Here is a 57,671-nt window from a genome sequence, read left to right on the forward strand (position 1 = left end):
ACCCCGATAGTGACGGTGGCGGTGTTGGAGGAGGCACTGCCGTCGGTGATGGTGTACGTGAAGCTATCGCCCGCGGTGCTGTTCGCATTTGGCAGATAGTCCGTGGTGCCATCAGCCTTAATGAATAAGGTGCCGTTGGTCAGAGTGATCTGCATCCAGCCATCGCTACCCAAGTGGTCAGGGTCAGTACCGTTGGCACTGAAAGCGGCGCCATTGATGGTGGCGATGGTCAGCGTTGGGCTGTCGACATCACTGTCGACACCGTGGGTGGCGTCATTGTCAGTGATGATGTTCCCTGTCAGCAGAGTGTCTTCGGTGGCGGTGTAATTGTTGTCTTGCGCTACAGGCGCATCGTTAACCGCGTTCACCCCGATAGTGACGGTGGCGGTGTTGGAGGAGGCACTGCCGTCGGTGATGGTGTACGTGAAGCTATCGCCCGCGGTGCTGTTCGCATTTGGCAGATAGTCCGTGGTGCCATCAGCCTTAATGAATAAGGTGCCGTTGGTCAGAGTGATCTGCATCCAGCCATCGCTACCCAAGTGGTCAGGGTCAGTACCGTTGGCACTGAAAGCGGCGCCATTGATGGTGGCGATGGTCAGCGTTGGGCTGTCGACATCACTGTCGACACCGTGGGTGGCGTCATTGTCAGTGATGATGTTCCCTGTCAGCAGAGTGTCTTCGGTGGCGGTGTAATTGTTGTCTTGCGCTACAGGCGCATCGTTAACTGGCGTGACTTCAATCGTTAAAGTTGCGGTTGAGCCAGTGTTGGTGGTGTAGGTAATAACAGGAACTTGGCCGTTCCAGTTTGCATTGGGCGTGAAGGTGTAAGAACCATCGGCATTAATCAGTAATGAACCGCCTTCGAGCGTCACGGCGGTGCCTGCTGCAATGGTTTGTCCGTTAACCGAGTAGCTTACAACCGACAGTGTGTTGTCAATATCGCTATCGTTATCAAGCACATTGCCAGCAGCCACGGTATCTTCTGGCACGGTATTGCTATCGTTAGCTAATACAGAAGGGTCATCAACAGGGGTGACTTCAATCGTTAAAGTTGCGGTTGAGCCAGTGTTGGTGGTGTAGGTAATAACAGGAACTTGACCGTTCCAGTTTGCATTGGGCGTGAAGGTGTAAGAACCATCGGCATTAATCAGTAATGAACCGCCTTCGAGCGTCACGGCGGTGCCTGCTGCAATGGTTTGTCCGTTAACCGAGTAGCTTACAACCGACAGTGTGTTGTCAATATCGCTATCGTTATCAAGCACATTGCCAGCAGCCACGGTATCTTCTGGCACGGTATTGCTATCGTTAGCTAATACAGAAGGGTCATCAACAGGGGTGACTTCAATCGTTAAAGTTGCGGTTGAGCCAGTGTTGGTGGTGTAGGTAATAACAGGAACTTGACCGTTCCAGTTTGCATTGGGCGTGAAGGTGTAAGAACCATCGGCATTAATCAGTAATGAACCGCCTTCGAGCGTCACGGCGGTGCCTGCTGCAATGGTTTGTCCGTTAACCGAGTAGCTTACAACCGACAGTGTGTTGTCAATATCGCTGTCGTTATCGAGCACATTGCCAGCAGCCACGGTATCTTCTGGCACGGTATTGCTATCGTTAGCTAATGCAGAAGGGTCATCAACTGGGGTGACATTAATGGTTAAGGTTGCAGTTGAACCGGTATTGGTGGTGTAGGTAATAACAGGAACTTGGCCGTTCCAGTTTGCATTGGGCGTGAAGGAGTAAGAACCATCGGCATTAATCAGTAATGAACCGCCTTCGAGCGTCACGGCGGTGCCTGCTGCAATGGTTTGTCCGTTAACCGAGTAGCTTACAACCGACAGTGTGTTGTCAATATCGCTGTCGTTATCGAGCACATTGCCAGCAGCCACGGTATCTTCTGGCACGGTATTGCTATCGTTAGCTAATGCAGAAGGGTCATCAACTGGGGTGACATTAATGGTTAAGGTTGCAGTTGAACCGGTATTGGTGGTGTAGGTAATAACAGGAACTTGGCCGTTCCAATCTGCATTAGGGGTAAAGCTGTATGAGCCATCGGCATTGAGTACTAAGCTGCCACCTTCGAGAGCGACAGTTGTGCCTGCAGCAAAGGTGCTGCCCGATACTGTAAAGCTCACCACACTTAAGCTGGAATCGACATCGGTGTCGTTGTCGAGCACATTGCCTGTGGCGACGGTATCTTCAGCAACGGTATTAGTGTCGTTGGCTAATACCGATGGGTCATCAACTGGGGTGACATTAATGGTTAAGGTTGCAGTTGAACCGGTATTGGTGGTGTAGGTAATTACTGGAACTTGGCCGTTCCAGTTTTCATTCGGGGTAAAGGTGTAAGAGCCATCGGCATTGAGTATAAAGCTGCCACCTTCGAGCGCAACAACTGTGCCCGCCGCAAAGTCGGTTCCGTTGATATTAAATCCAACCACACTTAACACATTGTCGGCATCGCTGTCGTTATCGAGCACATTGCCAGAAGCAACAGTATCCTCATCGACCGTAATACTGTCGTTAACTAATACCGAAGGGGAGTCGGTTGCTACGGTTTGCTCTGGTGCGGCAGTTGTGGCTGCGGTGAACGTTTGTCCTGAGGTTGAATAACCAGATGTCGCTAAGGCTTCTGTGCCATCACGGGCTAAGGTGACATAGCCTGAGTTACCGTCACGGCCAGCTGGCGCATTACCAGCGGCGGTTTCTGGTAAGTTTTGGGTTGGATCCTCACCCGATGCAATGAGATCTTGTAATGCTTGGATTTCGTCTTGGGTTGCTTGGCCGCCGGCGTTGGGGGTGGCAGCAATGCTAGGCTCAACCTCATTGGATAACTTAGTACCATCATCAAAGGTGATTTCGTAGGTCGCATTTTCACCGATATGAAGCACAGCACCTTTGGGGAGTTGCTCGCCATCCTTAGCGGGTTGATTTGAACCATTAACCTCGACTTCGATCTGCCCTTTGACCAGTTTGAGCAAACCTTTCTTTGTTGTAATGATCGATCCCATAATAAGCTCCCAACACCTGATTGTGTTAATCCAAAGATGCACAAATCCAACAAATGTGTTGGATAGTGATACAAGTGATGAAATTTTAGCTTGGTACTAATAAGAAGTCAATTTTTTGACGCGACGCGATAACTTGCTATGACTGGGTTTTACGGAGAGTGGTGCGAAAAATTGGCGTTTAAATCTGCCTTAACTAGATGTGGTATCTTAAAGCAGAATAGACGCTGCATCTAGTACCTTTGTTTTATATATAGAAACATATTTATAACAAATTGATCTGTGTATAGAGATTAAAATTTTATGAATTCTGCTAAAACGGCGTGCAGGCAAGCTAAAACGGAAGTGATTGGTTAGATTTGAGGGGCCGCAACTCCGATAGGGGAGCTGCGGCTATAGCAAATTACAGGTTAACCGCCTGGCGATAACTTTGATTTGCGTTACCTTGTTCGCCGAGTTGTTCTTGAATACGGGCAAGCGATAACCAAGACGCTTGGCTTGGGGCGAGACGACACACATTCTGCCAGCAGGTTTTAGCTTCTTTCATATCGCGGGTTTGTTGATATAACAGCGCTAAGCACTTTTGGTAATCAGCATTATTCTCATGGGTGATTTCATGCTTGAGTAATTGCTTGCGGATCTCTTCGTCATGGGCGGTGACTATTTGTGGTATCACTTCTAACAGTGCCGACTCAGGCGAGCTACGTAGTTTTTTCGAGAGTAATTTAAGCGCTTGGTCTTTACGATTGAAGCGGCATAAGCCCATGGCGTAAATCGCTAAAAACTCAGACTGGTTACGTTCATCACGTGAAAGCCATTGCCAGCATTGCTCTAGGGCATTTTCCCCTTTAAGACTCGCTGCTTTTAACAGGGCGCAATGGGTTTCAACGCTGAGTGCATTTAGCTTGGCATCCTCTAAGATCTGCCGTTTCTTCAGTATTGGGAGCAACAGCTTAAGCGCCTCCCAATCTTCCTGCGCCCGGTACAACTCTAGGGCGAGTTTCAGCACAGGGGTTTTACTCTTGCTGGTTGGGGCTAACTTATCGAGTTCCGCTCTGGCTAAGGCGAGTTCCCCTTGCTTGAGCAAGTAACGTGTACGAGTAGTCGCTACCGCATTGGCCGTCATAGGCTGTGCTTCAGCGCGGGCAAGATATTGATCTCGCTCGGTGATTTTATTTTGATGTTGCGCAGCACGTGCTGCGGCAAACAAATTTAATGCTGGCAGTTCACCGTTGTCAGCCCCTTTAATCATGGCGCGTTCTGCCGCAGGCCAATCCTCTTCGGCAATGGCGAGTGCGCCGATTAGGGTGTGTTTCTTGGCGGAGCGGCGACGCCAATGCTGCGGGATAAAACGGCTGCGAAGCAGCAAATTAATCAGAGTGATCACTAGCCATTCCAACACTTGGAACAGGGCATAGAACACGATTAACATGATGATCCCAAAGACTAAACTGGTTTCAAGCTGGTAATCACCCGCGGCAATATACACATAGCCAGTATTGCCGACAATCCAAGGGCTGATACACAGGCCTATTAATATGATCCCAAGAAATATCAATGCCTTAATCATAGCTGTGGTTCCTCTGAAGAGGTGAGTTCACCATAGCTGGTTAACTGTAATAACAGCGGTTTAGCGGCAAAGGATTTCAGCGTAATAGGGTCAAGCTCCAATGTCGCCAGTTTGTCTATCTCGGCAATGGCTTCGCTGGTTGGGTGGGCTTGAACATCAAAATAGGTTTGGATCCACTGGCGCGCCATCATCAGTGATTGATGATAAGCCGCTCTATCATAGCGATAGAGTGCTAGTTGCGATTGCAGCAGCTTATGGCGAATATTCTCGACCAAATACCATTGTTGCTCCGGTGCGAGCAGGGCAGGCGCATCGGCGGTTCTGTGGCGAATGGTAACAAAATCTTGGGTTAACGCTTTCCAAGTTTTACTTAGGTTACTTTGCCAATCATTCAGATCGCCAGAAATGGTAGTATCTTCAGGGGCGCTTGCGTCAGCATCCGCGCGGCTGAGGGGCAACTTGTCGAGTTGGTCGATTAAGGCATCGAGAGCTAATACGCTGCCTTCAATATCCGCACTCTTAATGTTGGTGGTCGCGGCAATATCCTTGGCCAGCGCCTTACGGATTGGCAGTAAAGCAGGGTTATTCATTGCGGCAATGGTTTCGTCGGCTGACTTTAGTAAGTCGGTTGCCGTGCGTGGATCTTTTTCGAGCCAAAGCTTACGCCCCGCCATATTCACTAAGTATTCGGCTTCCGAGGCCATCCAGTGGGTTGGGCTACGTTGGGCCAGCTTATTTAACCTGTCTTGCAACTGATTTTGGTCCGAGGCGAGTTTGGCGAGCTCTTGGAAGGTTTTGGTATTTGACAGTTGTTGTTGCTCAAGCTGCGCAATGCGCTGATTCGGGGCGAGTAAGGCTTGTTGTAATTGATCCTGCAAGGCCTGATTTTTGTTGGTTTGCACTTGGATTTGCGTTTGAAGCTGTTGCTGCATTTGTTGATACAGCAAGTAGCCACCACCGAGGGTGCATGCAGTTAAACCTAATGCTAATAGTACACCGAAACGAATGGCCCAGGAGCTGCGATTCACTTGCACCACTTGGCGAGTCGCTTGGGTCGATTCGGGTTTGCTGGCTTGCGGCTTAGTGTCGGCAGGTTTGACGGCTTTATCTTCGAGCTGATTGACCTGCGGTTCAGACGCTTCGGTTTTTGCAGCAGCGTCATCGGTCTTGACCGATGGAGCGAGAACTGGGGTAGCCTGTGACTCTGGGCTTTGGGCGTCGTGCTTGTTGTTATCCATTTAACAGTCCTTAAAATCATGCTACTGCCGAAATTCGAGTAAAATCGGGCTAAATAGCGCTTAGAGTTTAAGGGCGTTTAGCACGGCTTTGCTGTTGGCGGCATTGGCATTGGTGACTTGGGTTATACCAAAGGCATGAGCTTGAGCTTCTACTCGGTTACTGGGGACTATGATATGACATGAGCGCAGCCATGCAAATAACTCTTTTGGCACTAGATTAATCAGATTATCCAGTACTTCACCACTCGTTATGACGATAGTATCTATCCCAAAGTCTCGCCATTGTTGGCTAACCGCGGCACCATCGAGCGGCGGGCAAGCGCGTTGATAGACTTCCCAATAGCGCACCTTCGCGCCTCTAGCACTCAGTTGCTCGGCGAGGGCTTCACGGCCACCGACGCCACGAATGATAGTGATATGTTTACCTTGGATATGTTGCAGTGCTGGCAGGGTCAGCAAGCCTTCCGTTTGCTGGCAATCGTCCGGTGCTTCGAGAGCCTCAATTCCCTTTTCTTGCAGCGCTTCCCAAGTCGCATGACCCACGGCGAAATAAGGCACGCTTGGCCAGTCTTTAACTTGGGCAGTATCGACTTTTAACGCAGCATCAGCAAAGCTCACCGCATTGGCGCTGATACAGATAACCATATCGACATCGGCTAGGGGATGTGAAGTGTCAGGTGGCCGCGGAGGCGTTGCCTCAACACAGAGGAGCGGGGTAACGCAGTGGTCGATACCCTTTTCAGTTAAGGCATCGACCATGGACTGATTGCGCCCCTCGGGGCGCGTCAGTAAGACTTTCATCGTCTTAGGCTTTTGCGTAAACAGCGTCGAGGATGCTTTTGGCGCCTTTGCTGAGTAGTTCTTCAGCCAGGGCCACACCGAGCTGCGTCGCTTCGGTCTTTGGACCTGTGATCACACCTTCGATGATTTCGCTACCATCGGGGTTACCAACGAGGCCGCGCAGCGTCATTTCATCACCGTGGATTTCGGCAAAGGCACCAATAGGTACTTGGCAGCCGCCTTCGAGGCGAGTATTCATGGCGCGCTCGGCGATCACGCGGTAGCGAGTCTCTAAGTGCTCTAAAGGTGCTAAGAGTGCTTTTACGCGTTCATCGTTAGTGCGGCACTCGATACCGACAGCACCTTGACCGTTGGCGGGTAAGGATTCTTCCGCAGAGATAAAGCTGGCGATACGCTCAGACAATTTCAGGCGGATTAAACCAGCAGCAGCAAGAATAATCGCATCGTATTCGCCGTTATCGAGTTTCGCGAGGCGAGTACCGACGTTGCCACGCAGATCTTTGATAATCAGATCTGGACGTGAGGCGCGCAGCTGACACTGACGACGTAGGCTTGAGGTGCCGACTGTGGCGCCAAGTGGCAACTCACTGATTGACTTATAAAGGTTAGACACAAAGGCGTCGCGCGGATCTTCGCGCTCACAAATCACTTCCAGTCCTAAGCCTTCGGGGAAATCCACTGGCACGTCTTTCATCGAGTGCACAGCGATATCGGCTTGGTCTTCCAACATGGCGACTTCGAGTTCTTTTACGAATAGGCCCTTACCACCAACCTTAGCTAATGGGGTGTCTAAGATAACATCGCCCTTAGTGCTCATTGGCAATAGCTCCACCACGATACCTGGGTGAACGCGTTCTAATTCTGCTTTAACAAATTCTGCTTGCCACATGGCCAGCGGACTCTTGCGGGTAGCGATACGTATGCGGTTTTCAGACATGCCTAGTTTCCATCCGAGATCTTAGTTGCGCCAATGCTAACATTGGCTATTCGTGAATGTAAGGAAGGCATATCGATTCTTTGAAGTCGGCGGCGTTCTAAATTGGCTAAAAGTGTGACGAACTTCTCATTTGGTTGCTCAACTTTGCAAAAGTGTTAACATGAGCACACTTCTTACTCGTGCTTAAGTGTCGTGTTCTTGGATGGATCAGCAAGGTCAATTTCCTGATATTGCAGAAAGACTTAATCAAGTTCGTATCGCACGAGCTTTAGCCTTGTTGTCGCCGCTTCAAAAGCATTTGTTCCGTTTGATCCCCTTTCTTATTCAGCAGAATAGCGTCCAGTATCCCGGCTTTGTCGATGCCGACACGCCGTGTGGGATCCAAGGTTATCGTCCTGATTCACTTGAGGCGCAGGCCTGTGATGTATTTAAGCTCCCCTTTATTGCCAATGAGGTTGAAAATCCAGTCTTTGAAGGCGTTTATGCCATGGGCAGCACGGCCAGTTTTGGCCAGAATGCCAAGAGTGATGTGGATGTATGGCTAGTGCACCATGCACAGCTGTGTGATGAGGACTTAGCCTTAATCAAATTAAAAGCCGAGCGTTTAACCGCTTGGTTTGCCGAATATCAATTTGAGGTGAATTTTTACTTAGTTCACCCGTTGCAATTTTCTGGCGATAAATCGCAGCGTTCCGGTTGCCAATCGTCGATGGCCCATGAGCACAGCGGCAGTACGCAACATTGGTTATTGCTTGAGGAGTTTTACCGCAGCCAAATTCGGTTAGCGGGTAAAACCATCGCATGGTGGCCCGATGCCAAGCTTAATCCTGAGCTGTTGTACCTAGGTAATGTGCACGAGCTACCGGCGAGTGAGTACTTTGGGGCGTCGCTGTGGCAGCTCTATAAAGGCCTCAATAAACCCCATAAGGCGTTGATAAAAGTACTGCTACTGGAAGCCTATGCGAGTGAATATCCCCATTCGCAGCTGTTGTGCGACAGGTTGTGGCAAAAGACCTTAGCGGGGGATTTTTCCACCTCTAACGATGCTTATTACGCAATTTATGAGGTCATCGAAGCCTATCTATTAAAGCAGAATGATAATCGTCGACTCGAGATTGTGCGCCGCTGTTTTTATCTCAAATGTGGTGTGTATTTGAGCGTCGCGGACCAAGGCAAAGACTGGCGCTACGCCAAAATGCAAAAACTCGTGCAAGAATGGCAGTGGCCCGACAGCTTGATTTCGACCTTAGATGACTGTGAGCATTGGCACAGCGGACAATTGAACTGGTTCAATGAACAGCTTAACGAGTTACTGCTGGCGAGTTACCAAACGCTGCTGCGCTTCGCCTCGACCCATGAGTTGAATGAGGGACTCAGGATTGAAGAGTTAGGGATGCTCACCCGCAAGCTGCACACTTACTTCAGCCAAGATGAAGATCAAATTGCTAAGTTAAATCTGCTTTGGAGTCGCTCGGTCGCCGAATCTGAAGTGACCATGGTGTCTAGCACTAAGGAAAACCAATATTACCTTTATCGCCAGGGGCCAAAACCGCAAAATCTGTTGGGCGAATCGGCGATATGTAAGGGGAAAACTCCCTCGGCATTGATGATCTGGGCCTGCTTGAACGGCGTGTCGACGCCAGAAACCAAATGGTATGAGTTTGGCCAGAGTAAGGTTAAGTCTCGGCGCCTAACCGAGGCGGCGCGGCGGCTATTGAACTTTATCGACCACGACTGGCGGGTGTCGAAACTCGACCTATGCCAGCCCTGGCATTTTAGAAAGCTGATTTTTGTTCTTAATCTCGACTGCGACCCTACCGTCCACTGGAATGGGCAAGAGATGATGGTCGATGTGATGAATGCCAACGTGTTTTCATTAGGCCGTAAGAAGGAAAATATGCTCGGCGCTCTCGATGCCATCTGCCTCAATAGTTGGGGAGAGTGGCAATGCCACCGTTTTGAGGGCGAAACCGCAGTATTGCAGGCGCTATCGTTTGTCACGCCGGGATTAAGGCGAGCGACCCATCCGGTGGATATGGATGTGATTAGCTGCTCACAAAAACTCAGGCCTCAGCTTAAGTTAGCGGTGAAAAACCTGCTGAAACAAACCGTGCGCCTATGTCAGCAGGTGCAACAATCGAGCACTTTAGTGCAGCCGCTGCAAATCAGTCATACCCGTTATGGGATATTCTTTAACCCATTGGGGATGGCGTATCAGGACTTGAGCGATGCCAAATCCTTCTATCAGCAGTTGTCACGCAGTCATTTGGTGCAATTGCCTCGGCCCGAGTTGGGCGATGATCCCTTTTCGAGTATGCCGAAAATTATTCAGAACTTTGCGGCTAAGGGAGCGATTCAATATTTCCTGCGCCAGCGGCCCGAAAGTTTGGATGTGTTTATTCTCGATGAAGATAATCAGCTCAGCCATTATGTGCAGCCGGGCTCGAATATGATGGAATTGGTGAACAAAGTGAGTCATCACTATGTGTTTGATGAGTATTATGCTTCGAAGGCGAGGTTTAATATTCCGCAGTTTTTCCATCTAGTGCGGGTCGCGGGCGAGTTGACTGTCATGCCCTTTGGGGTCGATATCAATAACGCAAACGTGGAGTTTTAAGCGGGAATCGCTCCCGCTTGTTAAAGCTGCACGCGCTTATTAGAAGCTCAGTGCGATACCGCTCTGGCGAAGGATTGAGTCCTGTACAAAGGGCATAAACTCGCCACCATTACGGCCATCAATCCATTTACCATCAACAAAACCAAAGTGATAGCCACCGAAACGGGTCGCAACCCAAATCTCATGCAAAGGCTCTTGTTTGTTGATGACAATTTTCGAACCATCGACAAATTCCAGCTGTAACACGTTACCGCTGGCATCAATATCGACATCGGCGTCTTGTTCATCAATTGCGGTTTCGATAGCGGTCTCTATCGCTTGGAACATGTCATCGGCGAGCTGGTGAAATTCTGTATCTGTCATGGCCATGCATTTCTGTCCTTTGCTTTCGTCAAGATGGGTGCGATTATAAGGCTATTAGTCACCAGATGCACAGATGTTGAGAAAAATGAGACTGTTTTTATTGTTATTGCTTGGTAGCCTATTCATTACAGCATGCGGTCAAAAAGGCCCCCTGTATAAATCCTCTCCCGCAGAGGTGAGTCAGCCTACAGAAATTAAGGCGCCGAAGAGTGAAGCACCCCCTGCCGACCCGGCGGAGCCTCAAGCTGAAACTGAAAAAACACAATAATAATCAGCATAATTACAACAAAGCGCAGTAAGGAACCGGACATTGGATCACTTTCTCTACCAAGACAATACCCTGTACGCCGAAGGCTGTCGGGTCAATGATTTAGCCCAGCAGTATGGCACGCCACTGTATATCTATTCCCGTGCGACGCTCGAACGTCACTGGCATGCGTTTAACAATGCGGTGGCCGACCATCCACATTTAGTGTGTTACGCGGTGAAAGCCAACTCGAACTTAGCCGTGCTAAACGTCTTGGCTCGTTTAGGCAGTGGTTTTGATATTGTCTCGGGCGGTGAGTTAGCGCGGGTGATTGAAGCCGGTGGCGACCCGGCCAAAGTGGTGTTTTCGGGCGTGGGTAAAACCGTTGCCGAAATGGAGCAGGCACTTAACCTCGGTATTTATTGCTTTAATGTCGAATCGAGCGCCGAGCTTGAACAGTTAAATCAGGTTGCAGGCCGCTTGGGTAAAGTTGCCCCCGTGTCACTGCGGGTGAATCCCGATGTCGATGCTGGTACGCATCCATATATTTCGACGGGTCTTAAAGAGAACAAATTTGGTATCGCCATGGATGAGGCCGAAGTCGTATTCGCCCGTGCCCATGCGCTGCCACATTTGCAGGTAAAAGGGGTCGATTGCCACATTGGTTCACAACTGACCGAGATCCAACCTTTCCTCGATGCGATGGACAGAATGTTAGCCCTTATCGACCGTCTGGCGGATCAAGGCATTGTGATTGAACACTTCGATGTGGGTGGTGGTCTAGGGGTGACCTATGATGATGAAACTCCGCCGCACCCTGATGTTTACGCCGCCGCGCTGCTCGCACGTTTAGGCGATCGCAAGCTCAAGTTAATTTTCGAGCCGGGTCGTGCCATTGCCGCTAACGCGGGCATTTTCGTCACTCAGGTGCTGTACCTTAAAGAAAACAGCGATAAGCGTTTTGCGATTGTCGACGGCGCGATGAACGACTTAATTCGCCCCGCACTCTATAGCGCTTGGCAAAATATCATTCCGGTAAATCCAAGAGATGAACAAGCGCAAGTATTTGATATCGTAGGGCCAGTGTGCGAAACCGGTGACTTTTTAGGTAAAGACAGACAACTTGCGATTGCGGCAGGTGATTTACTGGTTGTGCGCTCAAGCGGTGCCTACGGTTTTGCCATGGCCTCTAACTATAACACTCGTCCCCGTGCGGCCGAGGTGATGGTCGATGGTGACAAGGCTTATCTGGTGCGTGAGCGAGAAAAATTAGCGCAGCTCTGGCAAGGTGAGCAACTCCTGCCGTAAACTAGAAAATTATATTGATTCAGGCGCTTGGCTAGTTAATGGCGGCGCCTAGGCTTAAAGGATAAGTATCTTGATCCAATTCACTAAGATGCACGGACTGGGCAACGATTTTATGGTGGTCGATGGTGTCACGCAGAACGTGTTCTTTTCGCCTGAGCAGATCCGCCGTTTAGCCGACCGTAACTTTGGTGTCGGTTTCGATCAACTTTTACTGGTTGAGCCGCCCTATGATCCCGATTTGGATTTTCACTATCGTATCTTTAATGCCGACGGTGGTGAGGTCGAAAACTGCGGCAATGGCGCCCGTTGTTTTGCGCGCTTTGTTCGTAATAAAGGGCTGACGAATAAGAATAAAATTCGTGTAAGTACCTCTGCGGGTAAGATGACTCTACGCCTCGAACGTGACGGTACTGTCACTGTGAATATGGGCGTGCCTGTGCTCGACCCTAGCCAAATTCCTTTCAAAGCCAAGAAGGCCGAAAAAACCTATCTGCTGCAAACGTCGCAACAAACCTTTTTATGTGGTGCGGCGTCCATGGGCAATCCCCACTGTGTGCTCGATGTGGAAGATGTTGCTAACGCGAATGTCGCCGAGGTTGGTGCACTGCTCACTAAGCATGAGCGTTTTCCGCGCGGAGTAAACGTCGGCTTTATGCAGGTGGTGAACTCGGGCCATATCAAGCTTAGAGTTTACGAGCGTGGTGCGGCCGAGACTTTAGCCTGTGGTACTGGGGCTTGTGCTGCTGTGGTGGTAGGACAAATCCAAGGCAAGCTCGATCAACAGGTACGTGTCGACTTGCCGGGAGGCACCTTAACCATCAATTGGGAAGGTGAAGGCAAACCCCTATGGATGACGGGGCCAGCGCAGCACGTTTACGATGGACAAATTCAGTTATGACCGAGCCTTTGATGCCGCAGACCGATCTTCCCTTCGATGAGTTGATTATTCGCGAGTACCTACTCGATAACCCGGGCTTTTTTAATCGTTATCCCGAGCTGTTACTTGCGATGCGTTTACCCCATTCGGAGCGCGGCGCGATTTCCTTGGTCGAGCGTCGTCAAGAGTTACTGCGCCAACGGGTTGGGCAACTCGAAGAAGAAATCACCAGTCTGCTGGCGATGGCGGCGCGCAATGAAAAGATATTCCTCTTTAATACCGAGCTGTCTTTTAAGTTACTTAATTGCGTTAATTTAGAAGCCCTTAAAGAAGTGCTGGCCGATAGTTTAAAGACGCAGTTTAATTTTACCCATGTGCGTCTGATCAGCGTGTTAGATGCCGATGTGGAGATGCAAGCGATTTGGGCTCAGCGTCTGCGCAAGGATTACTACTTTGGTCGGTTAACCCAGCAGGAAGCGAAACGCCTGTTTGGTAGCGAAGTGGGTTCTGTCGCGTTAGTAAAGTTAGCCGATGAGATCCCGATGATTTTTGCCGTTGCTAGCCAAGATGCGGCGCATTTCCATCCCGATATGGACAATATGTTGCTCGAACAATTGCGCCGATTACTCGCACATATGCTGGCCAAACTTTAAGGTGCATGGTTCGCCTTACCTCAATTGCGTAATGATGAGGAGATGGAGATGACCCCGCAGTGTCAGTCCTATTTGCAGCAGTTTGAAACCTATATGCAGTCTGAGCGCCAGTTGTCGGCGCATACGGTTCGCAATTATATGTATGAATTGCAGCGGGGAAGCGAGTTACTGCCCGAGGGCGTTGATCTGCTCAATGTGGGTCGTGAGCATTGGCAACAGGTGCTTGCTAAGCTGCATCGCAAGGGCTTGAGCCCGCGCTCGCTATCATTGTGGTTGTCGGCCATCAAACAGTGGGGAGAGTTTTTATTACGCTCAGGCGTGATTGAACTTAATCCAGCCAAGGGGCTGAGCGCGCCCAAACAAGCCAAACCGTTACCGAAGAATATCGACGTTGATTCTATCTCGCATCTGCTTGCGATTGAGGGCAATGATCCGCTGACCCTGCGCGATAAAGCCATTATGGAGCTGTTCTATTCCAGTGGATTGCGCTTGGCTGAACTGGCGGCGCTGGATTTATCCAGTGTGCAATACGACCAGCATGAAGTGCGCGTTTTGGGCAAAGGCAACAAAGAGCGCATCGTCCCCGTTGGGCGTTATGCAATAGAGGCCATCAGTGCTTGGCTTAAGTGCCGCAAACAAATTTCCTGTGAAGATAATGCATTGTTTGTCACGGAGAAGGGCAAGCGTTTGTCCCATCGCAGTATTCAGGCGCGCATGAGCAAATGGGGTCAGGAGCAGGCGCTTTCTATGCGGGTGCATCCCCATAAGTTACGCCATTCCTTTGCGACGCACATGCTGGAATCCAGTGCCGATTTGCGGGCGGTGCAGGAATTATTGGGTCACGAAAACCTGTCGACCACGCAAATTTATACCAGTTTAGATTTCCAACACTTAGCTAAGGTGTATGATAACGCCCATCCTAGAGCGAAAAAACAACAGGATAAATAATGCGTTGTTATCTTAGACCCCAGAATATTCGTGCGATCAGCTTCGATCTCGACGATACCTTATACGATAACGAGCCTCACATTCTGAATGCTGAAGCCGAGCTAACACAGTTTTTGCATCAGGCTTTTCCGCTGACTCAGGCTTGGCAGCCGCAGCAATGGCGACTGCTCAAGTTACAGTTGCTGCAGCAAAATCCCGCCCTAGCCCATGACACCTCGGCGGCGCGAATTGCGACTCTGTATAAAGGTCTTTCGCTGCTCGGTTATAGCGAGTCGGAGGCAGAACGGGGCGCGCAGGAAGGTTTGGATTGTTTTTATTTCCATCGCAGCCATTTTCAGGTTTCAGACGAAGTCTTGGCGCTGCTCACGCGCTTATCGGCCCATTTTCGGTTGATTGGTATCACCAATGGCAATGTGGACGCACAGCGTATTGGCTTGAGTGAGGTGTTCGAGTTTGTGCTGCATCCTGGTAGTGGTGTGCGGATGAAACCAGCTAAAGATATGTTTTCACAGGCCTGTGAAAGGCTGGATATCGGTTTAGACGAACTGCTGCACGTTGGCGATAGTATGAATGCCGATGTTCGCGGTGCGCGCTTAGCGGGCTGCCAGTCGGTCTGGCTCAACCCGAGTTTTGGTCGCGTGGCGTCGCTGCCGATAGCAGCCCTATTACCCCATATGGAAATTGCGACCCTCGATGCTCTGCTGGAGATCTTGCTGCCTTAATTTGGTTTAAGGAAAGTTGAGCTAAGTTATCCGCTGAATTAAGCGATAGCTTAAGGTGATAAGGATCAAAGATTGCTTCACGGCTTTGCCGTAGAGTGTTCGATATCTTTCACTCGGTTGTTACGCCATCACTGTCAAGGAACTGCTATGGTGCGTTTAAGTCTGTTGCTCCTCTTGAGTCTATCGTTTATTGCCCCTGCGTCGGCGCACGAAATCCACTCCGGTGGTGGTTTTATGGCGGGCTTTAATCATCCCGTTTTAGGCTTTGACCATCTCCTTGCCATGTTGAGTGTGGGCATGCTCAGTACGCAATTGGGCGGCCGCGCCATTTGGACTGTGCCCTTAGCCTTTGTGTGCTTTATGTTGGTCGGTGGCATTTTAGGCCTGTATGCGATTCCGGTGCCCTTTGTCGAAATTGGCATTGCGCTATCTGTCTTATTGCTTGGGCTGGCGATAGCTTTTGACCGCCAACTTCCGCTGTTATTTGCCATGGCCTTTGTGGGCGTGTTTGCGATTTTCCACGGCCATGCCCATGGGATGGAAATGCCCGAACTCGCCAGTCCCATACTCTATGCTTTCGGTTTCTTGTTTGGCACTGCGGTCATTCATCTTGGTGGGGTCATGTTAGGATTAGGCATGCAGCGCGTGACGGGCCAGCGCAGCTTAATGCGGGTATCGGGCGTAGCGATTGCCGCTATGGGTGGATATTTACTCGCAGGCTTTTAATGGCTTAACGCGCCTTGAGTTGCTTAGTGCAATGATGGGCGCGGCGCAGCATTTGCGTGACTTGTCTTCGGCTGGCGTGCATGTCGGCATCCCCAACGCGAAAATAAGTCCCAGTATAAGGATCTGTGCCGATAAACACGGGCTTTAGGTGTTCTGGCGCGAGTGGCACGCGAATCCTTATCAGCTTTTTATTCATAATTTCAATTAGCTGCACATCAGAAATCGCTAGGATATTATGGCTGGTGCGGCTTGGATCATCGAGGATTTCCCAAAACTCCTGTAACACGGGCAGGGGATTCGGAATGCCTTCAATGGTGAAATGCCCATGTTCTTCACGTACCCCGAGGATAATTTCGCCACCTAAGGTGTTAGCGAAGGAGCTATAGGTCGCCCAAATATCTTCGGGGAGCTGACCTTGACCATCGCGTCCCCGCGCGAGTTTGAACTCCACTTGGGCGGACTCATGCAGTGAACCAATATCATCGAGTGCGAATGTTGGGTATGTCATGGCGGCGGCTCCTTGCGTAGCACACCACTTTTTGTAACACGCCAAAATAACAAAGGCCAGCAGTTGTGCTGGCCTTTGTTGTGAATCAGCAGTCTGTACTAGGCGAGTTGTAGCGCCTTAGGGAAGAGAATGTTGTTCTCTAAATGGATGTGTCGGTGCAAGTCTGCCTCAAACTCGACCAGAGTCGCGTAACAAACGCGCCATGTAGTGCAGGCGTATTCCGGCGGCGTAAAGTCATTGGTTAACTCGTGTAGCTTTTGCAAAATTTGCCCAGCTTCTTCGTGCTCGTATTGCATCGCATTGATGGGGTTGCCTATATGGCCGAAGCAACCTTGCACTTGTTCACCTTGGCTCATGGCGCGGATCGCGGGGAAGAGGATATTCTCTTCCTTCATCAAATGCGGCATTAAGTCTTCAATTAAGGCGCGCACCCAGCCAGCGAAAGGAATGATCTCGGCATAATGCTCACCATGGGCGCGTACCATTTTCTCTGAATATTCGAGCAATAACGGCGCCTTAGCGCGAACATATTGATGGTGTGTGCGCTCGATATAATCGATCAACTGGTCGAGTGGCAATTGATTGAGTTCATCTTCTTTGGCTCCCGAGTGGGAAACGGCCTCCAATGCGGCGACGACTTGCTCAGGATTGGCCTCTGCTCGCTCGCAGGCATTGGCGAGTGCTCGACCACCCCCGCAGCAGAAATCGATACCAAATTGGCTAAATACGTGGGCGCGGCGAAAATCCTCTGCGACCAATTCCCCCACTTTGCGTTCAAGCCATGGGGTGATTGAGGCTGACTGTACTTCAACTGGGTTTTCGGATGAGAGATGGGCAGATAACATAGCAACACTCCAAAGCGAGAATAATTTTACATGCATAATATTTGCAGCTTTATGTTCGAGCAATAAAACCTGACTAAATTAGTCGGGCATATCACATTTCATGCAGTGAAATATCTCTAAGGGAGTAGCAAAGTTGCCTTAAGGTCAGCGCGGTTCTATTACTTTGCTGTGGCGGGGAATTGTCGCTAATAAAGCAAAAAGGCGAGTCATTGCTGACTCGCCTTTTTAATACAACAGCTTAATCCTTGCGGATTAGTTCATGCCGTATTTCTTTAATTTTTTACGCAGAGTACCACGGTTGATACCTAGCATGTTTGCTGCGCGGGTTTGGTTGCCGCGAGTGTGTTGCATGATGATGTCAAGCAGAGGTGCTTCAACTTCACTTAGCACCATTTCATACACTTCTTGTGCTTCCTGACCGTCCAACTGTGCGAAGAAGTTAGTTACGGCACGCTTAACAGCGTCACGTAATAACTGGGGCTTGATAGTGCCGTTTGCGGTTTCGATTTTGCCAACGGTAAGCTGGTGAACTTCTGTGTTAGTTGTCTGATCAAACATTCTATTCTGCTCTTTATTAATTCTGTACTAATTCATCAAAATAATATTCCACCAGGGAATACTGTTCTGCAGCGGTTTCCAGCTGATTAAAGTCAGCCCGGAACTGGCGCTGATCCTCTTGGTCTAGGTACCATCCAATATGCTTTCTGGCGAAGCGGATACCCTTATATTCACCATACAAATCATAAAGTTTGGTGAGGTGTTCCAGCATCACTTGACGCTGTTCAGCCACCTCAATGGGCGCTAGCTTATTACCCGTATCCAAGTAGTGCTGGATTTCTCTGAAAATCCAAGGCCGTCCTTGAGCACCCCGTCCTATCATCAGAGCATCGACACCGGTATAGTCCAGCACGAAGCGGGCTTTCTCCGGACTGTCGATATCCCCATTCGCGACAACAGGAATCGAGACATTCTGTTTAATTGCTTTGATGGTGTCGTACTCGGCGTCGCCTCTGTACATGCATTGTCTCGTGCGGCCGTGAACGGCGAGCGAGGCGATACCACAATCCTCAGCAATCTGGGCGATTTGAACACCGTTCCTGTGTTCAGGCTCCCAGCCTGTGCGAATCTTTAACGTGACAGGCACCTCTACTGCAGCGACCACGGCTTGTAAAATTTCTTTCACTAAGGGTGGATTTTGCATTAGGGCAGAACCTGCCAGCTTTTTATTCACTTTTTTTGCCGGGCATCCCATATTGATATCAATGATGTGGGCACCTTGTTCAACGTTGAACTGGGCGGCCTGCGCCATTAACTCTGGATCTGCACCTGCAATTTGCACTGAGCGAATACCTTCCTCGCCGGAATGCGTCATACGCTGGCGGCTCTTATCTGTATCCCAAACTTCAGGATTCGATGAAAGCATCTCGGAAACCGCTAAGGCTGCACCATAACGAAGACAGAGATTACGGAAAGCTTGATCGGTGACACCTGCCATTGGTGCCACGATCAGCTGATTCTTCAGTTGATAGGGTCCAATCTGCATTTACTGTTTCACCTTAGCTCTTCAAAGGGGCGCTATAGTAGCCCTTTTTATTGGCCGTGAAAAGGTCAATAAATGACCTAGGAGCAATTTTTTTTCTTGACTTTTTAGCCTTGAGAAGTCATCGACAAAATAAGCCTAAGCCAGTGGTGGCGCATGTTGCGCCACCCTTTAGCGTTATTTGCGCTTACCTGTCAAGCGGCTCCAATCTTCTTTGTGAGCCGCTTCGTCCATGTCGAACCATTGGCTATAGAAGTCAGAGATTTCTTGCGCTTGCTCTTTAAGCAGTCCTGAGAGGGCTAATTTACCGCCAGATTTGACGCGCTCGGCGATAAGGGGGGCAAGTTCACGCAGTGGGCCTGCGAGAATATTGGCAACTAACACATTGGCCTTAAGATCGGCGGGTTGATCTTCTGGCAGATAAAGTGCCAATTGGTCGGCAACATCGTTACGCTCGGCATTGGCTTTAGAGGCTTCGATGGCTTGATAGTCGATATCGATACCTGTGACCTTTTTTGCGCCCAGTTTCAGCGCCGCCACGGCGAGAATGCCTGAGCCGCAGCCAAAGTCGATCACTTCTTCATTGCTGAGATCTAAGCTATCTAACCACTCTAAACACAGTGCTGTCGTTGGGTGAGTGCCTGTGCCGAAGGCCAGGCCCGGATCTAAGATCACGTTCACTGCGCTCGGGTCAGGGACTTCACGCCAGCTTGGGCAAATCCATAGGCGTTTACCGAATTGGATTGGGTGGTAGTTATCCATCCACTCACGAACCCAGTCTTTATCTTCAATTTGCTCGATTTTGTGGCTGAAATGCTCACCTAAAAACGGCAAGGTTTTTAGCATCTCGATAGTCGGTGCGAGATCTGTGTCTGCCTCGAATAGGGCAACCACAACGGTATCTTGCCACAGAGGGGTTTCGCCCAGTTTAGGCTCAAAAATTGGGGTGTCTTTACCATCTTCAAAGGTAATAGAAACGGCGCCTTCTTCCATAAGTAAGTCGCTGATGGTTTCAGCATCGTCACTGTTAGTGTTAATGCGAAGTTGGATCCAAGGCATGGGTAAAATCCTGTGGCTAGGTTTAAAAAATATCGCGCTATTGTATACCCAAACTGCGCTAATTTGCAGAATTCGATGGCAATTAAACGTTAGTGATGGTGAGGAGGTGGATTGAGGGATTCGTGCTAAGAATCTAGGGTGTTTTGGGTAGTAAACGAGGTTTATTTCAGCATTGACAAGGAGTTAGCTTGTCAGCTGTTGGTTGTACGTAAAATCGAACCGCTCGTTTCGATTTTTAATATAAAGCCATGAAATATAATGGTTAATTGGTTTTACCTTTGTTTTGTTTTTACGACTTTTTTGTGATCCTCTTCTAAGAGTTGACGCTTATCCCGTGAGTTGCCTCACGCTTTAAATCTGTGACACTCAGCCGCGTTTTTTGTTGCTGCTATGGTGTAGTTTGCAAAGAGGCGTCAACAAACCATTAAAGGGTAAAAGCAAGATGACAAGCGTAACGCGCGTTCACACTAGCGTGAAAACACAGGGGATAGGTCACCCTTGGTCGGCTAAGGCCGATAGATTACAGAGCGCGACTGGTATTATGCTGGGCTGCTTTCTGTTGTTACATATGCATTTCGAGTCGAGCATTCTGCTGGGTAAAGAGGCCTTTTACCATGTGGTGCAGTTGCTCGAAGGCGGTATGTTTAGCAGTACGGGCCATGGCTTTCCGATTGTCACTAAAGTCTTCTCAGTGTTTATGCTGCTGGTGGTGATTTTACATGCAGCCGTTGCTCTTAGGCGGTTTCCGGCGCAGCTTGGGCAGTGGCGAGCGTTGCGATCACATTTAGGTGGCATTAAACATCGCGATACCCATGCTTGGTTTTGGCAATTAATCACGGGTTTTATTTTGTTTTTCCTAGTGCCTGTCCACCTCTTTACCATGATCTTAAATCCTGAAATTGGTCCACATTTATCGGCCGAGCGTGTCTATCACGATAATGCTTGGTTGCTCTACGCCCTGTTGCTGCCCGCAGTCGTCATCCACGCCATGATTGGTTTATACCGAGTGGCGGTTAAGTGGGGCATCACGACCCTGCGCTCCGGCTTACGTAAGCTTGCTAAGGTATTGATTATCTACTTGTTGTGCTTAGGTTGCGCGAGCTTAGTCTCCTATATGTTTATCGGTAGTGAGCTAAGTGTGCCGGTGCAGCCTTACGTGCCCCATTGATTGAAATCCAATTCTGCTGCGTTTATCCCTGATGGATTTGGGCGCAGCAGGATTTTGTTTCGCTGCTAATATTTAAGCATTCGATTAATTATTCGCCTCCTAGTTGATCTAACTCAGGTTTTTTGATGGATTTGTGAGCGATATTAATTTTCGAGGACAACTTATCAAGCAGGGCTCTTAGGAGCCTGCGGCGCGAGGCGAAAGTAATGGCAATCAAACTAAGTATAAAAAAATGGAGTGCGTGGCTGGATTTAAGCCAGAGTTTGTCGGGTGTCATTCTGGCGGTGTTTTTGTGGACCCACTTAGTGCTGGTGTCATCCATTTTATTGGGTGGCGATGCCATGAACTGGGTGGCTCGCACTATGGAGCTGAGTTTTCTCTCCAGTGACGGCCATGGCTATCCCTGGGTGGTGACTTGTATTGCTGTGGGGATCGCCGCCCTAGCATTGGTGCATGTGATTGTGGCACTGCAAAAGTTACCCATGAGTTTGCGCCAGCAAAGAGCGCTAAAACAACAGATGCAAGTGATCAATCACAGTGATACTCGCCTCTGGCGTTGGCAGGCCATTACGGGTGTGGTGATCCTGTTATTGCTGCCAGTGCATCTGTGGCTTATCGGCTCGGCGCCAGAAACCATAGGCCCGCAGGGCAGTGCAGAGCGGATTTGGAACCAAGGCGTGTGGATGGTGTATCTGCCGCTATTGCTGACGGTGGAGTTACATGCAGCCATCGGAATTTACCGCGTAGCACTGAAGTGGGGCGCGGCGCGGGATCTCAATAGTCGCAGCCGTTTACGTAAGATTAAAACCATTGTGAGTATCGCGTTTGTCACTGTAGGGATTGCCTCCTTATTGGCATTTTTACCCCACGCGAGTTAAGCGAATATAACAAAAGAGTGTTGTCCTAAAACAATAACAGCAGTACCCGTTAAGGAGCTGGCGTGAAACTGATTTATACCGATTCATTAGTGGTTGGTGCCGGATTGGCTGGCCTGAGGGTGGCCATTGCCTCTAAAGAGCGCGGGTTAGATACCTTGGTGCTATCACTTATCCCCGCTAAACGTTCTCACTCTGCGGCGGCGCAGGGCGGAATGCAGGCAAGCCTTGGTAATGCAGTCAAAGGCATGGGCGATGATGAAGACGTGCACTTTCAAGATACGGTGAAAGGATCGGACTGGGGCTGCGATCAAGAAGTCGCCAGAATGTTTGCCCATTGTGCGCCTAAGGCGGTGCGTGAATTAGCAAACTGGGGTGTGCCTTGGACACGTGTAACCGCAGGCCCGAGGGACGTCATTGTTAACGCACAAAAAGTCACCTTGCAGGAAGCCGAAGAAGCCCACGGTCTGATCAATGCCCGTGACTTTGGTGGCACCAAAAAGTGGCGCACCTGCTACACCGCCGACGGTACCGGCCACTCCTTACTCTATGCCATGGATAACAAAGCGATTTCGATGGATATTCCTGTCCACGAACGCGTCGAAGCGCTGGCGATTATCCACGACGGTCAACGTTGCCACGGGGTAATTGCCCGCTGTTTAATCACGGGCGAGTTGCGTGCCTATGTCGCGAAATCGACCACTATCGCCACCGGTGGCTATGGCCGCATTTATGAAGTCTCAACCAACGCGATTATCTGCGAGGGTATAGGTCAGGCGCTGGCGCTCGAAACGGGCGTTGCGACCCTTGGCAACATGGAAGCAGTACAGTTCCACCCAACGGCGATTGTGCCCGTGGGGATTTTAACCACAGAAGGTTGCCGTGGTGATGGTGGCTTGCTGCGGGATAAAGACGGTTATCGTTTTATGCCTGACTATGAGCCAGAGAAGAAGGAGCTGGCGTCGCGGGACGTGGTGTCTCGCCGTATGACTGAACATATGCGTAAAGGGAAGGGCGTCGATAGTCCCTATGGCCCACATTTATGGCTCGATATCACCCTGCTTGGGCGCAAGCATATCGAAACCAACCTGCGTGAAGTGCAGGAGATTTGCGAGAATTTCCTCGGGATTGACCCTGCGAAGGATTGGATCCCCGTTCGTCCAACTCAGCACTATTCCATGGGCGGGATCCGCACTAAGGCAACGGGCGAGAGTCCGCAGCTTAAGGGCTTATTCAGCGTCGGCGAAGCGGCCTGCTGGGATATGCATGGCTTTAACCGCTTGGGCGGTAACTCGCTCGCAGAAACTGTGGTGGGCGGCATGATTATCGGCAAATATGTGGCTGATTTTTGTGAGAATAATAGCCTTGAAATCGACACTCAGCTTGCCGAAAAATTTATGCGGCAGGTGCAGACTGAAATCGACACCTTAGTCGATGGCGAAGGCCATGAAAGTCCCTTTGAACTTAAACGCGAAATGCAGCAGATTATGATGGATTACGTGGGGATTTTCCGTAACGGCCCAGAGCTTGATAAAGCGGTGACTGAGCTAAAGGCGCTGCTTGAACGGTCACGTAAGCTCGGAGTTAAGTGTAAGAAACGCCACGCTAACCCAGAGCTGGTAGAAGCGCTAAGGGTGAAGCGGATGCTCAAGGTGGCGTTGACTGTGGCCTGCGGCGCTGCAGCACGTACCGAGAGCCGTGGTGCCCACGCCCGTGAGGATTATCCGCAGCGTAATGACAGAGACTGGCTCAACCGTACTCTCGCCAGTTGGCCCGATGCCGAGGCGTTGGCCCCCGTTTTAAGCTACGAGCCGTTGGATGTGATGAAGATGGAGCTGCCGCCGGGATACCGGGGTTATGGTATCGATAATGCCATCGCACACCCGGATACAGCCAAACGCGAGCAACAAATTGCCGAGATTTTGGCAGGGCTGGGTGACGATGCCGATCGTTATCAACGCCAAGCGGCGCTGATGCCATTCGAGCTGCCGCCGAGCTTACAAGCTAAAAATGAACGTTTAAGCGATACCTTACAAAGACCATCAGCCAATGTGCTAGGAGAAAAATCATAATGAGCCAAGGTCGCCAGTTAACCTTTAATATTTTTCGTTATGATCCGCAGGAGCCAAACGATAAGCCGAAGATGGTGCGTTATCAGCTCACCGAAACGCCGGGCATGACGGTATTTATTGCTCTCAATAAGCTCAGAGAAGAGCAAGATACGTCGTTGCAGTTTGACTTTGTCTGTCGGGCGGGGATTTGCGGTAGTTGTGCCATGGTGATCAATGGTTTCCCAACCTTAGCTTGCCGCACCTTAACCGCCAAATATCCCAAGGGAGAAATCACCCTGATGCCATTACCTGGCTTTGAATTGATTGGTGATTTATCGGTTAACACGGGTAAGTTTATGCGTGAACTCGCCGAGCGCTTGAAGCTGTGGTTACACCCCAAAGCGAATGATATCAGTATCCATCGCCTCGAAGAGCCTATGGCGCCAGAGGAAGCGGCGCGGCTCTATGAATTAGAGCGCTGCGTCGAGTGTGGTGTTTGTGTGTCTGCCTGTGCCACTAAACAAATGCGTGAGACCTTTGTTGGGGCCGTAGGCATGATGAAAATCGCCCGTTTTGAACTCGATAGCCGCGATGCGCGCACGGCTGAAGATTTTTACCATGTGATTGGCAATCAGGATGGCGTGTTTGGTTGTATGACCTTGCTCGGCTGCCAAGACAACTGTCCGAAGGATTTGCCCCATATGCAGCAGATAGCCTATCTGCGCCGCAAAATGGCGATGACCTTAGTTTAATTTCTGTTAGCTGTTTGATTCAAAAAGCAAAGCGCCTGATTAGGCGCTTTTTACTTGGTGAGGTTAGCAGGCATAGGCCTTGTTAATGCTCGCCTTGTCCATGATAGCGTTTGAGCTAGTCACAAAGTCGTTAAAGTGCGGGCTTGCCATATGCGCATCCAAGGCTGCTTGGGATTGCCACACCTCATACATCCAAAACTGATCGGCATCCTCTATGGATTGGTGCAACGTATATTCTAAGCAACCGACCTCGGTCAGGGTTGCTTTAACCAGTTGCTTAAGGACGTGAGACAAGGCTTTGCCTTGGCCAGAACGAGCTTGAATTTGTGCAAAAACTGTCACTTTCATTGGCTAAATCCTTCGAGCACGATTTTACCTATGGCCTTACCCGACTCTATTTGTGCATGCGCTTTAAGTAAGTTTTGCGTATTAATGGCGCCATAGTGCTCACCAAAGGTACTTTGAACTGTGCCTGTATCAATCAGCTCGGCGATACGATTGAGCAGATGATGCTGGGCAATCATGTCTTCGGTTTGAAAGAGGCTGCGGGTAAACATGAGCTCCCAATGTAGTGACAGGCTTTTAAGTTTAAACTTCATCACGTCCAGTGGGCCGACGGGATCGTCAATGAGCGCCAGCTTACCTTGGGGTCTGAGGACTTTTACGATTTCGTCAAAGTGCTTATCGGTTTGGGTTAGGCTAATCACATGGGTGACATCGGCAATATCCCACTTCGCCAGTTCCTGCGAGAGTGGCTGTTGGTGATTGATAACCTGATCCGCGCCTAACTTTTTCACCCAAGCGGCAGATTCGGGGCGTGATGCTGTGCCAATTACCTCGGCGCCAGTTAGCTTGACCGCCAGTTGGGTGATGATAGATCCTACACCTCCAGCGGCACCGATAATCAAAATTCGCGCATTCGTGGCCGAGCCATCCTGAGGTAAGCCTAAGCGATCAAACAATAGCTCCCAAGCCGTAATACTGGTTAGGGGCAGGGCGGCAGCCTGGGCATTGTTTAAGGTTTGCGGTTTATGGCCCACAATGCGCTCATCGACTAACTGATATTCGGCATAACTGCCGCTGCGGCTAATATCGCCGGCATACCAGACTTCATCGCCCACCTTAAACAGGCTCACCTTGTCCCCCACGGCTTTAACGACTCCGACCGCATCCCAACCGAGGATTTTATATTCCCCTGCTGGAGCTGAGCTTGATGCGCGGATTTTGGTATCGACGGGATTAACGGATATGGCTTTTACCTCAACTAACAGGTCAAAACCTTGCGGTGTAGGTTCGGGTAAGCTGATGTTTTGTAATGCATTGGGTGCATCGACGGCTCCCGCGGTTTGATAACCTATGGCTTTCATCTTGATTCCTCGCTTGCGGCTGGTGTCTGTACTTGTCAATGGCAACTATTGTGTGGAATATTAAAGCCTAGATAAACGGGGTAAACTTTGTAATTTTTTCAAAGGATTTTTGAAAATCATGCTGCTGAATGATCTCGCACTATTTGTTCGCGTTGCCGATTGCGGCAGTATTTCAGCTGCTGCGGTTGAAATGGAACTCTCGGCTGCATCGGCGAGCGCAGCGATTAAACGGCTTGAAAAACAACTCGATACTAGCCTATTTGTACGTACGACCCGAAGCCTGAGATTAACTGCTCAAGGTGAGCGCTATCTTATTCATTGCCGACGCGCTTTGAGTGATCTCGCCCTCGGGGAGCAGGCGATTGCCAGCGATAAAGGTAAAGTCTCTGGCACCTTGAGCCTGTCGGTTTCATCCGATTTTGGGCGTAACTTATTTGTCCCTTGGCTCGATGACTTCCTGTTAGATTTTCCGCAGCTACAGGTACGGCTGCATTTGGGCGATAACATCAGCAGCTTTTACCACGATAAAATTGATGTCGCGGTGCGTTACGGTAAACCTCAGGACTCCAATCAGGTCGCTTTTCCGATTTGCTGCGCCGACCGATTGCTATGTGCTTCACCTGAATATCTCGCCAAGTTTGGCAAACCCGAAACCTTAGAACAGCTAGCGCAGCACAATTGCTTGTTTTATAAACTCGATGACCGCACCCATGATCAATGGCAATTTGAGCGTGATGGCCAGGAATTTAAAATCCGCGTGACGGGCAATCGCAGCGCCAATGATGCAGAAATTGCGCGTCGTTGGGCCGTAGCTGGTAAGGGTTTAGTGTTCAAGTCGAGCTTAGATCTGGCGGAGGATATTATGGCTGGGCGCCTTGTGCCCTTGCTACCTGAATATCGCGGTGAGTCGGTTAATTTATACTTAGTGTGTCCAGGGCGTGAGCATGTCACGCCCGTGGTGCTGTTACTTCGTGAAATGCTCAGGCAACAGACTCAAACCTTAAGTCGAGCCCTGGCGACGTACCTCAAATCTGAAACGCAGTTTAAATAACAATTGAATGCAGGAATCTAAGGGAGTTCATAAGTGGATTGCCTTCGTGATTTCCTCTTTGAAGAGGGCTCAACGCTCTGTGATTTAATCTTGTACTGCCAAACTCGGTGCAATAAAAAAGCCGCATTAAGCGGCTTTTTTGAAAGATTTGACCCTAAACCTAGATTAAGACTTAGCGCGTTTCATCGCGGTGAAGAATTCTTCGTTAGTCTTAGTCATCGCCAGTTTATCGATCAGGAATTCCATTGCGCTGACTTCATCCATTGGATTTAAGATCTTACGCAGGATCCACATCTTTTGCAGTTCATCAGGTGCGGTCAGCTTTTCTTCGCGACGAGTACCACTGCGGTTGAAGTCAATCGCAGGGAATACGCGTTTTTCAGCGGCCTTGCGTGACAGATGCAGTTCTTGGTTACCAGTACCTTTGAACTCTTCGTAAATCACTTCGTCCATTTTCGAGCCGGTATCAACCAATGCGGTGGCAATAATTGTTAAGCTGCCGCCGTTTTCGATGTTACGAGCCGCACCGAAGAAGCGCTTAGGACGGTGCAGGGCGTTGGCATCCACACCACCGGTTAACACTTTGCCCGATGATGGGATAACAGTGTTGTAGGCGCGAGCCAAACGAGTGATAGAGTCGAGTAAGATCACAACGTCTTTCTTGTGCTCAACTAAACGTTTGGCTTTTTCAATGACCATTTCAGCCACTTGTACGTGACGGCTAGCTGGTTCGTCGAAGGTCGATGCAATCACTTCGCCTTGAACTAGGCGTTGCATCTCGGTCACTTCTTCAGGACGTTCATCTATCAGCAGTACCATCAACACCACTTCTGGGTTGTTGTAGGTGATTGACTGAGCAATGTTTTGCAGTAATAAGGTTTTACCCGCTTTTGGTGGCGCGACGATCAGACCACGTTGACCCTTACCGATAGGTGAGCATAAATCCAGAATACGGGCAGTGATGTCTTCAGTAGAGCCATTACCACGCTCCATGCGCATACGTTCTTCTGCGTGGAGTGGAGTTAAGTTTTCAAAGAGGATTTTGTTGCGAGAGTTTTCAGGTTTATCGAAGTTAACTTCGTTAACTTTTAGCAGGGCAAAATAACGTTCACCTTCTTTTGGTGGGCGAATCTTGCCAAAAATCGTGTCGCCCGTTCGCATGTTAAAGCGGCGAATTTGGCTTGGTGATACATAAATATCATCCGGGCCAGCTAAGTAAGATCCATCTGCACTACGTAAGAAACCGAATCCGTCTTGGAGTATCTCTAATACACCGCCACCGAAAATGTCTTCGCCGCTTTTGGCGTGGGCTTTAAGAATAGAGAAAATAATGTCCTGCTTGCGAGCGCGGGCCATATTTTCGAGTTTCATATTTTCGGCTAGCGAGACTAGGTCGGATATCGGCGTGTCTTTTAATTCAGTTAAGTTCATGTTGGGGATCTTGTGTTACGCGACAAAGCTTACCGCGATCAATCAGTAAAGTTTGTGATTCAGGATAGTGATTGACGAGCGAGAAGTGGTTTAGTTAGAAAGAATCTGGTTATTAAAGTAGCACTAACAAAGCGGGGCGTCCAGAAATTTAGGGGTATTCCGGCACAATTAATTAAAGCTTGTGCCGGAGGTCACTCATAGCGACAACAAATTAGATTTGTGCGTCGATGAACTCTTTTAATTGAGTTTTTGACAGTGCGCCAACTTTAGTTGCCGCTAATTCACCGTTCTTGAATAACAGTAAAGTTGGGATACCACGAACGCCATATTTCGCTGGAGAAACGTTGTTTTGGTCAACGTTTAATTTAGCGATAGTCACACGACCTGCGTACTCTTCGGCAACGTCGTCAAGGATTGGAGCGATCATTTTACATGGACCACACCATTCAGCCCAAAAGTCTACCAATACTGGTAAATCGGCCTTTAATACGTCGTTTTCGAAGCTGTCGTCGCTCAGGTATATAATTTTATCGCTCATGATGTTCTCCAGTTTGGTTGCCATTGCTGGTTTGTTAATGGCTTACCATGTATATTGGGGCTGAAAAATAGCTTTTCAAGTTACCTTTTTACAATGTGGCTATTTCAAACGATCGAGTATCTTATTGCAACCCCAAATGGTATGCTTGCGCTATGAGCCAAACACATTTATCTAATCAAAAATTTGCCGACCTTCCTCTGCATCCAGAGGTTAAACAGGCACTTGCCGAAAACGGCTTTGAATTTTGTACGCCGATTCAGGCGTTATCATTACCCGTATTACTTCAATCAAAAGATATCGCCGGCCAAGCCCAAACGGGCACGGGTAAGACAATGGCGTTTTTGGTTGCCACATTTAACCATTTATTGTCGACGCCTGTTCCTGAAAACCGTCAGTTAAATCAGCCGCGCGCCATCATTATGGCTCCAACCCGTGAACTGGCGATTCAAATCGCGAAAGACGCAATTCTACTTGCCAAACACACTCACTTAAAGGTGGGGATTGTTTACGGTGGCGAGAGTTATGATGTTCAGCGTAAAGTACTCGATCAAGGTGTTGATATCTTAATCGGGACGACTGGACGTATTATTGACTATGTGCGCCAGGGTATTATTAGCTTAAATGCGATTCAAGCCGTAGTGTTAGACGAAGCCGATCGTATGTTCGACCTTGGTTTTATTAAGGATATTCGTTTCCTATTCCGACGTATGCCCAGTGCCGATCAGCGTCTGAATATGCTGTTTTCGGCGACGCTTTCGATGAAAGTGCAGGAGCTCGCCTACGATCATATGAATGATCCTGTGAAAGTCGAAATCGCCCCCGAAGAAAAAACCTCCAAGAATATCAAAGAAGAAATTTTCTATCCTTCCCAAGAAGACAAAATGCGTTTGCTGCTGACGCTGATTGAAGAAGATTGGCCAGAGAAGGCCATTGTTTTTTCAAACACTAAGCACAGCTGTGAAAACCTATGGTCTTGGCTTGAAGGGGATGGACATCGCGTTGGTTTGCTGACGGGTGATGTGCCGCAGAAGAAACGTATTCGCATTCTCGAGCAATTTACCCAAGGCCAATTAGATATTCTGGTCGCGACTGACGTTGCCGCGCGCGGACTGCATATTTCCGATGTTTCCCACGTCTACAATTATGATTTACCTGATGATTGTGAAGATTACGTCCACCGTATTGGTCGTACTGGGCGTGCGGGTAACAAAGGTGTATCGGTCAGTTTTGCCTGTGAAGAATACGCTCTGAATTTGCCTGCGATTGAAACCTACATCAATCACTCTATTCCTGTGAGCAATTATGACCGTGATGCCTTGCTGGAAGATATTCCGCCGCCGGTCAAAATTCATCGCAAGCACCCTGCGGGAGCACGCAATTTACGTGAACGCTCAGGTGCAGGGCGACCACAAGGTGCCCATCGTAGTGGTGGACGTCCACCTCGCCATGACAGGACGCGTAGACAGCCTTAAATGCCAACACCCGCTTATGCCGCCATTACTTTAGGCTCTAATAGCTTTAATATGCTGATCGCTAAGACAAAAGGCGGTCAGCCACACATTATTGCTAAATACAAACGTAAAGTAAGGTTAGCCGAAGGCATTGGCGAAGATGGTCATCTAACCGCAGAAGTGATGCAGCGTGGCCTAGATTGTCTAGCAATGTTTGCCCAAATGTTAGCGCTGCATAAAATCCATCCTAATCATGTCGCTGTAATTGCCACCGCGACACTGCGTTGTATCCATAATGCCGATGAGTTTAATCAGAAGGCGATTCCGCTCTTGGGTCATCCGATTGAGATTATCTCAGGCATGCGTGAGGCAGAGCTGATTTATCAAGGCATGGTGGCGACCACTTGCGGCCAAGGTCGACGTTTAGTGATCGATATTGGTGGCGCGAGTACCGAGTTTATTATCGGTGATGGCCACCAAGTTCAGTTTAAGACTAGCTTACCTATGGGCAGCGTGACCTTTAACCGCCGCTTCTTTAACAATGCCCCGTTGCAAGAGCTCGATTTCGACGATGCCAAGCAGGAAGTGTTGGAAGTCTTAGGTGAACATAGGCAAAGACTAAAAGATTTAGGGTGGCACTGTGTGGTGGGGGCCTCTGGCGCGGTGCAATCTGTGGTCGAAGTCTTAATGCACCGTAAGCAGTCTGAAATCATCACTTTAGCTGTGTTGAATCAGCTTAAAGCGGAAATCCTTGCCGAAGAACATGCCAGCCTTATGGGGATTCTCGGCCTAAGTACCGAGCGCGCACCGACATTTGCCGCTGGAGTGGCGATTTTACTCGCGCTCTTTGAATTCTTGGGCATTGAGCAGTTGGCACTATCGGGCGGCGCCCTACGTGAGGGGGTGTTAGTGATGCTGGCGCAGCGAATTTTAGAAGAAGCGATTTAACCTCAGCTCCATTTTAAAAAGATAAAGGCCGCCAAGTGTACACTTAGCGGCCTTTATTATTTAACTGATTGGATTACTTTAAGATTTCGACTAAATCTTTTTCGAGCGAGACGGTTGGACGCTCAACGATACGGCCAATTTCTTTACCCTGTTGTAGCACGATAAAGGTTGGAATACGTTTGAATTCGTATTTTGCCGCCAGTCCTTCTGGATCTTGCTTGCTGCGATCAACCCCAATATAAGTCACTTTGATATTGGGGTTAGCCACTTCTTCCATAATGCGAATAAAGCGTGGAGTTTCGCGATGGCAGTCTGGGCACCAAGTGCCGATGATGACGACGATTTCGGTTGGCTCAGCGATGTTCTTAAGAGGGGCTAAGGATGCGGTATCCACCTGATAGCTCTTGTAGCCCTCAGCAAACTCATTGAGATCTTTTATTAAATGTTGCGCTTCAACTACACCAGTTAAAATCACTTCTTGTTTCTCCTCGCTGCAGGTGGCAATCAAGCCCTGTTGTTGCTCTTCAAAGCCACAGCCGCCATTTGCTAGTACTTGGCAACTAAAAAATAACGCGGTCGTGGCGAGTAGTGCTTTGACGTTATTGTGCATGATATGCCCTCGAAATCGAAGAAGAATAATGAGTTTGCATTCAAACACTAATTTGCGCTTTCTAAAAGTTGCGGATGAATTTGCTGCAACCCAGATCACGTAACGCTAATGTAAAACCTAAATCTTGCCTGCAAAATAGTGGTGTTGTTACTCGGTTTGTGCCAATAACTTACTGAGGATCGGTTTATTGGCGTCGGGGAAGTCGTAACTACTTAGCTCATGTTTATTGACCCAAGCAATCTGTTGCCCTTCAAGCCCTTGCGCTTCTCCCGTAAATTCACTCACAGTGTGAATATCGAGTAACACTTGTTTATCGGGATAATCGTAGCTTAGCGCCATAAAAGGCTCGCTTGCGCTGACGATTAGCGCGACTTCCTCTTTTAGCTCACGAATCAAGGCTTGGGTGACGGTTTCGCCCTGTTCGACTTTGCCTCCAGGAAATTCCCACTTACCGCCTTGATGTAAATGCTCAGGGCGCTTAGCGAGTAAGATTTGCCCGTTAGGGTTGAGGATAATGCCGACGGCAACATGAATGCGTTTTGTCATAAAATTCTGCTTATAAAGGGCTGATTATTGAGTATTACTCTTTGAAAAAGCTTTCTTCGTCGTAACCGAGTTCCTCTAATGCGTCGAGGTCAAACTCAGATTTGACCGGAATAGCATGTTTTTCGGAGGCCCAATCGCCGAGGTCAATCATCTTGCAGCGCTCGCTACAAAAAGGTTTGAATTCGGATTGTGGAACCCATTCTACTGGGGTTTTACAAATGGGACAGTTGACGGTTAACGGCATAATAGACTTCTCCTTAGCAGTCGACTGAAATAACAAGGGAATCGCTGAGAATCGCAAATATGCCCTGTAGGCAAAATTGGCTTTAACTCGGCAGCAGCTTAGAGGTCGTTAGTGTAAAGGCTTCAGGCACAGGTCGCTAGTAGGAATTCGATGCTGCGGTCTGAGTGGCGCTGCTGGTCGAATTGGACAAAGTGGATGGCGTAGCGATTGCGATGACCACTGATGGTGGGGTAGCAGCCGTGGGCGGCATCGACTTTGACTCGTACTAACGAGAGTGCTTGGGTACTATCACCTTGGTAAAAACCGGCATGGGCGGTGGCGTTATCGAAATGGGCGGTACTGCGAGTTAACTGAAGCAAAAGCATGATGGGAGTGAGAAGGGGATCAAAATGGCTGATCCAAGCTTGGTAATCCTGCAGTCTTTCTTCCCAAGGTTTGGCGAGCCAAAAATGCAGTTGGGGAAGATCGAAGTTGCAGCAGGCGCCTGGCATACCAAAACGCTGTCGCAGAGCCGATAAAAATCGGTCTTGTTTGAGTTGACTGCCGCAGCGATCGGGGCGCTGTAGTGGCTCTCTGGCTTGCATTAATGCTTGAATGTAAAACTCAATCTGTTCGCTATCGACATGGTCGAGCTCTTGCCATTTACTCAGTTGTAGCAGATTGCGCTCAATATCTTTAAGAACTTCATTGCGATAGTCGCAACGCTCCGATAATTCGCACAGGGAGAAAAGAGGGTAGAAACATCTATGCTGGTGGTCTTGATTTAGGTTATTACAGAGCTGTTTATTGAGATATTCGAGCCGCAAGTAGCTACGGATTTTCTCATTTAAAGGCTGTTCATAAACTAAGTCAGTCATGGGCGTTGTGATTACCGGATAATTGTAAATAGCGCTGGTGCAATGCTTGCACCTCTTGTTTTAGTTTTGATATCTCTCCCTGATTATCAATAATGTCGTCGGCTCTGGCGAGCTTGTCACTGCGACTACATTGGCTATTAATGATGTTATTTACCTGAGTGGCGTCCACATTGTCCCGTTTTACGGTACGGCTGATTTGCAACTCCGGCGAAATATCCACCACTAAAGTCCGATTGACTAACCTATCTAACCCGTTCTCAAATAGCAAGGGTACAACCATAATTACATAGTCAGAGGTCGCATTTTCGACTTGAGAAAGCATTTCTTGGCGGATCATAGGGTGGAGTAACTGATTCAACCATTGGCGCGCTTGTTCATCGCTAAATACCCGCTGCCGCAGTTGTGCCCGGTCAAGCTCACCAGCCTCGGTTACTATTTCAGTGCCGAAGTGAGTGATAATGGCTTGAAGTCCTTTTGAGCCTTTTGCTACCACTTCGCGAGCGACTATATCAGCATCGACTAAATCGACACCTTCTTCGGCAAATAAATTGGCAACGGTAGTTTTTCCGCTACCAATGCCACCCGTTAGACCTACAACAAACTTGGACATAAGATTCCCATCTAGATAAGGCACTTAATTGATTTGGACTATCCTGACCGATATTGAATGCTAAACACTGAAGAAAGATACAGACAGTGTTTTTATAGCGTACTTAGATACCAATCGACTATAGGTTGTCCCCAGATCAGAGCTATCCAACCAGCAGCGGCAATATAAGGCCCAAAGGGGATTGGATTAGCTAGCTGATTGCGTTTGAGTACGATGAGCGTGATACCAACGAGGGCGCCAACTAAAGAGGACAGTAAAATGACTAGGGGGAGCATTTGCCAACCTAGCCATGCACCAAATACGGCGAGCAGTTTAAAGTCGCCATAACCCATGCCTTCTTTACCTGTGAGCAACTTAAACAGCCAAAATACCGACCAGAGACTCAAATAACCCGCTGCAGCACCTATAACGGCATCGGTTGGAGTAGTAAAGGTATGGTTGAGGTTAATGAGTAATCCTAGCCATAGGAGTGGAAGGGTCATCCGGTCTGGCAGTAGCATCTCATCCAGATCGATACCCGTTAATGCAATCAATACAAAGGTTAATACTGCAGCAAACACAAATTGCCAGCTAGGACCAAAATGCCAAGCGAGTGTTGCAACTAATAATCCTGTTACTAACTCAATAATTGGATAGCGTGAGGATATTGGAGTATCGCAGGCGGCGCATTTTCCTCTGAGCATTAACCAGCTCACAATCGGCAAATTATGCCAAGGTTTGATTGCGGTCTTACATTTAGGACAGGCGGAGCCTGGTACCACTAGATTGTATTTTTCAGGGTAAGTATCTATCGGCTTGTTGAGCTTTTCTATGCCAATCTGCTTTACAATATCAGCATGATATTCCTGTAGATACTGATTACATTCCTGTTGCCATTCGCGCTTCATCATCACCGGAAAGCGGTGAATGATGACATTTAAGAAGCTACCAATAGTGGCGGCAAACACAAAACTTAACGTAATAAACAGCCAAGGACTCTGAGCTAGAGAGTGGCTTAAAAGAGAAATAAAGTCTGACATTAGTAGTTCTTATTCTTACTCATTAAATCAGTTAGTTGGGTTCACAATGCAAGCTTAACCCACGACATTACCCATTTGGAAAATCGGCAGATACATACCGACAATTAAACCGCCGACCAAGGTGCCAATGACTACCATCATAATGGGTTCGATAAGGCTTGATAAGCCGTCAACGGCATCATCAACCTGCATTTCATAAATATTAGCTACTTTATTGAGCATATTATCGAGTGAGCCAGATTCTTCACCGATCATCACCATTTGGATCAGCATATCGGGGAAAAGCCCTGTGGTGCGCATGGCGATGTTCATCTGCATCCCCGCCATCACTTCTTGGCGTACTTTTAATAACGCAGCTCGATAAACCGCGTTGCCAGAGGCTCCAGCCGCTGATTCCATGCCATCAATTAAAGGCACCCCTGCCGCAAAGGTCGTGGCTAAAGTACGGGAAAATCGTGCCATCGCTGCTTTATGCAATATCTCGCCGATAACGGGAATTTTAAGCACAAGCTCGTCTATTCGGTCCCTAAACATTTGCGAATTGCGGTGGGCGCGGACAAATGACCAAATACCTATAACTATTGCAGCGAAGAAAAGATACCAAGAGCTTTGCATGAAACGAGATATATTAATAATTAATTGAGTAAAAGCAGGGAGCTCTGCACCAAAACCTTTAAAAATTTCTTCAAATTGTGGCACCACGAATAGCAATAGCAGAGTTGTTACTAGAACAGCAACAACTACCACAGCAGCAGGATAAAACATTGCTTTTTTAATTTTGGACTTTAAGGCTTCTGCCTTTTCTCTATAGGTTGCAATGCGATCAAATACGGCATCGAGGGAACCTGAGTGCTCACCCGCCGCGACCAAATCAACATAGAGATCATCAAAATAGCGTCTATGGGGGCGTAGTGAGTCTGAGAGGGGAATACCCGATTGCACTTCTGCCAATATTGTACCGAGTAGCTCGCGCATTTTTTGCTTTTCATGGCCACGGCCGAGCATTTCTATAGTGGTAACTAAGGGGACACCTGCTGCCAGCATAGTTGCAATTTGGCGGGTCACCATGGCGATATCCATAGGTTTGATATCGGGATTTCGAGCGAAAAGAGGTGATGCCTTTTTGCGGACAACTTTAGGGTTTACCCCTTGAAGTTTAAGCTGGCTTTTTACCTCGGCCACGCTGGCGCCCTTTAACTCGCCACTCGTTTTTTTGCCGTCGCGGTTTAAGCCTTTCCATTCAAAGGTATAGATCTTAGGTTGGCTTTTTTGCTCGTTCTTTTTGGCACGAGGCTTTTTTACTGTCGTTGCCGTCGCCATAGATAGTCCCTATTAGGCATTAATTAGCTATGAGTTTATTGTCACTAGATTAGTATATATAGCGAAACAAAAAGTGGTTATATAAAACCGTTAAGCGAGCTATGTAGCGTAGCCTAAAAACTATGTGTTTTAAAAACTTGTTACTCGGTTTACTTCGGCAATACTGGTAACCCCTTGGATAACCTTGAGTAGGCCAGATTGACGAAGGTCACGCATCCCCTGTGTTTTGGCTTGCTCGGCAATTTGTAATGAGTTGCCACCTTCCATAATGGTGCGGGCAATTTCATCGGACATTTTCATCACTTCGTAAATACCCACCCGTCCTTTATAGCCGCCAGAACAATGCTCACAGCCTACAGGTTTGTAAGTGGTAAAGCCTTGGGCTATTTGCTGTTCGGTAAAGCCTAGACGCTGTAATTCATGCTCGGGAATATGCTCTGCCTCCTTGCATTCAGTGCAAAGCCGTCGTGCCAGTCGCTGAGCAATAATAAGATTCACCGAACTGGCGATATTGTAGCCTGGTACACCCATATTTATTAAACGGGTTAAGGTTTCCGCCGCCGAGTTTGTGTGTAAGGTTGATAATACTAAGTGGCCAGTTTGTGCAGCTTTAATGGCAATTTCGGCGGTCTCAAGATCGCGGATCTCACCCACCATGACTACATCAGGGTCTTGACGCAAAAAGGAACGTAGCGCTGAAGCAAAGGTTAAACCTGCTTTTAAATTAATATGAACTTGGTTTACACCTTCAAGGTTAATTTCAACTGGGTCTTCGGCGGTAGAGATATTACGCTCTGCAGTATTGAGGATATTTAAGCCCGTATAGAGTGAAACGGTTTTACCTGAGCCTGTTGGGCCTGTTACCAAAATCATTCCTTGGGGTTTTGCCAGCATCTCAAGGTAGAGCTTTTCTTGATCAGGCTCATATCCTAGTTTTTCAATGCCGAGCTGTGCGGAGGAGGAGTCCAATATCCGCATTACGATTTTTTCGCCCCAAAGGGTCGGTAATGTACTTACCCGAAAGTCGATTGACTTAGTGCGGGATAGTTTCATTTTAATTCGCCCATCCTGAGGGACGCGGCGCTCGGCAATATCGAGTTTCGACATCACCTTTAAGCGAGCTGATAAGCGCCCCGCCAAGCTAATCGGTGGTTCGGAGACTTCATGTAAAATACCGTCGATACGAAAACGAATGCGGTAGCGTTTTTCATATGGCTCAAAATGTAAGTCTGAGGCCCCTTTACGAATGGCATCTGTAAGAATCTTATTGATATAAATGACGATAGGTGCGTCATCACTACCGTCTGCAGCGTTTTCCTCTTGGCGCTTATCTGTATCGGTAATCTCAATACCCGCTAAAGCTGCTTCGTCCATGCCGCCTAAATCGAGGCCAGTGATATCTTCTTCTAATATTTTTTCAAGAGCTTTAGCGAGTTTATCTTCTTCAACTAGGATGGCTTCGGCATGTAGGCCTGCACTAAATTGAAACTCTTCGAGGGCGGCAATATTGGTTGGATCTGAGGTGGCTATATAGAGGCGATTACCACGTTTAAACAGGGGCAAGCAGCGATGTTTTTCAATCAGCTTTTTATTAATAAATTCTTCGGGAATGGCACTGATATCAAACTCGGCTAAATCCAGCAGCGGAGTGCCGTATTCCTCATAGCAAAGCTCAGCAATAGAGCGGGCCGAAATCAGTTGAGTTTGGACTAAGGTAGTAACGAGAGTCTGTTTGGTTTGACGGGATTTAGTGATGGCATTAGCCATCTGCTCTTCATTAAGTAGGCCTTTACGGATAAAAAGAGTGGATAAACCTAGATGAAGGCCTGTAGTTGGCATTATTCTTCTTTTCTTTAGTTAGATAACGGGAACAAATGTTCCCGTTATGTCTTTCAACCTTATATCAACTTAGCATAGGTCTGCTGGGGTGCAAACACCTGCCCATGTGACAGCCCCTGTAGTTGTATTTGGTGTTGGAGTTAATACGTATGTTGAGCCTGCCAATGCAGTAGGCGCATCAGTTGGGGGTGTTACCGTGATCACTCCTGCAGCTACTGATACTCCAGGAATACCAGCTGCAGCAGCAATTGTTGCTGGAATACCAGCTGCACCAGAATTGCATGTAGTTAAAACACCTGTATTTACTTGTGAACAGACTTCTACCGCAGTTTTTGCTGCACCAGTTGCATTAGTCAATGCAGTAAAACGAGCCTTGTTGGTGTAATTTTGATACGCAGGTAGTGCGATTGCAGCCAAAATACCGATAATGGCAACTACAATCATTAACTCGATCAAGGTAAAACCTTGAGCTTTTTTATTTAAACCTTTATTTAATGCTTTCATTTCTTTCTCCAGCTTACACAGTATTAATTAACAAGTTAACTTGTAGTCACCCAATGATAAGTAAAAATGTTTATTTTACAATCACTTTTACTTATCTGTTTTACTTTTGAACTCTAGTCACTGTGGACAGTGCTTACAACCGATAAGCCTATACTATGTTGGCTGATAAATCGATTTAAACTGTAACAATTTACCAACATACCATCTTGTATAGGTCATCGTTTGATGTATCGTCAAACATTTTGCATCTATCAATGTGCTCTTTAAATGTGGCTAATATGCTATTGAGGTCGCAAGCCACATCAAATTGCACTGGTTTCTTACTCTGGTTTCGCGCATAAAGGGTTCAATTTGCCCAAAACAATGTCACCCGTTACAGACGCTATACCTAACTCGCTATACTTAACTCTTTTGGCAAGAAGCTATGTGTCATGAATAAGCACTTCACATATCCCTTGCGCCAATCCTTTGCTGTCTTTCTGTATCCCTTTATACAGTGAGTGAGATACAAAAATTCCATGTCTTTAGTGTGCCTAGCATGTTGCTATTTCCACTTCCATAAAAGTTAGTACAAAGTTAAAAAAAAGGGAACTGCTTTTTGGTGAAAACACTAATAAAATGATAAATTTGTCTAAAAATTTGACATTAATACGTATTGCGTTCTAACAAAAGTTTGACGTTATTACTTATGTTGACGTTATTCGATTTATTGTCAAAACATCGACACTCTTTATCTATTCGAGGCCAAAATATAGTGATTAAAATAAAAGTTCAATAAATCAATAGATTGATAATTATATCCGAGAGGGTGAATGATACGTGATGCTTTTTTAAAGCATTTTAAATCAGTGGATTACGATTGTTTTTTGTATATTTACTTTGTGGTCAAAGACTTGTGAAGGGGGGCGAATTGCCTGGGTATTTTAGTTAAAACGCGATATAACAGTTTTTAGCGAACTTTTAATAATCATATGTATTGCAGCAGTGTTCATCGTGTCGTTTGATTTTACTCGAATTGATGTAAAACTTTGTATTTACGAAATGCGATTAAAACTAAAGTGCTACAACTAATACTATTCTGATGATGTAAATCAAATAGTTTGGTATGAATTAACTACCGTTTGAAAAAAGCGGCTTAGTGTTAAGCCGCTTTGGGTTTTGGATTACTCAAAGTTGGATATCTAGTGAGCTAAAGTGCTATTGATAGCCCAAGCTTGGATCCAATAAGACTAAGACTTGAGTCTGAGTGAGAGATCGAGGGCGCGAACGTGCTTTGTGAGTGCGCCGACAGAGATATAGTCAACCCCAGTTTTGGCAAATTCAGCTAAGGTATCTAAGGTGACATTACCTGAGACTTCCAGCTTGGCGCCGCTACCTTTCGCTTTGTATTGATTATTCAGCTCAACAGCTTCAACCATCATGGTGATGTCAAAGTTATCTAGCATAATGATGTCTGTGCCTGAATCTAGCGCTAATGCGAGCTCTTCTAAGGATTCGACTTCAACTTCTACGGGTTTATTTGGATGCAAGCTGCGCGCAGCATCCACCGCTTGGCGAATGCCACCGCAGGCCATTATGTGGTTTTCTTTAATTAAGAAGGCATCAAACAAACCAATTCGATGGTTTTTACCGCCGCCACAGGTGACTGCGTATTTTTGAGCCGTGCGTAGCCCAGGGATGGTTTTGCGAGTATCGAGTAAGCGTGTGTGAGTGCCCGCTAACTTATCCACATAATGTTTTGTCAGCGTCGCGACTCCTGACAAGGTCTGAATAAAGTTCATCGCAGTGCGCTCGCCCGTAAGGATAGTGCGGGCAGGGCCTGATAGTTCACATAATACTTGGTTTGGTAGCACGAGATCGCCATCATCAACATGCCAGTGCAGTGCGACTTCGCCACCTAATTGGTTGAAGACTTGTTCGGCCCAAGCCTTTCCGCAAAAAACACCTTCTTCGCGGGTGATTAAGGTCGCTTCGGCATATTTATCAGCAGGAATAAGTTGGGCGGTAATATCGCCGTAGGCAATGGCTTTGCTGTGCTCGTTGATCTCGGTTCCACCAAGGTCTTCATTGAGGGCGGTTTTTACGGCGTGGCGAATATCGTTCTCTAGCATGATTGGGTCCTTGCATTCTTGCATGCCATAGGAGGCGTGCTTGAAATTGCTTGCTTGCATTTAGGGCTAAGATTACCACCTAGTGCGGGTGATAAAAAGTCACAGGGAGTGGGCCGATTGATATTATCCTGCTAACTGATGATGGTTTGGGGCGTGGCTGGTTATTTCACCTTTGTCATTGAATTGCATATATTCAGTCACTTAATGCTGTTAGAGTAGTGGCATTATGCCTGTAATATAGGAAGAGCTTATGCGCTTTGATGCCGGATGGTTTTCCTCGGCTCGACGCTGTGAGTCACCGCATTTTAACCGTCGCCCATTTGGGGAAATTAGCCTGTTGGTGATCCACAATATCAGTCTGCCTGCGGGATGCTTTGGACTTCCCTATATTGATCAATTATTTCAAGGGTGTTTAGATACCAAAGCCGATGAAAGTTTCGCCGATTTAGCGGGGCTACAAGTGTCAGCACATTTTTTAATTCGCCGCGATGGTGAATGTGTGCAGTATGTCAGTTGCGAAGATAGAGCCTGGCACGCAGGCGTATCTCGTTATGGCGAAAGGGAAAATTGTAATGATTTCTCTATCGGTATCGAGCTTGAAGGCACAGATACTGAGCCCTATACTGCGGCCCAATATCAGCAGCTCACAGAGTTGACTCGGGCCTTATTAGCGCAGTATTCCGCATTAACAACACAGCGGATTGTGGGGCATTGTGACATTGCACCGATGCGCAAGACGGATCCAGGCCCAAGCTTCGATTGGGAAAGGTATTTAACCGCGTTAGGCTAGAAGCAAAGAGGAGCAAGCGAAGGGGATATTTTTTGAACACCCTGAGCGTTTCCGGCTTTTTTACAAGGAGTATTACCGATGGCATTATTTTCATTACTGGTCGCCATTCTTGTGGAACGATTAAAGTTCCTTCCCGCTTCGTGGCAGAGCGATCGCATACTGCAATCCTATCAATCCACTTTCTTTGGTGACAAAGCCTCGTTAACCAATACCAGTATGTTGCTCGCCTTAGTATTACCAGCCTTGGTAGTGCATGTTTTGGGTTGGGTTGCGTCTGGCATGTTCTGGGGCTTGCTAACCCTTGCTCTGTGGGTGATGGTGGCAATTATTTGCTTTAATCATCAAAAACAGCGCGATTGTTTTAAAAAGTATATGCAGGCGGCGTGTCGCTCCGATGTACAAGCCTGTTACCACTATGCCGCCGAATTAGATTGCAGTGAGTGTTTAGATGCGGTGTCTGAAAAAGACTTAGGCGCTAAGGTCGGGCAGAGTGTTGCCTGGATTAACTATCGTTATTATGGCGCAGTGGCATTATGCTTTATCTTCCTAGGCCCGGTTGGCGCAGTCTTATATTGCACCGCGCGCTTTTATGCCGAAGAGAATGTGCGTAAATCCCTTAACCTACCGCTTATCGAAGATATTATGTTTGTGCTGGATTGGATCCCAAGCCGGGTATTTTCCTTTGGCTATGCGCTCAGCGGTCAGTTTAGTGAAGGGCTATCGGCGTGGCGTGATCATGCTTTAAATATCCATGCGAGTGCGAGACGAGTGGTGACAGAAACGGCGTTAGCCTCTCAGCCGCTGCCAGAGGAGTCGAGTGCACCAGTTTGTGTACAATCGACCTTAGCATTATTAGTCTTAAGTAAACGCAACTTTACGCTGATGGTTGCTGTACTGTCGCTGTTGACCATTTTTGGCTTAGTGACTTAAGCCGTAGTCGCCACGTGACATTTTATAGAAGGAATGGGTGAAGGTGATTCGCCAATTCCTTTTTTGTTTTTAGGGCGTTTAAACCGACATTTTTGCTACGTCACAGAATGCTATTTCGCCACTGTATTTTGGAATGATTTTCGGTGAAAATGCCGTTTACTCAGAGGCTTATTTGGCATTCATTTACTTATGTCAAATGGTCTGACCCCATAGTGACATTTTTAGGCTATGCTCTCACATCGTGAGCGGTTTTGAATGGGATCACCTTTTAAGGTCGATTTTCAATCTAGACATCAAAAGTGTGATTTGATAAAGTGCGCTCACTCATAAAAATTGGTAAGACCAATTTACAACGGAGCTGAGCGCCTAATGGCCTATAGTAAAATTAATCAGCCAAAAATTTCTGATGTGATCATGGCGCAACTCGAGCAGATGATCCTCGAAGGCAGTTTACAGCCGGGTCAGAAATTACCGCCGGAGCGCGAACTGGCCATCCAGTTTGAAGTGTCTCGCCCTTCACTGCGTGAAGCCATCCAAAAGCTTGAGGCGAAAGGGCTATTAATGCGCCGTCAAGGCGGCGGTACTTATGTCAAAGAACAACTCTGGCAGAGCCTTGCCGATCCTATCGTTGAATTAATGACTGCCGATCCAGAAAGCCAATACGACTTGCTGGAATTCCGTCATGCGACCGAAGGCATGATGGCCTATTTTGCCGCATTACGTGGCACAGACGCCGATATGCAGAATATCAAGCGTATGATCCTTGAGGTGGAAGCCGCCACCAATATCGAACAACAAGCCGCCGCGATTGTGCGTTTCTATCGCGCCGTCGCCGAAGCGTCACACAATGTGGCTATGTTGCATCTCGTACTCAGTTTAACCCCTGTGCTGCATAAGAATGTGGCGCAAAACCTGGAGCTTTTAAGCCGCCGCGAAGAAGCCTCCACTATGGCCAACGATCACAGACGTGCTCTGCTCGCTGCTATCGTTCGTCGTGATCCTGAAGCCGCCAGAGAAGCCTCGAATGAACATTTAAGTTACATCGAAGAGGTGATGTTATCTGTGCGGGAAGAAGATAGCCGGTTGCAGCGAAGTTTGCGCCGTTTAAAGAGTGGCGCTTAAGTTCCCGACTTTAGCACTCGCTAAAGCGGAATATGCCGCAAACACCATTCATCATCATGTATATAGAGAAGGACAGTGTCATGTCTGAAGATATGCTACAAGACTTAGATCCGTTAGAGACTCAGGAATGGGTTGACGCCCTGCAAGCTGTATTAGAACAGGAAGGCCCTGAACGCGCCCATTTCTTATTAGAGAAACTGATCGATAAAGCCCGTCGCAATGGCACGCACTTGCCTTACACTGCGACCACGGCCTATTTGAACACCATTCCTGCGGGTCAAGAGCCGCACATGCCAGGCAACCAAGAGATGGAACGTCGCATTCGCGCCATCATCCGTTGGAACGCCTTAGCTATGGTTCTGCGTGGTTCTAAGAAAGATTTAGAGTTAGGCGGCCATATTTCGAGTTTCGCGTCGAGCGCAACCATTTATGACGTGTGCTTCAACCACTTCTTCCGCGCGCCAAACGAGAAAGACGGCGGCGACTTAGTGTATTTCCAAGGCCATATCGCTCCGGGTATCTACGCGCGTTCATTCTTGGAAGGTCGTTTAACTGAAGATCAACTGGCTAACTTCCGTCAAGAAGTGGATGGCAAAGGTTTATCTTCTTATCCGCACCCTAAGTTGATGCCTGACTACTGGCAATTCCCAACGGTTTCTATGGGCTTAGGTCCAATCCAAGCGATTTACCAAGCTCGCTTCTTAAAATACCTGACTGACCGTGGTCTGAAAGATTGTTCTGACCAAACCGTTTACTGCTTCTTAGGTGACGGTGAGTGTGACGAGCCAGAAGCCTTAGGTGCTATCGGTTTAGCTGCCCGTGAAGAATTAGACAACCTAGTCTTCATTATCAACTGTAACCTGCAACGTCTGGACGGCCCAGTACGCGGTAACGGTAAGATCATCCAAGAACTGGAAGGCGAATTCCGCGGCGCAGGCTGGGAAGTGGTGAAAGTGATTTGGGGTCGTTACTGGGATCCATTATTGGCCCGCGATACCAGCGGTAAGTTACTGCAGTTAATGGAAGAAACCGTTGACGGTGAATACCAAAACTGTAAAGCCAAAGGTGGCGCTTATACTCGCGAACACTTCTTCGGCAAATACCCAGAAACCGCCGAAATGGTGGCGAACATGTCAGATGATGACATTTGGCGCTTAAACCGTGGTGGTCATGACCCAGTTAAAGTGTACGCGGCATTAGACCATGCGCGTAAGACTAAAGGTCGTCCAACTGTGATCCTAGCGAAAACCGTTAAAGGTTACGGTCTAGGTGATGCGGGTGAAGGTAAGAACATCGCGCACAACGTGAAGAAAATGGGTATCGAGTCTATCCGTTACTTCCGCGATCGTTTCAATATCCCCATTCCAGACGATCAATTAGAAGATCTGCCGTTCTACCACCCAGGTCCAGATTCGGAAGAAGTGAAGTACATGATGAGCCGTCGTGCCGAGCTGCATGGCAGCGTGCCACAACGTCGTGAGAAGTTCAGCGAAGAGCTGGAAATTCCATCACTGAAGATTTTCGACTCGATTCTGCAGGGTTCTAACGGCCGTGAAATTTCGTCAACGATGGCGTTTGTTCGCGTACTGACAGCACTGTTAAAAGACAAGAAGATTGGCAAAAACATTGTGCCAATTATTCCTGATGAAGCGCGTACCTTCGGTATGGAAGGTCTGTTCCGTCAAGTGGGTATTTATGCTCACGAAGGCCAAAAATACGTTCCGCAAGACTCTGACCAAGTGGCTTACTACCGTGAAGATAAGTCAGGCCAAGTACTGCAGGAAGGTATTAACGAATTAGGTGCTATGTCATCTTGGGTATCGGCAGCGACCAGCTACTCAGTGAACGATGTACCAATGATCCCATTCTACATCTACTACTCAATGTTTGGTTTCCAACGTATTGGCGACATGGCTTGGGCCGCGGGTGATATGCGTGCACGCGGCTTCTTAGTCGGTGGTACGTCTGGCCGTACAACCTTAAACGGTGAAGGTCTGCAGCATCAGGACGGTCACAGCCACGTACTGGCTAACACCATTCCTAACTGTATTACCTACGATCCAACTTACGGTTATGAAATTGCTGTTGTGGTACAAGATGGTATTCGTCGTATGTACGGCGAGAATCAAGAAGATATCTTCTACTACCTGACCACAATGAACGAAAACTACGAGCAGCCAGCCATGCCAGAAGGCGCAGAAGTTGGCATCGTTAAAGGTATCTACAAGTTAGAAACCGTTGCCGGCTCGGGTAAAGGCAAAGTTCAGTTAATGAGCTGTGGCACCATTCTTGAGCAAACCCGCAAAGCGGCTCAAGCACTGGCAAAAGACTTCGGTATCACTGCCGACGTATTCAGCGTAACCAGCTTCAACGAACTGACTCGCGATGGTCAAGCGGTTGAGCGTTGGAACATGCTGCACCCAACTGAAACGCCAAAACAAGCGTATATCAGCCAAGTGATCTCCAGTGATGCGCCTGCAATCGCAGCGACTGACTACATGAAGATCTACGGTGAGCAGTTACGTGCATACATGCCAACCGATTACAAAGTGTTAGGTACTGACGGTTTCGGTCGTTCAGACAGCCGTGACAACCTGCGTCACCACTTCGAAGTGGACGCTAAGTTCATCGTTATCGCGGCACTGAAGTCACTGGTTGATCGTAAAGAGCTGCCTGTTGATGTGTTAGCGAATGCCATCAAGGAATACGGCATCGACGCTGACAAGATCAATCCACAGTACGCGTAAGAGGCAATAAAAATGGCTGAATTAAAAGAAGTTTTTGTTCCTGATATCGGCGGCGATGAAGTACAGGTTATCGAAATCTGTGCTTCTGTGGGCGATACCTTAGCAGCGGAAGAGTCGATTCTGACCGTTGAAAGCGACAAGGCGACCATGGACATTCCTGCGCCTTTCGCCGGTGTGTTAGCCGAATTGAAAGTGGCCGTCGGTGACAAAGTCAGCGAAGGTACCTTAATTGCGATGATGCAAACAGCGGGCACAGCTAATGTTCAAGCTGCGCCAGTTGCTCAAGCTGCCGCTCCTGCGCCAGCTCCAGTACAAGCGGCTCCTGCCCCTGTGGCTGCCGCGCCAGCCACGGGTGCAACCCAAGTGGTTGAAACTAAGGTTGTCGAAATCAGTGTGCCGGATATCGGTGGTGACACCGATGTGTCTGTCATCGAAGTCTTAGTCGCCGCTGGCGATAAGATTGAGGTTGACGCTGGCCTTATCACGCTTGAAACCGACAAAGCGACCATGGACGTACCATCGCCATTCGCGGGTGTGGTAAAAGAAGTGAAAGTGGCAGTGGGTGACAAGGTTTCTCAAGGCTCATTAGTGATCATGCTCGAAGTGGGCGGCGCGGCACCTGCTGCAGCGCCACAAGCGAGCGCACCAGCAGCCTCTGCACCTGTCGCTCAAGCGGCTCCTGCTGCGCCTGTTGCTCCAGTAGCAGCTGCAGCACCAGTGGTTGCGGTTAAAGAAATCCAAGTGCCTGATATTGGTGATGCGAGCAATGTCGATGTGATCGAAGTGCTCGTGTCTGTGGGCGATGACATTACAGTTGATCAAGGTTTAATTACCCTTGAAACCGATAAAGCGACCATGGAAGTTCCAGCGCCATTCGCCGGTAAACTGTTGTCGTTAACCGTTAAAGTGGGTGACAAGGTTTCTCAAGGTAGCGTGATTGCGACGATTGAAACTACTTCTGTTGCAACAGCAAGTGCAGGTAGTGCGCCAGCGCCAGTAGCTCAAGCCGCAGCGCCAGCACCAGTTGCCCAAGAAGCGGCACCGGCGCCTGTTGCAGCCGCTCCTAGCCGTCCACCAGTTCCACATCACCCAAGTGCGGGTGCGCCAGTGGCAACCGGTGTGGTTCATGCATCTCCTGCGGTTCGCCGTTTGGCCCGTGAATTTGGTGTGGACCTCACTCAAGTGACAGGTTCTGGCCGTAAAGGTCGCATCATGAAGGAAGACGTACAGGCGTATGTGAAGTACGAACTGTCTCGTCCTAAGGCGACAGCAGCAACTTCAGTTGCAGCGGGTAACGGTGGTGGTCTGCAAGTGATTGCTGCACCGAAAGTGGATTTCAGCAAGTTTGGTGAAGTGGAAGAGATTCCATTGAGCCGCATCCAGAAGATCTCTGGTCCAAACCTGCACCGTAACTGGGTAACCATTCCTCACGTGACTCAGTTCGATGAAGCTGATATCACCGAAATGGAAGAGTTCCGTAAGCAGCAGAACGACGCGGCGGCGAAGAAGAAAGCCGATTATAAGATCACTCCGCTGGTCTTTATGATGAAAGCCGTGGCGAAAACGCTGCAACAGTTCCCAGTGTTCAACTCAAGCTTAAGCAGCGACGGTGAATCACTGATCCAGAAGAAGTACTACCACATCGGTGTGGCGGTTGATACGCCAAACGGTCTAGTAGTACCTGTGGTGCGTGATGTGGATAAGAAAGGCATTATCGAGTTATCTCGTGAGCTGGCCGATATTTCTATCCGCGCCCGTGACGGTAAGCTCAAATCTGCCGATATGCAGGGCAGCTGCTTCACTATTTCAAGCCTAGGTGGCATTGGTGGTACTGCGTTTACCCCAATCGTTAACTACCCAGACGTGGCGATTTTAGGTGTGTCTAAATCTGAAATTAAGCCTAAATGGAATGGTAAAGAGTTCGAGCCTAAATTGATGTTGCCACTGTCGCTATCATACGATCACCGCGTGATCGATGGTGCTATGGCTGCACGCTTTAGCGTGACCCTGTCAGGAATTCTGTCCGATATTCGTACTTTGATTCTGTAAACAAATAAGGCTGCTCATCTTGAGTGGCCTTTTGTTTATTGTGATCAGTATCAAACACAGGTTAAAATGCGCCCACCTTACGCGCTGGCGCATTTTCGGTTGGCAGGATTACTCTCCTCCAACGGATTGAATGAGAATTAGAGGAAAACATGAGTAACGAAATCAAAACTCAGGTAGTGGTATTAGGTGCAGGTCCTGCGGGATATTCTGCTGCCTTCCGTGCGGCTGACTTAGGTCTGGAAACCGTTATCGTTGAACGTTTTAGCACTTTAGGTGGCGTGTGTCTGAACGTGGGTTGTATCCCATCTAAAGCCCTGTTACACGTTGCTAAAGTGATCGAAGAAGCCAAAGCCGTTGCTGCACACGGTGTTGTGTTCGGCGAGCCAACAATCGATTTAGACAAGTTACGCAGCTTCAAGCAAAAAGTGATCAGCCAGTTGACTGGTGGCTTAGGCGGCATGTCTAAAATGCGTAAAGTAAACGTTGTTAATGGCTTCGGTAAATTTACTGGCCCTAACAGCTTAGAAGTGACCGCTGAAGACGGTACTGTGACTGTCGTTAAGTTTGACCAAGCGATCATCGCTGCGGGTTCTCGCCCAATCAAACTGCCATTCATTCCCCATGAAGACCCACGTATTTGGGATTCGACCGACGCATTAGAACTGAAAGAAGTTCCTGGCAAACTGCTGGTCATGGGCGGCGGTATCATCGGTTTAGAAATGGGTACTGTTTACTCTTCTCTGGGCAGTGAAATCGACGTGGTTGAAATGTTCGACCAAGTGATCCCTGCGGCTGACAAAGACGTCGTTCGCGTATTCACTAAGCAAATCAAGAAGAAATTCAACCTGATCCTCGAAACTAAAGTGACAGCGGTTGAAGCCCGTGAAGACGGTATCTACGTTTCGATGGAAGGTAAGAGCGCGCCAACTGAGCCAGTACGTTACGATGCAGTGTTAGTTGCTATCGGTCGTACACCAAATGGCAAGCTGATCGACGCTGAAAAAGCGGGCGTTAAGATCGATGAGCGTGGTTTCATCAACGTAGACAAGCAATTACGTACAAACGTACCGCACATCTACGCAATCGGTGACATCGTTGGTCAACCAATGTTGGCTCACAAAGGCGTGCACGAAGGCCACGTTGCGGCCGAAGTGATCGCGGGTATGAAGCACTACTTCGATCCAAAAGTCATCCCATCAATCGCTTACACAGACCCTGAAGTGGCCTGGGTTGGTCTGACTGAGAAAGAAGCTAAAGAGCAAGGTATTGCTTACGAAACAGCGACTTTCCCATGGGCTGCTTCTGGTCGTGCAATCGCTTCTGATTGTAGCGAAGGTATGACTAAGCTGATTTTCGATAAAGACACTCACCGCGTAATCGGTGGTGCTATCGTGGGTGTGAACGGTGGCGAACTGTTAGGCGAGATTGGTCTGGCAATCGAAATGGGTTGTGATGCTGAAGATTTAGCATTAACTATCCACGCTCACCCAACGCTGCACGAGTCAGTGGGTCTAGCGGCTGAAATCTACGAAGGTTCTATTACTGACTTGCCAAACCCAAAGGCAAAGAAAAAGTAATTTAGCCGAGCTACAAAAAGCGCCTTAAGGGCGCTTTTTTATTGTCTTGAGAAAATTGTAACGCTAATGTGAATAAGCGGGTGAATTGAGGCTTTTGAACTGCTACAGTACAACTATGGTATGAAGTAAGTCATCAAATGCAAACAAGAATAACTAAAACACTTCTGGCATGTTTCATCCTTTTTGTCTCTGGTCTGAACATGGTTTGGGCTGGTGGATTTGTGCAACGTGTTTTCACCGACCGAGATGGATTAGCCGCCACCAGTATCCGTGGCTTGACCTTAGATGACCATGGTTTTGTCTGGGCGGCGACCGAGCAAGGCTTATATCGCGTTAGTAATTCTAAGGTCAGACGCATAGACAAAACGGGCAGCGAGTCCCGCCTTGCGGATGATTTCCTCAACTCAGTGGTCAACGTCGGGCAAGACAAGCTGCTGGTCAGCACCAACGCAGCGCTGTATCTCTACGATATCCGTGGCAATCAATTTACGCTGTTTGGCTCACCCGATTTGTTCCCGCACTTTTCAGGTGGCGCCATGCTGTCAGCGGCGCGGATGGATGCCCAGCGTTGGCTATTGCTGATTGATAATGGTCAGATTTATCAATATTCCCCTGCGACTTCTGAACTCACTCTGGTGACTCAACTGGCGGTTAATCGCGATCTGCCTTGGCGCAAGTTATTGGTGCTCCCCAATGAGCAAATCCTGCTGGCTGGGCAATTTGATTTATTGCTGCTAGATAAGTCAGGTAAAACCCTCAGCAAATACCCATGGACTGAGTCTATGGGAAGCATTCTCGATATGCTTGAGGATACGAAACACCGCGTATGGTTGGCGACGAGCCGTGGCGTGTATCGTTTCGAGCCAAGCACACAACAACTTGAGCCCGTGCCTGAATTACCCGATTGGAGCACTGTGATTGTTGAAGACCCTAAAGGCTCGCTATGGTTTACCAGTCGTTTTGGCCTATTGAAATGGTCGCCAGAGACTCACCAGATTGAGAATTATCAGGAGGAGCTGAAAAAGCAGGCCAATATGGAAATCCTCAAGGCCATGCTGTTCGATGATTCGGGTTTGATGTGGGTGGGTGGTTCTGGCGATGGCTTGGCGCTGCTGGCATCTCAGCCCGATTTTATCTTAGAGACCTATACCGCAGATAAACCCTACGCACTGGGCGATGCCATGATTTGGTCGGTGTTTGCTGCACCTGAAGGGCTCTGGCTTGGCTCATCCAATGTGATGTTTATTGCCAAAGATACGCAGCAAACCATAGATATCCCGATTGAAGGTTTACTGCCCCACGAGAGTATTTACGATATTAGGGCATTTGCCGAGCATTACTTGTTGGTCTCAAGCACGGGTGGCCTGTTTGTGGTTGATAGAACAAGCTTTAAGGGCGAGAGCTTTGCAAAGTGGATCAATGGGCAAGATGAATTTAAAAATAAGCTGGTTTATCGCACTTATGTCGACCCGCTGTTAAAAGGGCGGGTGTGGATCGCCAGCTCCACCGGCCTGTATTTTTGGGAGGCCGATTTAAAAACACCGCAGGCATTTAATATCGACAAGCCTGCTAAAGATGCGGTGGAACCCAAGCGTCCGGCGATTAGAACCTTGTATCGCGCCTCCGACGGTAAGCTGTGGATTGGTGGTAAGCGGGTTTTTGGTTATTTGGATGAGGCGAATGAGTTCCACGATCAGCGAAGCCTATTCAATGGCTTGAGCGCCATGCCCACCGTTAGCCATATCGAAGAAATGTCGCCAGGGGTGATGTGGTTTGGTTCCTACGAAAAGGGCTTATTCGAGTATCACCTCAACAGCAGTGAACTGGTTTCGCTGACTGCGCTGTGGCAAGTGAACTGCAGCTCAGTGTTTTTTATCCAAAAGACGTCTAAAGCTAATCTGGTGGCCTGCGCTGATTCTCTGATCCGCCAAGATGTAGCAACCGGCCATATCGCCATGTTTAACCAACTCGATGGGCTGATTTCCGATGAAATGAATGAAGGAGCTTACTTCTATTCGCCCGAGTTTGGTCTATATCTTGGCACCCCGGAAGGGGTTATGCACTTGGATGTGGATAAGCTGGTCAACCGGATCACCGATGACCATGTGATGCTCGAGTCTGTGTCTGTCTATTACGATAACAGCACCGAAGTTTCCCTATTGCCTCAACCCATGATGGTAATTAAACCCGATGCCAACATGGTAAGTTTACAGATCACTAACCTCGATTATCTCGATGATTCGCCGATTCAATTTAAATATCGACTGCGCTACCAAGGGGAAGAAGATAACTATGTACTGCTGCAAGGCGAGTCACAGATAAACCTCACTGGACTGGCGGCGGGCGAGTATGGGCTGGAGATTTTAAGTCAGGTGAATGGGATTTGGTCGGATAAACCCTTCGCATATCCGTTCTATGTTGAGCAGCATTGGTGGTTGACCCAGGGCTTTAAGGGCATCTTGCTACTGATTTTTTCGATCATCGCATTGAGTTTAGCCTGGTATCGTCAGCGACAAGTTCGGACCTTTATGACGATGAACCAAGCGTTGACCGAGAGTGACGACCGTTTGCGTCAGTCCCTGCGTGGGAGCGATTCCGATCTCTGGGAATGGCATAGAGATACCCAGAGCTTTTACCTCGATAACCGTGGCGCCGTGCTAGGTAACCATGCCAATGAGATTGTGGTGACCCTCGAAACTCTCCCCGTCCACCCTGAGGATAGGGATAAAGCCTTAGGTCAGTGGAATAGTATGTTAGCGGGTGAAGTCGACCGTTTTGAGGCTGAATATCGTTATCAACGCCGCAGTGGTAATTGGGGCTGGTTAAGGGTGCGGGGCCGCCCGGTGTCGCGCAATCGCACTACCCACGAGATTGAACGGGTTGCGGGGATTTATAGCGACATTACCCTGCAGCGTCAGCTAGAGGATGAAATTAATCTCCTCGCCCAAGCCTTTGAAAACACCTCAGAAGGGGTGTTGATCTTAGATGTGGATGAAAATATTCGGGTGGCGAACCATGCGGCGCAGCAAATTATTGGCTCCGAGCAGCATGATCTCGTCGGACAATCTTTTTCTCAATTCGTGCAAATGAAGGATGGCCTCTCGACCGAAGTGCATCAGTTACTCGGACAAGACAGTTCGTGGACGGGTGAGCGTGAGTTAGTGGGGCAGAATGGGCTGGTTTGCCCCGTGTGGCTTAACGTCTCTGTGATGCAGTCGACGAGTGATAGCTCAGTACACTATGTGATTGTCTTTTCGGATATTACCGAGCGAAAACGTACCGAGGCGGATCTGAGGCGATTGGCGAATTATGATGTGTTAACAGGGCTGCCAAACCGCTCACTGTTTTCGAGCCGGTTATTGCAATCGATTCAGACCGCGCAGCAGACTGGTGAAAAGCTGGCGCTTTTATTTCTCGACCTCGACCGCTTTAAACATGTAAACGACTCCTATGGCCACAGCATGGGCGATGCCTTGCTGGTCGAAGCCTCCAACCGCTTGCAGTCTTGCATCGGCAGTGAGCATTTGCTGTGTCGTTTTGGCGGCGATGAGTTTGTGATCCTGCTGAGAAATGCCAATAACTTAAATGAGATAAACCACATTGCCGAGCGGTTACTCGCGCAAATTGTGGCGCCTTTTAAATTGTTTGGTCGGGAGTTTTATATCTCCACTAGTATCGGCATCAGTATTTGGCCCGACGATGCGGTGCAGCCCGAAGCCTTTATTAAAAATGCTGACCTTGCCATGTACCACGCTAAAGAAGAGGGGCGTGGCAACTTTAAATATTATTCGTCGGAGCGTAATGCCCAAGCCTTATACCATTTGCGCTTGGAAGCAGATTTACGTAAGGCCATCGAGCGGGAAGAGTTTGAGCTCTATTATCAGCCGCAGATTGATATTTTACGGGGCGATAAATTTATTGGGATGGAAGCCTTAATTCGTTGGCGCCATCCGAAAGAAGGTTATATCCGTCCCGATATTTTTATTAAGGTCGCCGAAGCCTGTGGTTTAGTGGTTGAAATCGACCGCTGGGTATTTCGTCGAGCCTGTTTAGACGGTGCTAAATGGGTAAAACGTTGTGCCACACCGTTTAAATTGTCGGTGAATATTTCGGCGGTACATTTCCGCCAGCCAGATTTTATTGATGGCATAAAGAAAATTTTGGCCGATACACAAATGCCGGCTTCATCCCTCGGGTTAGAAATCACCGAAGGGGTGCTGATGAAGGAAGTGCAAGCGGCGAAAACCCATCTGACTCAGCTTAAAGAGTTGGGAATTGAAGTGGCCATCGACGACTTCGGCACTGGCTATTCTTCGTTGGCATATTTACGTCATTTTGATGTGAACACATTAAAGATCGACCGCTCATTCTTAATTGATATCGCCACTAACTCAGCGGATCAGGCCATTGTCAGCAGTATTATCGAGCTGGCTCGTAACTTAAAATTAACCGTGGTGGCCGAAGGAGTCGAAACCGTTGAACAGTTGGAGCAAGTCTTTAGCCGCGGTTGTTATATTGTGCAGGGCTATTACTTTGCAAAACCTATGTCGGTCACTGACTTTGAGCGGTATTTATTGCAAAAATGTACGTTGAGCTCTTAAGGCTGAGTGTATTCCATCGAGCCGCAGGTACTTTTATTTGCGGCTTTTTTGCTATTATTTTGAGCTGCGTTCGCGGCGTTTAAGCTAATTATTTGACTTAGGCATAAGATGATGTCGTTTATTTTGTATCCCTTACTCACTCATCGGTTCAGATAAAATATCGCTGACGGTTAAATCAATAAATTTGTTAAGATAAGTTGAATTTTTTATCCAATAAAAAGTAGCCCACTATGATGCGTCGAATATTCGCTTCTGTCTTTTTATGTTTACTGTTAACGCCCTTGTATGCGGCTGAACGGCCTAAGGTCGGACTGGTGCTCAGTGGCGGCGGCGCTAAAGGTGCTGCCCATGTTGGCGTGCTTAAAATCCTAGAAGAACATCAGATCCCCGTGGACTATATCGCAGGCACCAGTATCGGCGCTTACGTGGCCGGCATGTATTCATTGGGATACAGTGCTAGCGAAGTCGAAGCCATTATGATGGGCGTCGATTGGGATAGCGGTTATTCGGATACCATTCCGCGTAATGTCTTGAGTTATCGAGATAAACAGTTACGTGATCGTTACAATATTCCCCTCAACATTGGTTACAACGAGGGTGAAGTCCGTGCACCGAGTGGTTTGTTGCGTGGACAAACCATGTCACAGTTATTACGTCAATCGACCGATCTTGTGCAGCAGTTTGGCGATTTTGATGAGCTAGCCATCCCTTATCGTGCCGTCGCAACGGATTTAGAAACCAGTTTACCCGTAGTGCTTAACCATGGCAGTTTAGTCAAAGCCATGCAGGCATCTGCGACTGTGCCGGGTGCGCTGCAGCCAACACAAATCGATGGCAAGTTATTAGTCGATGGCGGAATAGCCAACAATATGCCCGTAGATGTGGTGAAGGCCATGGGCGCGGACATTATCATTGCCGTGGATATCGGCTCTCCTCTGGTGACCAAAGATAAACTCGATAGCACGATTGCGGTGCTCGATCAGTTATCTAACTTCTTGACTAACGCCAGCACCGAAAAGCAAAAGCAGCTGCTAACAGATAGAGACGTGCTGATCCGTCCCGCGATCGATGCCTTAAGCACGACTGACTTTACCATCATGCCTTTGGCCCTCACGCTAGGGAAAGAAGCCGCCAATGGTCAGCTGGATAAATTACAGAGCATGAGCGTCAGCGCCGAAGAATATGCAGCCTATGTTGAAGCCAAGAAGGTTAAGGGCAAAAAATTAATGGCGGATGTGGCGCATCCAATCCAAGAAATTGTGTTCGATAATCAGTCGAAGGTGAGCCTTAACTTATTGAAGGAAACCTTAGATCTCAAAGCCGGCCAAGCCGTGACTAAGGATGAATTGAACGATGCCTTAAAACGCATCTATTCCCTCAATAAGTTTGAGCGCGTGGATGCCGAGTTTGTCGAGTCTGAAGAAGGCCGAGTGCTAACGGTCACCACTCGAGCTAAATCTTGGGGACCAAATTACTTCCAACTCGGATTTAACTGGGAAGACGACTTTAGCACCGAATCAGCCATCAGTTTCGATATGGCCTATACCATGACCGACTTAACCTTTAACGGCGGCGAGTGGCGTAACGAAGTCAAATTAGGCTTTGAAAAATTGTTTGCGACCGAGTTTTATCAACCCTTGGACAGGGATCAGGATTTTTATAGCCGAGCCCGTTATCAATACGATGTCCACAATTGGGATCTATACGATAACAATAACCGCGCCCTGATCTTCGACAAAAAGACCCACACGGTTGAACTGGGGATTGGCTATAACTATGTGTTACAAGGTTTTGTCGAGTTAGGGTTAGTGGCCGAAAAGGGCGTTATTGTTAACGATGCTTGGTTGATTAAGGATTTCGATTTTAAATCCTATGGTGCTTACTTAAGAGCGGGTTACGACAGTTTAGACAGTATCAGCTTCCCGACATCGGGTAACCGTATCACCTTAAACGTCTATGTGCGTAACGAAGATTTTGATGATCTCGTCGATAACAATGAGAACGAATATAGCGTACAGATTGAGGCCGATTGGAAAGGGGCGCTCAGTGTCGGTAATCATGCCTTTGTCGGCAAAGCCTCAGTGGCGACCAACAATAATGATGGCTATAACACGCTACATTTGTCGGATTTAGGTGGTTTCTTAAATCTGTCGGGCTATCACAAGGACTCACTCACTGGCGCCCACAAACTCTTCGGTGCCTTTGTTTATCAGTATGATCTTGGCCGTGATGCGCTGGGGATGACGGATTACCCACTCTATTTGGGTTTAAGCTTAGAGGCGGGGAATGTTTGGTTTGAGCGAGATGAAGTCTCACTCTCGGATCTGATTTACGCCTCAAGTCTATACATAGGCACAGATACCTCGATGGGCCCAGCGGCACTGGGCTTTGGTATTACCGATATGGGGGATAAATCCCTGTATTTATTCATCGGTAAGGCGTTCTAGTTAACGCAAGGGCATGACGAAGGTCATGCCCTTTGTTTTATGTGCTGTCCTATGAGCATTTATCTTGCCTTGCTCGTGGGCGCCGCTTGATGTGTTTGGCAGGTGGCGATAAGTGTCATAACCTTTTACAAAATCTTGCTACAGCCAGACAGGGC

Annotated in this window: 48 protein-coding genes; 23 read left to right on the forward strand and 25 right to left on the reverse strand. The window is 48.3% G+C overall.

Annotated features, from left to right (window positions below):
• The 5 genes from CBX96_RS11490 to hemC form a co-directional block, all read right to left on the reverse strand.
• Window positions 1-3,005 (reverse strand): retention module-containing protein (locus CBX96_RS11490; protein WP_146194341.1); only part of this gene is annotated, 3,005 nt, incomplete at its 3' end.
• 400 nt (window positions 3,006-3,405) lie between these two features.
• Window positions 3,406-4,572, reverse strand: a complete 1,167-nt coding sequence (locus CBX96_RS11495) for a heme biosynthesis HemY N-terminal domain-containing protein (RefSeq protein WP_109286787.1) — start codon at window positions 4,570-4,572, stop codon at window positions 3,406-3,408.
• A complete protein-coding gene (locus CBX96_RS11500; protein ID WP_109286788.1) occupies window positions 4,569-5,810 on the reverse strand; it encodes a uroporphyrinogen-III C-methyltransferase in 1,242 nt (413 codons plus the stop codon). Before CBX96_RS11500 ends, CBX96_RS11495 begins: the two co-directional genes overlap by 4 nt.
• 60 nt (window positions 5,811-5,870) lie before the next feature.
• Window positions 5,871-6,611: a uroporphyrinogen-III synthase gene (locus CBX96_RS11505; RefSeq protein ID WP_109286789.1), complete on the reverse strand. Its 741-nt coding sequence runs from the start codon at window positions 6,609-6,611 to the stop codon at window positions 5,871-5,873.
• 4 nt (window positions 6,612-6,615) lie between these two features.
• A complete protein-coding gene (gene hemC / locus CBX96_RS11510; protein WP_109286790.1) occupies window positions 6,616-7,548 on the reverse strand; it encodes a hydroxymethylbilane synthase in 933 nt (310 codons plus the stop codon).
• A gap of 202 nt (window positions 7,549-7,750) precedes the next feature.
• Here hemC and CBX96_RS11515 point away from each other — a divergent pair, with 202 nt between their 5' ends.
• A complete protein-coding gene (locus CBX96_RS11515; protein ID WP_109286791.1) occupies window positions 7,751-10,165 on the forward strand; it encodes a class I adenylate cyclase in 2,415 nt (804 codons plus the stop codon).
• Between the two features lie 39 nt (window positions 10,166-10,204).
• Here the strand turns inward: CBX96_RS11515 and cyaY are convergent, their stop codons facing one another.
• The gene (gene cyaY, locus CBX96_RS11520; protein WP_011621196.1) at window positions 10,205-10,534 is read right to left on the reverse strand and encodes an iron donor protein CyaY; all 330 of its coding nucleotides are present in this window, start codon (window positions 10,532-10,534) and stop codon (window positions 10,205-10,207) included.
• Window positions 10,535-10,601: 67 nt separating this feature from the next.
• On the opposite strand from cyaY, the gene CBX96_RS11525 reads away from it, so the two are divergent.
• The 7 genes from CBX96_RS11525 (at window position 10,602) to CBX96_RS11555 (ending at window position 16,009) form a co-directional block, all read left to right on the forward strand.
• Window positions 10,602-10,796, forward strand: a complete 195-nt coding sequence (locus tag CBX96_RS11525; RefSeq protein ID WP_109286792.1) for a lipoprotein — start codon at window positions 10,602-10,604, stop codon at window positions 10,794-10,796.
• Window positions 10,797-10,838: 42 nt separating this feature from the next.
• Window positions 10,839-12,083 (forward strand): diaminopimelate decarboxylase, encoded by a 1,245-nt coding sequence (gene lysA / locus CBX96_RS11530; protein WP_109286793.1) that lies wholly within the window; start codon window positions 10,839-10,841, stop codon window positions 12,081-12,083.
• A 70-nt stretch (window positions 12,084-12,153) separates the two neighbouring features.
• Complete coding sequence (dapF, locus tag CBX96_RS11535) at window positions 12,154-12,981, forward strand: diaminopimelate epimerase (RefSeq protein WP_086903861.1); 828 nt, start codon at window positions 12,154-12,156, stop codon at window positions 12,979-12,981.
• Window positions 12,978-13,613 (forward strand): DUF484 family protein, encoded by a 636-nt coding sequence (locus CBX96_RS11540; RefSeq protein WP_109286794.1) that lies wholly within the window; start codon window positions 12,978-12,980, stop codon window positions 13,611-13,613. Before dapF ends, CBX96_RS11540 begins: the two co-directional genes overlap by 4 nt.
• Before the next feature lie 48 nt (window positions 13,614-13,661).
• Window positions 13,662-14,561: a tyrosine recombinase XerC gene (gene xerC, locus CBX96_RS11545; protein ID WP_011621200.1), complete on the forward strand. Its 900-nt coding sequence runs from the start codon at window positions 13,662-13,664 to the stop codon at window positions 14,559-14,561.
• Window positions 14,561-15,283: an HAD-IA family hydrolase gene (locus CBX96_RS11550; RefSeq protein ID WP_109286795.1), complete on the forward strand. Its 723-nt coding sequence runs from the start codon at window positions 14,561-14,563 to the stop codon at window positions 15,281-15,283. The genes xerC and CBX96_RS11550 overlap by 1 nt, the downstream gene beginning before the upstream one ends.
• 147 nt (window positions 15,284-15,430) lie before the next feature.
• Window positions 15,431-16,009, forward strand: a complete 579-nt coding sequence (locus tag CBX96_RS11555; protein ID WP_011621202.1) for a HupE/UreJ family protein — start codon at window positions 15,431-15,433, stop codon at window positions 16,007-16,009.
• 4 nt (window positions 16,010-16,013) lie between these two features.
• On the opposite strand, the gene CBX96_RS11560 is transcribed toward CBX96_RS11555, so the two are convergent.
• From CBX96_RS11560 to prmA, 5 genes are all read right to left on the reverse strand, one after another.
• Complete coding sequence (locus CBX96_RS11560; RefSeq protein WP_109286796.1) at window positions 16,014-16,517, reverse strand: helix-turn-helix domain-containing protein; 504 nt, start codon at window positions 16,515-16,517, stop codon at window positions 16,014-16,016.
• A gap of 98 nt (window positions 16,518-16,615) precedes the next feature.
• Window positions 16,616-17,362: an iron-sulfur cluster repair di-iron protein gene (ric, locus tag CBX96_RS11565; RefSeq protein ID WP_109286797.1), complete on the reverse strand. Its 747-nt coding sequence runs from the start codon at window positions 17,360-17,362 to the stop codon at window positions 16,616-16,618.
• A 252-nt stretch (window positions 17,363-17,614) separates the two neighbouring features.
• Window positions 17,615-17,920, reverse strand: a complete 306-nt coding sequence (fis, locus tag CBX96_RS11570; RefSeq protein WP_006083371.1) for a DNA-binding transcriptional regulator Fis — start codon at window positions 17,918-17,920, stop codon at window positions 17,615-17,617.
• A 16-nt stretch (window positions 17,921-17,936) separates the two neighbouring features.
• On the reverse strand, window positions 17,937-18,905 hold the full coding sequence (gene dusB / locus CBX96_RS11575) for a tRNA dihydrouridine synthase DusB (protein WP_011621205.1): 969 nt from the start codon (window positions 18,903-18,905) through the stop codon (window positions 17,937-17,939).
• 174 nt (window positions 18,906-19,079) lie between these two features.
• Entirely contained in the window at window positions 19,080-19,961 is an 882-nt protein-coding gene (prmA, locus tag CBX96_RS11580; protein ID WP_109286798.1) for a 50S ribosomal protein L11 methyltransferase, read from the reverse strand.
• A gap of 442 nt (window positions 19,962-20,403) precedes the next feature.
• Here prmA and CBX96_RS11585 point away from each other — a divergent pair, with 442 nt between their 5' ends.
• The 4 genes from CBX96_RS11585 (at window position 20,404) to CBX96_RS11600 (ending at window position 24,807) form a co-directional block, all read left to right on the forward strand.
• Window positions 20,404-21,129, forward strand: a complete 726-nt coding sequence (locus CBX96_RS11585) for a fumarate reductase cytochrome b subunit (RefSeq protein WP_109286799.1) — start codon at window positions 20,404-20,406, stop codon at window positions 21,127-21,129.
• 206 nt (window positions 21,130-21,335) lie between these two features.
• Window positions 21,336-22,007: a fumarate reductase cytochrome b subunit gene (locus tag CBX96_RS11590; protein ID WP_011621208.1), complete on the forward strand. Its 672-nt coding sequence runs from the start codon at window positions 21,336-21,338 to the stop codon at window positions 22,005-22,007.
• 62 nt (window positions 22,008-22,069) lie between these two features.
• Complete coding sequence (locus tag CBX96_RS11595; RefSeq protein ID WP_109286800.1) at window positions 22,070-24,076, forward strand: fumarate reductase flavoprotein subunit; 2,007 nt, start codon at window positions 22,070-22,072, stop codon at window positions 24,074-24,076.
• Complete coding sequence (locus tag CBX96_RS11600) at window positions 24,076-24,807, forward strand: fumarate reductase iron-sulfur subunit (RefSeq protein WP_011070759.1); 732 nt, start codon at window positions 24,076-24,078, stop codon at window positions 24,805-24,807. Before CBX96_RS11595 ends, CBX96_RS11600 begins: the two co-directional genes overlap by 1 nt.
• A 63-nt stretch (window positions 24,808-24,870) precedes the next feature.
• On the opposite strand, the gene CBX96_RS11605 is transcribed toward CBX96_RS11600, so the two are convergent.
• Both CBX96_RS11605 and CBX96_RS11610 read right to left on the reverse strand, forming a co-directional pair.
• Entirely contained in the window at window positions 24,871-25,155 is a 285-nt protein-coding gene (locus tag CBX96_RS11605) for a putative quinol monooxygenase (RefSeq protein WP_109286801.1), read from the reverse strand.
• Window positions 25,152-26,174, reverse strand: a complete 1,023-nt coding sequence (locus tag CBX96_RS11610; RefSeq protein WP_109286802.1) for a zinc-binding alcohol dehydrogenase family protein — start codon at window positions 26,172-26,174, stop codon at window positions 25,152-25,154. Before CBX96_RS11610 ends, CBX96_RS11605 begins: the two co-directional genes overlap by 4 nt.
• A 118-nt stretch (window positions 26,175-26,292) precedes the next feature.
• Here CBX96_RS11610 and CBX96_RS11615 point away from each other — a divergent pair, with 118 nt between their 5' ends.
• Window positions 26,293-27,225 carry a LysR family transcriptional regulator gene (locus tag CBX96_RS11615; RefSeq protein WP_109286803.1) on the forward strand — a complete coding sequence of 311 codons (933 nt, stop codon included), beginning with the start codon at window positions 26,293-26,295 and terminating at the stop codon, window positions 27,223-27,225.
• 165 nt (window positions 27,226-27,390) lie between these two features.
• Here CBX96_RS11615 and rho read toward each other — a convergent pair whose 3' ends face one another.
• Entirely contained in the window at window positions 27,391-28,656 is a 1,266-nt protein-coding gene (gene rho / locus CBX96_RS11620) for a transcription termination factor Rho (RefSeq protein ID WP_109286804.1), read from the reverse strand.
• Window positions 28,657-28,867: 211 nt separating this feature from the next.
• Entirely contained in the window at window positions 28,868-29,194 is a 327-nt protein-coding gene (gene trxA, locus CBX96_RS11625; protein WP_011070766.1) for a thioredoxin TrxA, read from the reverse strand.
• Window positions 29,195-29,346: 152 nt separating this feature from the next.
• On the opposite strand from trxA, the gene rhlB reads away from it, so the two are divergent.
• Together rhlB and CBX96_RS11635 are read left to right on the forward strand one after the other, a co-directional pair.
• On the forward strand, window positions 29,347-30,666 hold the full coding sequence (gene rhlB / locus CBX96_RS11630; protein ID WP_109286805.1) for an ATP-dependent RNA helicase RhlB: 1,320 nt from the start codon (window positions 29,347-29,349) through the stop codon (window positions 30,664-30,666).
• Entirely contained in the window at window positions 30,667-31,593 is a 927-nt protein-coding gene (locus tag CBX96_RS11635; RefSeq protein WP_109286806.1) for an exopolyphosphatase, read from the forward strand.
• Between the two features lie 73 nt (window positions 31,594-31,666).
• On the opposite strand, the gene CBX96_RS11640 is transcribed toward CBX96_RS11635, so the two are convergent.
• The 10 genes from CBX96_RS11640 to nadC form a co-directional block, all read right to left on the reverse strand.
• Window positions 31,667-32,203 (reverse strand): thioredoxin family protein, encoded by a 537-nt coding sequence (locus CBX96_RS11640; RefSeq protein ID WP_109286807.1) that lies wholly within the window; start codon window positions 32,201-32,203, stop codon window positions 31,667-31,669.
• 147 nt (window positions 32,204-32,350) lie between these two features.
• Window positions 32,351-32,749, reverse strand: a complete 399-nt coding sequence (mutT, locus tag CBX96_RS11645; RefSeq protein ID WP_109286808.1) for an 8-oxo-dGTP diphosphatase MutT — start codon at window positions 32,747-32,749, stop codon at window positions 32,351-32,353.
• A gap of 34 nt (window positions 32,750-32,783) precedes the next feature.
• On the reverse strand, window positions 32,784-32,993 hold the full coding sequence (yacG, locus tag CBX96_RS11650) for a DNA gyrase inhibitor YacG (protein ID WP_109286809.1): 210 nt from the start codon (window positions 32,991-32,993) through the stop codon (window positions 32,784-32,786).
• Between the two features lie 122 nt (window positions 32,994-33,115).
• Window positions 33,116-33,850 carry a cell division protein ZapD gene (gene zapD / locus CBX96_RS11655; RefSeq protein WP_109286810.1) on the reverse strand — a complete coding sequence of 245 codons (735 nt, stop codon included), beginning with the start codon at window positions 33,848-33,850 and terminating at the stop codon, window positions 33,116-33,118.
• Window positions 33,843-34,460, reverse strand: a complete 618-nt coding sequence (gene coaE, locus CBX96_RS11660) for a dephospho-CoA kinase (RefSeq protein WP_109286811.1) — start codon at window positions 34,458-34,460, stop codon at window positions 33,843-33,845. Before coaE ends, zapD begins: the two co-directional genes overlap by 8 nt.
• A 92-nt stretch (window positions 34,461-34,552) precedes the next feature.
• On the reverse strand, window positions 34,553-35,479 hold the full coding sequence (locus CBX96_RS11665) for an A24 family peptidase (RefSeq protein WP_109286812.1): 927 nt from the start codon (window positions 35,477-35,479) through the stop codon (window positions 34,553-34,555).
• A gap of 54 nt (window positions 35,480-35,533) precedes the next feature.
• Window positions 35,534-36,799, reverse strand: a complete 1,266-nt coding sequence (locus CBX96_RS11670; protein WP_109286813.1) for a type II secretion system F family protein — start codon at window positions 36,797-36,799, stop codon at window positions 35,534-35,536.
• A gap of 129 nt (window positions 36,800-36,928) precedes the next feature.
• Window positions 36,929-38,638 carry a type IV-A pilus assembly ATPase PilB gene (gene pilB / locus CBX96_RS11675; protein ID WP_109286814.1) on the reverse strand — a complete coding sequence of 570 codons (1,710 nt, stop codon included), beginning with the start codon at window positions 38,636-38,638 and terminating at the stop codon, window positions 36,929-36,931.
• A gap of 69 nt (window positions 38,639-38,707) precedes the next feature.
• Window positions 38,708-39,142, reverse strand: coding sequence for a prepilin-type N-terminal cleavage/methylation domain-containing protein (locus CBX96_RS11680; RefSeq protein ID WP_109286815.1), 435 nt, complete (start codon window positions 39,140-39,142; stop codon window positions 38,708-38,710).
• A gap of 1,229 nt (window positions 39,143-40,371) precedes the next feature.
• The gene (gene nadC / locus CBX96_RS11685) at window positions 40,372-41,253 is read right to left on the reverse strand and encodes a carboxylating nicotinate-nucleotide diphosphorylase (RefSeq protein ID WP_088211949.1); all 882 of its coding nucleotides are present in this window, start codon (window positions 41,251-41,253) and stop codon (window positions 40,372-40,374) included.
• A gap of 250 nt (window positions 41,254-41,503) precedes the next feature.
• Here nadC and ampD point away from each other — a divergent pair, with 250 nt between their 5' ends.
• The 8 genes from ampD (at window position 41,504) to CBX96_RS11725 (ending at window position 57,516) form a co-directional block, all read left to right on the forward strand.
• Entirely contained in the window at window positions 41,504-42,043 is a 540-nt protein-coding gene (gene ampD / locus CBX96_RS11690; RefSeq protein ID WP_109286816.1) for a 1,6-anhydro-N-acetylmuramyl-L-alanine amidase AmpD, read from the forward strand.
• 78 nt (window positions 42,044-42,121) lie between these two features.
• Window positions 42,122-42,973, forward strand: coding sequence for a beta-lactamase regulator AmpE (ampE, locus tag CBX96_RS11695; protein ID WP_109286817.1), 852 nt, complete (start codon window positions 42,122-42,124; stop codon window positions 42,971-42,973).
• Between the two features lie 369 nt (window positions 42,974-43,342).
• Window positions 43,343-44,095, forward strand: coding sequence for a pyruvate dehydrogenase complex transcriptional repressor PdhR (pdhR, locus tag CBX96_RS11700; RefSeq protein ID WP_011070781.1), 753 nt, complete (start codon window positions 43,343-43,345; stop codon window positions 44,093-44,095).
• Between the two features lie 80 nt (window positions 44,096-44,175).
• Window positions 44,176-46,842, forward strand: coding sequence for a pyruvate dehydrogenase (acetyl-transferring), homodimeric type (aceE, locus tag CBX96_RS11705; protein ID WP_011621230.1), 2,667 nt, complete (start codon window positions 44,176-44,178; stop codon window positions 46,840-46,842).
• A 12-nt stretch (window positions 46,843-46,854) separates the two neighbouring features.
• Entirely contained in the window at window positions 46,855-48,891 is a 2,037-nt protein-coding gene (gene aceF / locus CBX96_RS11710; RefSeq protein WP_109286818.1) for a pyruvate dehydrogenase complex dihydrolipoyllysine-residue acetyltransferase, read from the forward strand.
• A gap of 149 nt (window positions 48,892-49,040) precedes the next feature.
• Window positions 49,041-50,468: a dihydrolipoyl dehydrogenase gene (lpdA, locus tag CBX96_RS11715; RefSeq protein ID WP_011715641.1), complete on the forward strand. Its 1,428-nt coding sequence runs from the start codon at window positions 49,041-49,043 to the stop codon at window positions 50,466-50,468.
• 137 nt (window positions 50,469-50,605) lie between these two features.
• Complete coding sequence (locus tag CBX96_RS11720) at window positions 50,606-55,069, forward strand: EAL domain-containing protein (protein WP_109286819.1); 4,464 nt, start codon at window positions 50,606-50,608, stop codon at window positions 55,067-55,069.
• Window positions 55,070-55,299: 230 nt separating this feature from the next.
• Window positions 55,300-57,516, forward strand: coding sequence for a patatin-like phospholipase family protein (locus tag CBX96_RS11725; protein WP_181382195.1), 2,217 nt, complete (start codon window positions 55,300-55,302; stop codon window positions 57,514-57,516).
• The last annotated feature ends 155 nt before the right edge of the window (window positions 57,517-57,671 follow it).

Origin of the sequence: Shewanella sp. BC20 (assembly GCF_003129585.1) — a bacterium.
GTDB lineage: Bacteria > Pseudomonadota > Gammaproteobacteria > Enterobacterales > Shewanellaceae > Shewanella > Shewanella seohaensis.

Bases quoted from the DNA above. Each gene is read 5' to 3' on its own strand.
- CBX96_RS11495 (WP_109286787.1), bottom strand. From the start codon at position 4,572: ATGATTAAGGCATTGATATTTCTTGGGATCATATTAATAGGCCTGTGT.
- CBX96_RS11500 (WP_109286788.1), bottom strand. From the start codon at position 5,810: ATGGATAACAACAAGCACGACGCCCAAAGCCCAGAGTCACAGGCTACC.
- CBX96_RS11505 (WP_109286789.1), bottom strand. From the start codon at position 6,611: ATGAAAGTCTTACTGACGCGCCCCGAGGGGCGCAATCAGTCCATGGTC.
- hemC (WP_109286790.1), bottom strand. From the start codon at position 7,548: ATGTCTGAAAACCGCATACGTATCGCTACCCGCAAGAGTCCGCTGGCC.
- CBX96_RS11515 (WP_109286791.1), top strand. From the start codon at position 7,751: ATGGATCAGCAAGGTCAATTTCCTGATATTGCAGAAAGACTTAATCAA.
- cyaY (WP_011621196.1), bottom strand. From the start codon at position 10,534: ATGGCCATGACAGATACAGAATTTCACCAGCTCGCCGATGACATGTTC.
- CBX96_RS11525 (WP_109286792.1), top strand. From the start codon at position 10,602: ATGTTGAGAAAAATGAGACTGTTTTTATTGTTATTGCTTGGTAGCCTA.
- CBX96_RS11540 (WP_109286794.1), top strand. From the start codon at position 12,978: ATGACCGAGCCTTTGATGCCGCAGACCGATCTTCCCTTCGATGAGTTG.
- xerC (WP_011621200.1), top strand. From the start codon at position 13,662: ATGACCCCGCAGTGTCAGTCCTATTTGCAGCAGTTTGAAACCTATATG.
- CBX96_RS11550 (WP_109286795.1), top strand. From the start codon at position 14,561: ATGCGTTGTTATCTTAGACCCCAGAATATTCGTGCGATCAGCTTCGAT.
- CBX96_RS11555 (WP_011621202.1), top strand. From the start codon at position 15,431: ATGGTGCGTTTAAGTCTGTTGCTCCTCTTGAGTCTATCGTTTATTGCC.
- CBX96_RS11560 (WP_109286796.1), bottom strand. From the start codon at position 16,517: ATGACATACCCAACATTCGCACTCGATGATATTGGTTCACTGCATGAG.
- ric (WP_109286797.1), bottom strand. From the start codon at position 17,362: ATGTTATCTGCCCATCTCTCATCCGAAAACCCAGTTGAAGTACAGTCA.
- fis (WP_006083371.1), bottom strand. From the start codon at position 17,920: ATGTTTGATCAGACAACTAACACAGAAGTTCACCAGCTTACCGTTGGC.
- dusB (WP_011621205.1), bottom strand. From the start codon at position 18,905: ATGCAGATTGGACCCTATCAACTGAAGAATCAGCTGATCGTGGCACCA.
- prmA (WP_109286798.1), bottom strand. From the start codon at position 19,961: ATGCCTTGGATCCAACTTCGCATTAACACTAACAGTGACGATGCTGAA.
- CBX96_RS11585 (WP_109286799.1), top strand. From the start codon at position 20,404: ATGACAAGCGTAACGCGCGTTCACACTAGCGTGAAAACACAGGGGATA.
- CBX96_RS11590 (WP_011621208.1), top strand. From the start codon at position 21,336: ATGGCAATCAAACTAAGTATAAAAAAATGGAGTGCGTGGCTGGATTTA.
- CBX96_RS11600 (WP_011070759.1), top strand. From the start codon at position 24,076: ATGAGCCAAGGTCGCCAGTTAACCTTTAATATTTTTCGTTATGATCCG.
- CBX96_RS11605 (WP_109286801.1), bottom strand. From the start codon at position 25,155: ATGAAAGTGACAGTTTTTGCACAAATTCAAGCTCGTTCTGGCCAAGGC.
- CBX96_RS11610 (WP_109286802.1), bottom strand. From the start codon at position 26,174: ATGAAAGCCATAGGTTATCAAACCGCGGGAGCCGTCGATGCACCCAAT.
- CBX96_RS11615 (WP_109286803.1), top strand. From the start codon at position 26,293: ATGCTGCTGAATGATCTCGCACTATTTGTTCGCGTTGCCGATTGCGGC.
- rho (WP_109286804.1), bottom strand. From the start codon at position 28,656: ATGAACTTAACTGAATTAAAAGACACGCCGATATCCGACCTAGTCTCG.
- trxA (WP_011070766.1), bottom strand. From the start codon at position 29,194: ATGAGCGATAAAATTATATACCTGAGCGACGACAGCTTCGAAAACGAC.
- rhlB (WP_109286805.1), top strand. From the start codon at position 29,347: ATGAGCCAAACACATTTATCTAATCAAAAATTTGCCGACCTTCCTCTG.
- CBX96_RS11635 (WP_109286806.1), top strand. From the start codon at position 30,667: ATGCCAACACCCGCTTATGCCGCCATTACTTTAGGCTCTAATAGCTTT.
- CBX96_RS11640 (WP_109286807.1), bottom strand. From the start codon at position 32,203: ATGCACAATAACGTCAAAGCACTACTCGCCACGACCGCGTTATTTTTT.
- mutT (WP_109286808.1), bottom strand. From the start codon at position 32,749: ATGACAAAACGCATTCATGTTGCCGTCGGCATTATCCTCAACCCTAAC.
- yacG (WP_109286809.1), bottom strand. From the start codon at position 32,993: ATGCCGTTAACCGTCAACTGTCCCATTTGTAAAACCCCAGTAGAATGG.
- zapD (WP_109286810.1), bottom strand. From the start codon at position 33,850: ATGACTGACTTAGTTTATGAACAGCCTTTAAATGAGAAAATCCGTAGC.
- coaE (WP_109286811.1), bottom strand. From the start codon at position 34,460: ATGTCCAAGTTTGTTGTAGGTCTAACGGGTGGCATTGGTAGCGGAAAA.
- CBX96_RS11665 (WP_109286812.1), bottom strand. From the start codon at position 35,479: ATGTCAGACTTTATTTCTCTTTTAAGCCACTCTCTAGCTCAGAGTCCT.
- CBX96_RS11670 (WP_109286813.1), bottom strand. From the start codon at position 36,799: ATGGCGACGGCAACGACAGTAAAAAAGCCTCGTGCCAAAAAGAACGAG.
- pilB (WP_109286814.1), bottom strand. From the start codon at position 38,638: ATGCCAACTACAGGCCTTCATCTAGGTTTATCCACTCTTTTTATCCGT.
- CBX96_RS11680 (WP_109286815.1), bottom strand. From the start codon at position 39,142: ATGAAAGCATTAAATAAAGGTTTAAATAAAAAAGCTCAAGGTTTTACC.
- nadC (WP_088211949.1), bottom strand. From the start codon at position 41,253: ATGCTAGAGAACGATATTCGCCACGCCGTAAAAACCGCCCTCAATGAA.
- ampD (WP_109286816.1), top strand. From the start codon at position 41,504: ATGCGCTTTGATGCCGGATGGTTTTCCTCGGCTCGACGCTGTGAGTCA.
- ampE (WP_109286817.1), top strand. From the start codon at position 42,122: ATGGCATTATTTTCATTACTGGTCGCCATTCTTGTGGAACGATTAAAG.
- pdhR (WP_011070781.1), top strand. From the start codon at position 43,343: ATGGCCTATAGTAAAATTAATCAGCCAAAAATTTCTGATGTGATCATG.
- aceE (WP_011621230.1), top strand. From the start codon at position 44,176: ATGTCTGAAGATATGCTACAAGACTTAGATCCGTTAGAGACTCAGGAA.
- aceF (WP_109286818.1), top strand. From the start codon at position 46,855: ATGGCTGAATTAAAAGAAGTTTTTGTTCCTGATATCGGCGGCGATGAA.
- lpdA (WP_011715641.1), top strand. From the start codon at position 49,041: ATGAGTAACGAAATCAAAACTCAGGTAGTGGTATTAGGTGCAGGTCCT.
- CBX96_RS11720 (WP_109286819.1), top strand. From the start codon at position 50,606: ATGCAAACAAGAATAACTAAAACACTTCTGGCATGTTTCATCCTTTTT.
- CBX96_RS11725 (WP_181382195.1), top strand. From the start codon at position 55,300: ATGATGCGTCGAATATTCGCTTCTGTCTTTTTATGTTTACTGTTAACG.